The sequence below is a fragment of the Mycobacterium sp. PS03-16 genome (genome assembly GCF_004570325.1).
Taxonomy (GTDB): domain Bacteria; phylum Actinomycetota; class Actinomycetes; order Mycobacteriales; family Mycobacteriaceae; genus Mycobacterium.
Window position 1 is genome coordinate 1 of record NZ_SPQO01000037.1, and the last position, 45299, is coordinate 45299.

At 70.4% G+C, this 45299-nt stretch carries 44 protein-coding genes, 1 tRNA gene and 1 pseudogene; 32 read left to right on the forward strand and 14 right to left on the reverse strand.

Translation table 11 applies throughout. From position 1 onward, the window contains the following. The 7 genes and pseudogenes from E4P42_RS22605 to eccE all read left to right on the forward strand — a co-directional run. Positions 1-507 (forward strand): annotated as a pseudogene (locus E4P42_RS22605) (hypothetical protein); the annotation flags it as partial. After that, the gene (locus E4P42_RS22610; protein ID WP_135128351.1) at positions 504-797 is read left to right on the forward strand and encodes a type VII secretion protein EsxS; all 294 of its coding nucleotides are present in this window, start codon (positions 504-506) and stop codon (positions 795-797) included. The pseudogene E4P42_RS22605 and the gene E4P42_RS22610, both read left to right, overlap by 4 nt. 31 nt (positions 798-828) lie before the next feature. Beyond that, the gene (locus E4P42_RS22615; RefSeq protein ID WP_135128352.1) at positions 829-1116 is read left to right on the forward strand and encodes a WXG100 family type VII secretion target; all 288 of its coding nucleotides are present in this window, start codon (positions 829-831) and stop codon (positions 1114-1116) included. Positions 1117-1153: 37 nt separating this feature from the next. Then, positions 1154-2032 (forward strand): ESX secretion-associated protein EspG, encoded by an 879-nt coding sequence (locus tag E4P42_RS22620; protein WP_135128353.1) that lies wholly within the window; start codon positions 1154-1156, stop codon positions 2030-2032. Continuing rightward, on the forward strand, positions 2014-3420 hold the full coding sequence (gene eccD / locus E4P42_RS22625; protein ID WP_135128354.1) for a type VII secretion integral membrane protein EccD: 1407 nt from the start codon (positions 2014-2016) through the stop codon (positions 3418-3420). The genes E4P42_RS22620 and eccD overlap by 19 nt, the downstream gene beginning before the upstream one ends. Before the next feature lie 38 nt (positions 3421-3458). Next, complete coding sequence (gene mycP, locus E4P42_RS22630; RefSeq protein ID WP_167759585.1) at positions 3459-4787, forward strand: type VII secretion-associated serine protease mycosin; 1329 nt, start codon at positions 3459-3461, stop codon at positions 4785-4787. Further along, positions 4784-5710 carry a type VII secretion protein EccE gene (gene eccE, locus E4P42_RS22635; RefSeq protein ID WP_135128356.1) on the forward strand — a complete coding sequence of 309 codons (927 nt, stop codon included), beginning with the start codon at positions 4784-4786 and terminating at the stop codon, positions 5708-5710. The genes mycP and eccE overlap by 4 nt, the downstream gene beginning before the upstream one ends. On the opposite strand, the gene E4P42_RS22640 is transcribed toward eccE, so the two are convergent. Continuing rightward, entirely contained in the window at positions 5711-6904 is a 1194-nt protein-coding gene (locus E4P42_RS22640; RefSeq protein WP_167759581.1) for a S9 family peptidase, read from the reverse strand. 133 nt (positions 6905-7037) lie between these two features. Between E4P42_RS22640 and E4P42_RS22645 the strand changes: the two genes are divergently transcribed. After that, entirely contained in the window at positions 7038-7421 is a 384-nt protein-coding gene (locus tag E4P42_RS22645; RefSeq protein ID WP_167759582.1) for a nuclear transport factor 2 family protein, read from the forward strand. Positions 7422-7460: 39 nt separating this feature from the next. Next, entirely contained in the window at positions 7461-8225 is a 765-nt protein-coding gene (locus E4P42_RS22650; protein ID WP_135128359.1) for a trans-aconitate 2-methyltransferase, read from the forward strand. Here E4P42_RS22650 and cysC read toward each other — a convergent pair. The 6 genes from cysC to E4P42_RS22680 form a co-directional block, all read right to left on the reverse strand. Beyond that, positions 8222-10081 (reverse strand): adenylyl-sulfate kinase, encoded by a 1860-nt coding sequence (gene cysC, locus E4P42_RS22655; protein ID WP_135128360.1) that lies wholly within the window; start codon positions 10079-10081, stop codon positions 8222-8224. The two genes, E4P42_RS22650 and cysC, sit on opposite strands and share 4 nt — an antisense overlap. A 43-nt stretch (positions 10082-10124) precedes the next feature. Further along, complete coding sequence (gene cysD / locus E4P42_RS22660) at positions 10125-11045, reverse strand: sulfate adenylyltransferase subunit CysD (protein ID WP_135128361.1); 921 nt, start codon at positions 11043-11045, stop codon at positions 10125-10127. Beyond that, positions 11042-11845 carry a Stf0 family sulfotransferase gene (locus tag E4P42_RS22665; protein ID WP_135128362.1) on the reverse strand — a complete coding sequence of 268 codons (804 nt, stop codon included), beginning with the start codon at positions 11843-11845 and terminating at the stop codon, positions 11042-11044. The genes cysD and E4P42_RS22665 overlap by 4 nt, the downstream gene beginning before the upstream one ends. 51 nt (positions 11846-11896) lie before the next feature. After that, the gene (locus tag E4P42_RS22670) at positions 11897-13282 is read right to left on the reverse strand and encodes a sulfatase (protein ID WP_135128363.1); all 1386 of its coding nucleotides are present in this window, start codon (positions 13280-13282) and stop codon (positions 11897-11899) included. Between the two features lie 103 nt (positions 13283-13385). Further along, the gene (locus E4P42_RS22675; protein ID WP_209305851.1) at positions 13386-14618 is read right to left on the reverse strand and encodes an MFS transporter; all 1233 of its coding nucleotides are present in this window, start codon (positions 14616-14618) and stop codon (positions 13386-13388) included. Further along, a complete protein-coding gene (locus E4P42_RS22680) occupies positions 14615-15097 on the reverse strand; it encodes a hypothetical protein (protein ID WP_135128364.1) in 483 nt (160 codons plus the stop codon). The genes E4P42_RS22675 and E4P42_RS22680 overlap by 4 nt, the downstream gene beginning before the upstream one ends. 45 nt (positions 15098-15142) lie before the next feature. On the opposite strand from E4P42_RS22680, the gene E4P42_RS22685 reads away from it, so the two are divergent. Further along, entirely contained in the window at positions 15143-15811 is a 669-nt protein-coding gene (locus tag E4P42_RS22685) for a phosphatase PAP2 family protein (protein ID WP_135128365.1), read from the forward strand. Here the strand turns inward: E4P42_RS22685 and E4P42_RS22690 are convergent. Next, a complete protein-coding gene (locus E4P42_RS22690) occupies positions 15765-17255 on the reverse strand; it encodes a bifunctional phosphatase PAP2/diacylglycerol kinase family protein (RefSeq protein WP_135128366.1) in 1491 nt (496 codons plus the stop codon). The two genes, E4P42_RS22685 and E4P42_RS22690, sit on opposite strands and share 47 nt — an antisense overlap. Positions 17256-17314: 59 nt before the next feature. Here E4P42_RS22690 and E4P42_RS22695 point away from each other — a divergent pair, with 59 nt between their 5' ends. Genes E4P42_RS22695 through E4P42_RS22705 form a run of 3 tightly spaced genes read left to right on the forward strand, consistent with a single transcriptional unit; the run spans position 17315 to position 19447 of the window. Beyond that, entirely contained in the window at positions 17315-17923 is a 609-nt protein-coding gene (locus E4P42_RS22695; protein WP_135128367.1) for a helix-turn-helix transcriptional regulator, read from the forward strand. Further along, positions 17923-18738, forward strand: a complete 816-nt coding sequence (locus E4P42_RS22700; RefSeq protein ID WP_245234175.1) for an SRPBCC domain-containing protein — start codon at positions 17923-17925, stop codon at positions 18736-18738. The genes E4P42_RS22695 and E4P42_RS22700 overlap by 1 nt, the downstream gene beginning before the upstream one ends. A 52-nt stretch (positions 18739-18790) precedes the next feature. Beyond that, entirely contained in the window at positions 18791-19447 is a 657-nt protein-coding gene (locus E4P42_RS22705; RefSeq protein ID WP_167759583.1) for a L,D-transpeptidase, read from the forward strand. Positions 19448-19450: 3 nt separating this feature from the next. Here E4P42_RS22705 and E4P42_RS22710 read toward each other — a convergent pair whose 3' ends face one another. Then, a complete protein-coding gene (locus tag E4P42_RS22710) occupies positions 19451-19909 on the reverse strand; it encodes a nuclear transport factor 2 family protein (RefSeq protein WP_135128368.1) in 459 nt (152 codons plus the stop codon). Between the two features lie 49 nt (positions 19910-19958). Between E4P42_RS22710 and E4P42_RS22715 the strand changes: the two genes are divergently transcribed. Next, entirely contained in the window at positions 19959-20729 is a 771-nt protein-coding gene (locus tag E4P42_RS22715) for a hypothetical protein (protein WP_245234177.1), read from the forward strand. On the opposite strand, the gene E4P42_RS22720 is transcribed toward E4P42_RS22715, so the two are convergent. Then, positions 20713-22227 carry an FAD-dependent oxidoreductase gene (locus E4P42_RS22720; protein WP_135128369.1) on the reverse strand — a complete coding sequence of 505 codons (1515 nt, stop codon included), beginning with the start codon at positions 22225-22227 and terminating at the stop codon, positions 20713-20715. The genes E4P42_RS22715 and E4P42_RS22720 overlap by 17 nt on opposite strands. Positions 22228-22322: 95 nt before the next feature. On the opposite strand from E4P42_RS22720, the gene E4P42_RS22725 reads away from it, so the two are divergent. The 6 genes from E4P42_RS22725 (at position 22323) to E4P42_RS22750 (ending at position 29161) form a co-directional block, all read left to right on the forward strand. Then, positions 22323-24173 (forward strand): Hsp70 family protein, encoded by a 1851-nt coding sequence (locus tag E4P42_RS22725; protein ID WP_135128370.1) that lies wholly within the window; start codon positions 22323-22325, stop codon positions 24171-24173. A 205-nt stretch (positions 24174-24378) separates the two neighbouring features. After that, positions 24379-25209: a glycoside hydrolase family 26 protein gene (locus E4P42_RS22730; protein ID WP_245234178.1), complete on the forward strand. Its 831-nt coding sequence runs from the start codon at positions 24379-24381 to the stop codon at positions 25207-25209. Further along, on the forward strand, positions 25206-26447 hold the full coding sequence (locus E4P42_RS22735) for a GAF domain-containing SpoIIE family protein phosphatase (RefSeq protein WP_135128372.1): 1242 nt from the start codon (positions 25206-25208) through the stop codon (positions 26445-26447). Before E4P42_RS22730 ends, E4P42_RS22735 begins: the two co-directional genes overlap by 4 nt. Further along, the gene (locus E4P42_RS22740) at positions 26444-28420 is read left to right on the forward strand and encodes a glycosyltransferase family 2 protein (RefSeq protein WP_135128373.1); all 1977 of its coding nucleotides are present in this window, start codon (positions 26444-26446) and stop codon (positions 28418-28420) included. The genes E4P42_RS22735 and E4P42_RS22740 overlap by 4 nt, the downstream gene beginning before the upstream one ends. Further along, positions 28420-28761, forward strand: a complete 342-nt coding sequence (locus E4P42_RS22745; RefSeq protein ID WP_135128374.1) for an STAS domain-containing protein — start codon at positions 28420-28422, stop codon at positions 28759-28761. The genes E4P42_RS22740 and E4P42_RS22745 overlap by 1 nt, the downstream gene beginning before the upstream one ends. Continuing rightward, on the forward strand, positions 28748-29161 hold the full coding sequence (locus E4P42_RS22750; RefSeq protein ID WP_135128375.1) for an ATP-binding protein: 414 nt from the start codon (positions 28748-28750) through the stop codon (positions 29159-29161). Before E4P42_RS22745 ends, E4P42_RS22750 begins: the two co-directional genes overlap by 14 nt. Here the strand turns inward: E4P42_RS22750 and E4P42_RS27090 are convergent. Next, a complete protein-coding gene (locus E4P42_RS27090; protein WP_167759584.1) occupies positions 29158-29763 on the reverse strand; it encodes a VOC family protein in 606 nt (201 codons plus the stop codon). The genes E4P42_RS22750 and E4P42_RS27090 overlap by 4 nt on opposite strands. A gap of 191 nt (positions 29764-29954) precedes the next feature. Between E4P42_RS27090 and E4P42_RS22760 the strand changes: the two genes are divergently transcribed. From E4P42_RS22760 to E4P42_RS22770, 3 genes are all read left to right on the forward strand, one after another. Next, entirely contained in the window at positions 29955-32084 is a 2130-nt protein-coding gene (locus tag E4P42_RS22760) for a DUF4185 domain-containing protein (RefSeq protein WP_135128376.1), read from the forward strand. Between the two features lie 31 nt (positions 32085-32115). Beyond that, complete coding sequence (locus E4P42_RS22765) at positions 32116-32586, forward strand: hypothetical protein (RefSeq protein ID WP_135128377.1); 471 nt, start codon at positions 32116-32118, stop codon at positions 32584-32586. Between the two features lie 121 nt (positions 32587-32707). Continuing rightward, positions 32708-33991, forward strand: coding sequence for a hypothetical protein (locus E4P42_RS22770; protein ID WP_371287072.1), 1284 nt, complete (start codon positions 32708-32710; stop codon positions 33989-33991). On the opposite strand, the gene E4P42_RS22775 is transcribed toward E4P42_RS22770, so the two are convergent. Continuing rightward, on the reverse strand, positions 33992-34195 hold the full coding sequence (locus E4P42_RS22775; protein ID WP_135128379.1) for a hypothetical protein: 204 nt from the start codon (positions 34193-34195) through the stop codon (positions 33992-33994). 164 nt (positions 34196-34359) lie between these two features. On the opposite strand from E4P42_RS22775, the gene E4P42_RS22780 reads away from it, so the two are divergent. The 4 genes from E4P42_RS22780 to E4P42_RS22800 all read left to right on the forward strand — a co-directional run bounded on the left by E4P42_RS22780 (position 34360) and on the right by E4P42_RS22800 (position 39072). After that, positions 34360-34629: a hypothetical protein gene (locus tag E4P42_RS22780; RefSeq protein ID WP_135128380.1), complete on the forward strand. Its 270-nt coding sequence runs from the start codon at positions 34360-34362 to the stop codon at positions 34627-34629. 150 nt (positions 34630-34779) lie between these two features. After that, positions 34780-35475: a hypothetical protein gene (locus E4P42_RS22785; protein WP_209305852.1), complete on the forward strand. Its 696-nt coding sequence runs from the start codon at positions 34780-34782 to the stop codon at positions 35473-35475. 180 nt (positions 35476-35655) lie between these two features. Then, on the forward strand, positions 35656-37905 hold the full coding sequence (locus tag E4P42_RS22790) for a DUF4185 domain-containing protein (protein WP_135128381.1): 2250 nt from the start codon (positions 35656-35658) through the stop codon (positions 37903-37905). A 285-nt stretch (positions 37906-38190) separates the two neighbouring features. Beyond that, a complete protein-coding gene (locus tag E4P42_RS22800; RefSeq protein ID WP_135128382.1) occupies positions 38191-39072 on the forward strand; it encodes a family 16 glycosylhydrolase in 882 nt (293 codons plus the stop codon). Positions 39073-39350: 278 nt separating this feature from the next. Here E4P42_RS22800 and E4P42_RS22805 read toward each other — a convergent pair whose 3' ends face one another. After that, positions 39351-39560: a hypothetical protein gene (locus E4P42_RS22805; RefSeq protein WP_135128383.1), complete on the reverse strand. Its 210-nt coding sequence runs from the start codon at positions 39558-39560 to the stop codon at positions 39351-39353. Here E4P42_RS22805 and E4P42_RS22810 point away from each other — a divergent pair. The 3 genes from E4P42_RS22810 (at position 39545) to E4P42_RS22820 (ending at position 43120) form a co-directional block, all read left to right on the forward strand. Next, positions 39545-40054 carry an SRPBCC family protein gene (locus tag E4P42_RS22810; RefSeq protein WP_135128384.1) on the forward strand — a complete coding sequence of 170 codons (510 nt, stop codon included), beginning with the start codon at positions 39545-39547 and terminating at the stop codon, positions 40052-40054. The two genes, E4P42_RS22805 and E4P42_RS22810, sit on opposite strands and share 16 nt — an antisense overlap. A 202-nt stretch (positions 40055-40256) precedes the next feature. Further along, positions 40257-40856, forward strand: coding sequence for a TetR/AcrR family transcriptional regulator (locus E4P42_RS22815; protein ID WP_135128385.1), 600 nt, complete (start codon positions 40257-40259; stop codon positions 40854-40856). Next, complete coding sequence (locus tag E4P42_RS22820) at positions 40853-43120, forward strand: molybdopterin-dependent oxidoreductase (RefSeq protein WP_135128386.1); 2268 nt, start codon at positions 40853-40855, stop codon at positions 43118-43120. The genes E4P42_RS22815 and E4P42_RS22820 overlap by 4 nt, the downstream gene beginning before the upstream one ends. A 99-nt stretch (positions 43121-43219) precedes the next feature. Here the strand turns inward: E4P42_RS22820 and E4P42_RS22825 are convergent. Further along, positions 43220-43290, reverse strand: a tRNA-Gly gene (locus E4P42_RS22825). A 61-nt stretch (positions 43291-43351) separates the two neighbouring features. On the opposite strand from E4P42_RS22825, the gene dcd reads away from it, so the two are divergent. Both dcd and E4P42_RS22835 read left to right on the forward strand, forming a co-directional pair. After that, positions 43352-43924 carry a dCTP deaminase gene (gene dcd / locus E4P42_RS22830; protein ID WP_135128387.1) on the forward strand — a complete coding sequence of 191 codons (573 nt, stop codon included), beginning with the start codon at positions 43352-43354 and terminating at the stop codon, positions 43922-43924. 286 nt (positions 43925-44210) lie between these two features. Next, the coding region (locus tag E4P42_RS22835) for a hypothetical protein (protein ID WP_209305853.1) at positions 44211-45299 on the forward strand (1089 nt) is incomplete at its 3' end.

A 45299-nucleotide genomic window follows, 5' to 3' on the forward strand; every position in this document is an offset into this window, starting at 1 on the left:
GTGCGGTACGCGGTGCCCGGGGGCGACCCGGGCGAGGGCTTCACGCCGACGGTGCGCGACTCGACCGGCGCCAAGGCCCCCGCCTCGGACATCACCGCAGCGGCGTCGGCGGCGGCCGCCGCCGCGGCCGCTGCCCGCCGGAAACGCCGCAGGCGCAAGGTCGCCGAGGTCAAGGGCCGCGCGTACGCCGACGCCTATATGGACTACGAACCCGACCCCGACCTCGACGAACCGCCCGTCGCACCGCGGGTGGCGGCGTCCGCGCGCGGTGCGGGCCCGATGGGGTTCACCGGCGCGGCGACCGCACGGCCGGACACCGCGGTGGGCGGCCTGACCACCCTGTCCGCGGACGCGTTCGGCAACGGCCCGGCCAGCCCGCTGCTGCCCGGCACGTGGGACGCCGAGGATGCAGAGGACCCGGAAGGGGGGACCGCGCACCTGAGCGAACCGCCCGTACCCGACCGTCCGACGCCCCGTCGATCCCTCCGCCGAAAGGAACAACCATGAGCATGCTCGACGCCCACATTCCCCAACTCGTCGCCTCCGAGGCCGCGTTCGGCGCCAAGGCCGCGCTGATGCGCAGCACCATGGCCCAGGCCGAACAGGCCGCCCAGTCCTCCCAGGCCTTCCACATGGGCGAGTCCGCGGCCGCCTTCCAGGCCGCCCACGCCCGCTTCATCGAGGTGTCGGCGAAGATCAACGCGCTGCTCGACATCGCGCAGGTCAACCTCGGCGACGCCGCGGGTACCTACGTCGCCGAGGACGCCGCGGCCGCCAGCACCTACACCGCCATCTGACGCCCGCCTTCACGACACTTCAGGAGATCCGATGTCTCAGATCATGTACAACTACCCGGCCATGCTGGCGCATGCGGGCGAGATGTCCGGCTACGCGGGTGCCATGCACGCCGTCGGCGCCGACATCGCCAGTGAGCAGGCCGCACTGGCCGGCGCCTGGCAGGGCGACACCGGGATGACGTACCAGGCCTGGCAGGCCCAGTGGAACGCCAGCCTCGAGGAACTGGTGCACGCCTACCGCGCGATGGCCAGCACCCACGAGATGAACACCATGTCGATGAGCGCGCGCGACATGGCCGAAGGCGCCAAGTGGGGCTGAGCCGCCCGGCCCGCGATCCGATGTGGCATCAGGTGCCGTGGGACCCAACGCCGTCGAACTGACCGACGCTGCGGCCTGGTACCTCGCCGAGGTGATCGGCGCAGGCACCTTCCCCTGGGTGCTGGCGATCACACCGCCCTACAGCCAGGAGGCCGAGCGGGCGTCGTTCGCCGAGGACACGGCGGCCCGGCTCACCGCGCTGGGCGTGCTCGCCGAGGACGGCGGCGTCGACCCGAGGGTGGCCGACTGGCTCATGGTCGTGTGCCGGGCCGAGCAGTGGCTGGACCTCCGATTCGTCTCGGGTGCAGGCGATCTGCTGCGCGGCGTGGTGGCACGCCGGGCGGGACGCACGGTGGTGGCGCTGCGCAACCGCGAGCTGGTGACGTTCACCGCGATGGACATCGACCACCCGCATGCGCTGGTGCCCGTGCTGTGCGCCGGGCTGTCGCATCGCGCGCCGGGCCGGTTCGACGAGTTCACGCTGCCGATGGCGGTCGGTGCGCGGGCCGACGAACGGATCCGCCGGGGCACGCCGCTGGCCGAGGTGCTCGACTTCCTGGGTATCCCGGCGTCGGCGCGGCCCGTGGTGGAGGCGGCGTTCGACCCGGCCCGGCGCAGCTACGTCGAGATCGTCGCCGGTGAACACCGCGACGGCCACCGGGTCAGCACCGACGTCGGCGTCAGCATCGTCGACACCACGGCGGGCCGGGTGCTGGTGAGCCCGCAGCGGGCATTCGACGGGGAGTGGGTGTCGACGTTCGCGCCGGGCACCTCCTTCGCCATCGCCGCCGCGGTCGAACGCCTGACCGGCGCTCTGCCCAGTGGGCCCTGGTTCCCCGACCAACCCCTGACCCGAGACTTCGACGACCACGACACGAGAGAACCGAGAACACGACAATGTCCGACAACACTGTGATGCCGATCGTGCGGGTGGCCGTGCTCGCCGGCGGCGACGACGGCGGCCGGCTCACCGAGATGGCCCTGCCCTCGAATCTGGCGCTGCGCGAGATCCTTCCGGCCGTGCAGCGGATGGCGCGCCCGCACGACGACGCCGAGGACTCCACACCCGATCCGACGAGGCTGAGCCTGGCGCCGATCGGGGGAGCGCCGTTCAGCCTCGACGCGACCCTGGACACCGTCGGTGTCGTGGACGGTGACCTGCTCGCGCTGCAGCCGGTGCCTGCGGGTCCGGCCGCGCCGCGCATCGTCGAGGACATCGCCGACGCGGCGGTGCTGTTCTCGGCCGCACAGGAGAAGCGTTGGGGCGCAGGGCACATCCAGCGCGCCGCCGCGGCCGCCGTGGTGCTGTCGATCCTGACCGCCACCGGGCTGGGGGTGGCGCACCGCGTCGTCACCGGCGACCTGATCGGCCTGTTCGTCGTGAGCGCCGTCGCGATCGCCGCGGTGCTCGGCGCGCTGCTGGCCCGCTCCACGTCGCCCCGGCTGGCCAGCGCCGTCGCGATCGCCGGCCTGTTCCCGGTGACCGCGGCCTTCGCGCTGGCGGTGCCCGGTGACTTCGGCGCGGCCCAGGTGCTGCTGGCCGCCGCGGGCGTCACCGCGTGGTCGGTGATCAGCCTGACCACCGGTGAGCGCGCCGTCGCGCTGTTCACCGCCACGGCGGCCACGGGCTTCGGTGTGCTGCTGGCCGCGGCCGCCGCCACGGTGTGGACGCTGTCGAGCACGGTGCTCGGGTGCGTGCTGGTGTTGATCGGACTGCTGGTGACCGTGCAGGCCGCACAGCTCTCCGCGATGTGGGCGCGGTTCCCGCTGCCCGTGCTGCCGGCCCCGGGTGATCCGACGCCGTCGGCGCAGCCCCTGCGGGTGCTCGAGGACCTGCCGCGGCGGGTCGCGGTCAGCCAGTCCCACCAGACCGGATTCCTGGCCGCCGGGGTGCTGCTGAGCCTCACCGGATCGCTCGCGCTGGTCGGCCCGTCGGACGCGTCGCCGTGGGCGTGGTACGTCGTGGTGGCCGCGGCCGCCGGTGCGACGCTGCGGGCCCGGGTGTGGGATTCGGCGCCGTGCAAGGCGTGGCTGCTGGCCCACCCCGTGCTGCTGACCGTCTCGCTGGTCGTGCTGTTCGCCGCCACCGACCGCTTCGACGCGGCGTGGTGGGCGCTGCTGGCGCTCGTCGTGATCGTGGCGGCCGTGACGGTGGTGGCACTCAACCCCTCGATCGCCTCGCCGGACACCTACTCGCTGCCGATGCGGCGGCTGGTCGGCTTCGCCGCATCGGGCGTCGACGCCTCGCTGATCCCGGTGATGGCCTACCTGATCGGGCTGTTCGCCTGGGTGCTCAACAGGTGATCCGGCCCTTGGCGCTGCTGACCGTCACGGCAACGGTGATGCTGCTCAGCGCACCGCCCGCAGGCGCGATCAGCCCGCCGCAGGTCGACCCCGGGGTGACGCCGCCGTCGGGCAGCGCGGGACCGGTGCAGCCGATGGCGCAGCGCGGTGACTGTGTCGTCGCCGGTGTCCTGCCCGGCAGCGACCCCGGGGCGGTGAGCCCGAACGTTCTGGCGCTCAACCTGTCCGGCGCGTGGCAGCACAGCCGCGGGGCGGGGCAGACGGTGGCGGTCATCGACACCGGCGTGCAGCCGGGGCCGCGACTGCCCGACGTGGATCCGGGTGGCGACTTCCTCGGCGCCACCGACGGACTCACCGACTGCGACGGCCACGGCACCCTGGTCGCCGGGCTGATCGCCGGTAAGCCGGGCGCCGACGGGTTCTCCGGCGTGGCGCCCGACGCCCGAATCCTGTCCATCCGGCAGAACTCACCGCGCTTCGCGCCGGCCGCACCCGGTGAGGATCCCGCGATCACCCGGGCCGCCGTCGATGTGGCCGGCCTGGCCCGCGCCGTGGTGCGCGCCGCCGACCTCGGCGCCCGCGTCATCAACATCTCCGTGGTGACGTGTCTGCCCGCGAACCGCACCGTGGACCAGACCGAGCTCGGGGCCGCGCTGCGCTACGCCGCCCGGGAGAAAGACGCCGTGATCGTGGCCGCGGCGGGTAACCACCGCGGCGGCGTGACCACCGGGTCGGCGTGCGAGTCGAACCCCCCGACGGATCTGAGCCGGCCGGGCGATCCCCGCAACTGGGGCGGTGTCACCTCGGTGTCCATCCCGTCGTGGTGGCAGCCCTACGTCCTGTCGGTGGGCTCCCTGACCAGCACCGGGCAGCCGTCGGACTTCACGATGGCCGGACCGTGGGTCGGCATCGCCGCACCGGGTGAAGCCATCTCGTCGGTGAGCAACACCCCCGACGGCGGGCTGGCCAACGCGTTGCCCGGCGACCGCAACGAGCTCTACCCGGTCAGCGGCACCAGCTACGCCGCGGCCTACGTGGCGGGGGTGGCGGCGCTGGTGCGCAGCCGGTTCCCCGAGCTGACCGCCGAGCAGGTGGTGCAGCGGCTGACCGCGACCGCCCACGGCGGTCCCCGTTCGCCGTCGAGCGTGGTCGGCGCGGGCAGCGTGGACCCGGTCGCGGCGCTCACCTGGCAGCTGCCCGCCGGCACCGCCGCCCCGGCGGGTCCCAGACCCGTTGCGGCACCGGCTTTGCCGTCCGAACCCGATCGCACCCCTCGAACGGTCGCCCTGATCGGCACCGCGGTGCTCGCGTGCGCGGTGCTGGCCGCCGTGGTGGTGACCCGACGACGAAAGGACACGGCCTCATGACGGCCAGGATCACGTTGGCGCTGCTGTTCGTCATCCCGGCGGCGCTGGCGTACCCGTGGGATACGACCATCGACCGCTGGGTCCTGGGCGCGGCGATCGTCGCCGTCGTCGTCCTGTTCGCCTGGTGGCGAGGGCATTTCGTCACCGAGCTGGTGCGCCGTCGCCTGGCGATCGTGCGGCGCAACCGCGGCCGTGGACACGCGCCGCATTCCGGCCGGTACGAGACGGCGGTGCTGCGCGTGGACGCCGGACCGGACGATGCGCTGCCGGTGCCGCTGCTTGCCGGATACGTCGACCGCTACGGGCTGCGGGCCGACAAGGTCCGGCTGGTCAGCCGCGACGCGGCCGGCGTGCGCACCACCTGGATCGCGCTCACCCTCGGCGCCACCGACAATCTCGCGGCACTGCGGGCCCGTTCGGCCCGGCTGCCGCTGCGGGAGACCACCGACATCGCCGTGCGCCGGCTGGCCGACCACCTCCGCGAGATCGGCTGGGACGTCAGCGCGGTCGACGACGCCGAGTCGCCGGTGCCGCCGTCGGCGCGCGAGACGTGGCGCGGGCTGCGCGACGAGTCCGGATTCACCGCGGCCTACCGGGTGCGGGTGGACGGTCGGCTGGCCGAGACGTTCGCCGCCGTCGCGGCGCAGCCGGCCACCGAGGTGTGGACGGCCCTCGACATCACCGGGACCGCGACCCATCCCGAATTGATCGCCGGCTGCGCGGTGCGCACCGCGGACCGCCCGCCGGCCGGTGCGCCGGTGGCCGGGCTCACCCCGCAGCGCGGCAGGCACCGGCCGGCTCTGCAAGCGCTGCACCCCTTCTCGACCTCGCGCCTGGAGGGTGACACCGCGCGGCCCGGCGCCGATGCGCCGGCACCGCTGTCCTGGCCGGTGACCGGCCGCCGCACGGCCGAGGTCGGCTAGTCAGTCGAACATGAAGTCGCGCAGGAACCGAGTCATCCGCCGCAGGTAGTCGGGCTGGCTGACGTGCAGCAGGTGGTTGCCGGGGAACCAGTGGAACGCACACCGGTCCCAGTGCCGCCACAGCAGCTCGGCCTGCTCGGGCGGCGCGAGCCGGTCGCCGAGGCCGGTGATGATGAGCCGGCGCTCGCGCGGGACCAGCGGTGGGTAGTTCAGCGGTGACGGGTAGCGCGACGCCGCGGCCTCCAGGTCCGGGTCGATGCGGGCGACCCGGCGGTTGAGGGCGACGAGTTTGTTGGCCGGGAACCACTCGTCGACCGTGCGGTCCGGCGTCACCACCGGGACATTGGGAATCACCGCCTGGATCCGGTCGTCGACGCACGCCAGCAGCGCCGAGGTGAAGCCGCCCAGCGAGATGCCGGTGACCGCGACCCTGTCGACGCCCGTGAACTCGAGATGATCGATGAGCGACCGGAAGTCGTGCACGGCCTGGGCCATCGACTCGGCGAAGCCGGCGAAGCCGTTGGCGAAGAAGCCGTAACCGCTGTACGGCGAGTTCTTCTCGGCACGCCGGCCGTGAAACGGCAGCGTGTAGAGCAGCACGTCGTAGCCGGACCGGTAGAACCACGGCAGCGCGAGGAACAGTCCGTTGGCCAGGTAGGCCGACCCCATGAAGCCGTGGATCACGCACAGCGTCGGCCGCGGTCCGTCGGTGTGACGCCAGTGCTGGGCGTGCACGATGTTGTTGCGCGCATAGCCGCGGCACCGGTCGCGCAGCGCCGGGTTGACCGCCTCGAAGCTGCTGCGGAAGCGCAGGTTGTGGACGTGGCCGTGCGCGGTCCACTCGGCCACGGGGTTGGCCGGCCGCGACGCGATGCGCGGTGGCTCGGTGGGCGCGGGAAACGACAGTTGCGGATCCTGCGCGGCGGCGAGTTCCCCGTAGAACCGCAGGTGCTCGGCATCGGTGCGGGCCGCCGCGGGCCGCACCGCCGAACCGATCAGCGACGGCAGCATCGCCGCACCGACCAGCGAGGCGACCCCGGTGCGCAGCGCCACGTCCGCCGCCGCCGACGAGTCGACGATCAGCCGCTGACGCAGGGTGAGGTCGATGCGGCGCGGCAGGCCGCGGGCCCCGGCGTCGCCGCCCGCGACATCGGGGAACCCGACGGGCGGATCGACCGGATCGGTCACAGACACTGGTTGCCCTTTCTGACCGGTGCGCCTTCCGCACAGGTGCGCGGTTTCGGCGATGGTATGTCATTTGTGACGATCGTCTGACGGCCCGTGTCGGCGGGTCCGCGCCGGGTATCGCGTGGTCATGCACGACTTGATGAAGCGATTCGTGACCGCGCTCGGCGAACTGCACGAGAACCGGGACGTCGACCCGCTGGTCGAACTGTTCAGTGACGACGCCACGCTGACCAAGGCGGGCATCCCGCACGGTCAGCACGGAAAGGATGGGGCGCGCACGTTCTGGCAGCAGTACCGCGACGTGTTCGACTCGATCGAGGCGACGTTCCGGCACACCGAGGACGGGGAACGCACGGCGTTCCTGGAGTGGACCTCGACCGGCACGCTGCGCGACGGCACCGACTTCGCCTACGACGGGGTGAGCGTGCTCGAGTCCGACGGCGACACGATCGACGCGTTCCGCACCTACTACGACACCGCGGCGTTCCTGTCGGCCGAGAAACGCCGCGCGCTGGGCGCCTGAGCGCGCCCGGCCGTCGCCCGCCGGTGCGAGACTGACGGCATGTGGAACCCCGAGGTCTACCTGTCGTTCGCCGATCACCGGGGCCGGCCGTTCTTCGACCTGCTCGCGCGTATCGGTGCCGATGCGCCCCGCCGGGTGGTCGACCTCGGCTGCGGGCCGGGCAATCTCACCGCCGACCTGAGCCGGCGCTGGCCGTCGGCGGTGATCGAGGCGTGGGACTCGTCTGAAGAGATGGTGGCCGCGGCCCGGGAGCGCGGCGTGGCCGCCGAGGTCGGGGATGTGCGGGACTGGCAGCCCCGGCCGGACACCGACGTCGTGCTGAGCAACGCCACCCTGCAGTGGGTGCCCGAACACGCCGACCTGCTGACCCGGTGGGCGGGCGCGCTGGGCTCCGGATCCTGGCTGGCGATGCAGGTGCCGGGAAACTTCGATGCCCCCTCCCACGAGTCGGTGCGGCAGCTCGCCGGGCGGGAGCCGTGGGCAGAGCCCCTGCGCGACATCCCGTTTCGGGTCGGCAAGGTGATCGACACCCCGTCCGGGTACGCCGAGTTGCTCACCGATGCCGGCTGCACCGTCGACGCCTGGGAGACCACCTATGTGCACGAGCTGACCGGTGCGCACCCGGTCCTCGACTGGATCACCGGCACCGCGCTGCGGCCGGTGCGCAGCCGGCTCACCGACGAGCAGTGGGAGCAGTTCCGCGCCGAGCTGATCCCACTGCTGGCGGCGGCGTATCCGGCGCGGCCGGACGGGCGGACGTTCTTCCCGTTCCGCCGGGTGTTCGTGGTCGCGCGGGTGAATTAGCGCGTGGCGTCGAGCAGGTCGATCACCCGGGCCACCAGTTGGTCGATGTCGGCGTCGGTGGTGTCGAGCACCAGATCGGCGTTCTCGGGTGGCTCGTAGGGGGCATCGACCCCGGTGAGCCCCTTCAGTCCACCGGCGCGGGCCCGCGCGTAGAGACCTTTCGGGTCGCGCTTCTCGCACTCCTCGACCGGGGTGGCGACGTACACCTCGAGGAACGGCAGTTTGGCCGCGTCGTTGAGGGCGCGGGCTATCTCGCGATCGGACTTCAGCGGCGACACCAGCGACGCCAGCGCGACGACACCGGCGTCGGCGAACAAGCGCGTGAGATGCCCGACGCGCCGGATGTTCTCGGCACGGTCACCGGCCGAGAAGCCGAGATCGTCGGACAGGCCGTGGCGGATGTTGTCACCGTCGAGGAGATAGGCCACCTGACCCGATTCCACCAGCGCGCGTTCCACCGCCACCGCGATCGTCGACTTCCCCGAGGCCGGCAGGCCGGTGAACCAGATGGTCGCACCCCGCTGACCGGTGGACTTCCACCGGTGCCCGCGGTCGAGCGACGAAGGGTGCCAACGGATGTCGTTGCGGGTCTGCACGCCGGGCTTGACCTCGCGGGGCTCGAGGATCGTGCCCGCCCCGACGGTGTCGTTGCTCGATTCGTCGATGAGGATGAACGCGCCGCTGTCCCTGTTGTCGGCGTACGCATCGGCCACCACGACCGAACTGGTGCGCAGCGTCACGCTCCCGATGTCGTTGAGGACCAGTTCGACCGGATTGTCGAACTCGTCGAGCGTCTCGGGGTCGAGCCGGCTGTGCAACGCCTGCACCGTCGCCCGCACCGTGCGGGTGGCCTGCTTGAGGGCGACGCGGTCGCCGGCGCGTAAGGGCGCATCCGAGAACCAGCAGACCGTGGCGTCGAGTTCACGGGCCGGCACCGGCAGCGTCGCATCGTGCGCGCCGCTGACGAACACGTCGCCGCGTCCGACGTCGATGTCGTCGGCCAGCTCGATGGACACCGACAGCGGTGCCACGCCGACGGGCCGCCCGTCGTCGAGGGTGTCCACCACGGTCACCGTCGAGCGGGTGCCCGCCGGCAGGCTGATCACCGGATCGCCGACACTGAGGGTGCCCGCCGACAGGCGGCCGGTGTAGCGGCGGCGCTGCTCGGCCGTGGGTCGGGACACCCACTGCACAGGCAGCCGCAGTTTACTCGGCTCGGGTTGAGGAGCACTGAGTTCCACCGCCTCGAGATACTCCAGCAGCGTCGGCCCGTGGTACCACGGCGTGTTGACGGACCGTGTGACGACGTTGTCGCCGTGTTTGGCGGCGATCGGGATGACGGTGATGTCGATACCGCCGAGGCGCTCGGAGAGTTGGTGCAGTTCTCTGCGCACCTCGGTGAACCGTCCTTCGTCGAAGTCGACGAGGTCGATCTTGTTCACCGTCGCGACGAAGTGCTTGATGCCCAACAGTTTCGCGATGCGCGCGTGCCGGTTGGTCTGGCGCAGCACACCGGCCCGCGCGTCGACCAGCAACACCGCGACGTGCGCATTGGACGCCCCGGTGAACATGTTGCGGGTATAGCGCTCGTGACCGGGGGTGTCGGCGAGGATGTAGCTGCGGTTCTCGGTGGAGAAGAACCGGTAGGCGACATCGATCGTGATGCCCTGTTCGCGTTCGGCGCGCAACCCATCCGACAGGGCGGCCAGGTCGGCGATGCCCTCGGCGTCCGTGACGGCCTCGAGGTGGTCGAGCGGCAGGCTGTCGGTGTCGTGCAGCAGCCGGCCGATCAGCGTGCTCTTGCCGTCGTCGACCGATCCGGCGGTGGTGATGCGCAGGAGCTGGCGTGTGCTCATGCTGTCTCTCCCGTCGCTACGCTGCGCTTCGCTAGCCCTGACATCAGAAGTACCCCTCGCGTTTCCGGTCCTCCATGGCCGCCGCGGACGTGCGGTCGTCGGCGCGGGTCTCGCCGCGTTCGGACACCGTCGCCGCCGAGATCTCCTCGATGACGCGTTCGATGTCGGTCGCGCGTGAGCGCACGGCGCCGGTGATCGTGAGGTCGCCGACGGTGCGGTAGCGCACCCACTCCTCGGCGGCGGTCTCACCGTCGGTGGGCCGGGCGTACTGCGACACCGCGAGCAGGATGCCGTCGCGCGCGAAAACCTCACGCTCGTGGGCGAAGTAGATCGACGGCAACTCGAGGTTCTCCAGCTGGATGTATCGCCACACGTCGAGTTCGGTCCAGTTGCTCAGCGGGAAAACCCTGACCTGTTCGCCCCTCTTGATGCGGCCGTTGTACAGCGACCACGGTTCCGGCCGCTGTGCCCGCGGATCCCACTGCCCGAATTCGTCGCGGAAGCTCAGGATGCGTTCCTTGGCGCGGGCGCGTTCCTCGTCGCGGCGGGCGCCGCCGAACGCGGCGTCGAAGCCGCCCTCCTCCAGCGCGTCGAGCAGGGTGCGGGTCTGCTGCCGGTTGCGGGAGGCGCCCGGGCCCGGATCGGGCACCCGGCCCTTGTCGATCGACTCCTGCACCGAGGCCACGATCAGCCTGTGGCCCTGACCGGTGACGCGGCGGTCACGGAACTCGATGACCTCGTCGAAGTTGTGGCCCGTGTCCACGTGCATGACCGGAAACGGCAGCGGGGCGGGCCGAAACGCCTTCTCGGCCAGCCGGAGCAGGACGATCGAGTCCTTACCCGCGCTGAACAGCAGAACCGGCCGCTCCAGCTCGGCGACCACCTCGCGGATGATGTGCACGGCTTCGGCCTCGAGCAGCCGAAGCTCATCGACCCGCAGCGTCTCGATGTCGGCGACACTCATGTCGGTAATCCCTCCCTCTGCGCGTCGGCCCGGTACCGGTCCACCCACTCGTCGGAGCGCTGATCGGCCTGGCGTTCCAGCACCGGCGCCGGCGCCAGGCGTGGATCCTGGCCCAGCTTCTCGAGGATCTCGGCGACCACCTCGGTGAGGTTGGGCCACAACACCGGATAGGGCACGTCCATGAACTCGACGTCCTCCTCGGCGAACCAGGCGCGCCAGCCCTCCTCCTGGGCGCGCAGCATCGTCACGACGTGCGCGATGGCCCCGGCGTGATACTCGGCCCTGGCGTCGCGCACCGGGTCGGGGCGACCGCGCCACACGCGCGTCTGCACCGCCCGCCAGAAGGACACCGCCTGGGAGACGACGTCGGGCCGGTAGACGTGAATCAGGACGGGATCGCTGCCCACCACGTCGCGGATCGCGGCGAGCAACCCGTCACCGGACCGGTCCGGGAGGTCCTTGGCGCGGTCGAGCAGCAGCGGCGTCTGGTTCCACATCAGCTTGCCGCCCCACACCCCGTTGGGCGTGCGGCCGACGGTGCGGATGTAGTCGCGCCAGATCGTGGCCGGCGCGAGGTCGGGGGTTCCCTCGTCCAACGGGTCGAGCAGGCGCAGGATCGACTCGTCGTCGACGTCGGCGAACCACTCCCGCGGTTGGGGAGCCTGGCTGGTCTTGGGCAGGTACTGGAAGAACTCCTGGGGCTCACCGGCGACGCCGGTCGCACGCAACGACTCGACCAGCAGCGTGCTGCCGCTGCGCTGCGAGGCGAGTACCAGGTAGGCCGACGGCTTCGCGGACATGCGCGAGAGCCTAACCGCCTTGAATAACCCGCGCTGACCAGTGTGTATGGCTCACGATGAGTTTTTCTCTTGACCGGAATGATCGACCTCGATGCCGCGCTCGGCGGCGATGGCCGAGCGGCTGGTCACCTCGTGGCCGTGCAGCCGCAGATAGGTCTGCGTATAGCGTTCCGAGATCCGCGTTCCCGCGAAGTCCGACGGGATGACGTCGTTGGTCTTCACCCTCCAGTCGTCGAGCAACAGCGCGAGGTCGGCGGCGACGATCTCGGCGTCGCGTGCATCGTCGGCGGCCAGCAGGTTGTGCAGTTCTGCGGGATCGGCGCGCAGATCGTAGAGTTCGCGATCCGGTCGGGGGCCGCCCACCTGCGGCGCAACCCTGCGGCCGGGTGCGCTGTCGGCGATGTCCCACGGCATGTCGAGAAGCGGTCTGCGGGCGTAGTTCTCGATGTAGCTGTAGTCCTTGGTGCGGATCGCCCGGATGGGATCGAACGAATCGTGATAAGTCTTGGTCGTGTACACCGCGCTGCGGACCTGACGTTCGGGGACCGCCGTGAGGTTGCCGGCGTGCGAGAGACCGTCGACTTCAGCGGGAATCGGCACTCCGAGAACGTCGAGCAGGGTTGGTAGCAGGTCCACGCCGCTGAACAGGTCGTCGTAGACGCGCGGTCGGATGCCGGCGTCACGCGGTGGCCGGATCATGAGCGCGATGCCGGTGCCGGCGTCGTAGAGGGTGGATTTCGCCCGCGGCATCGCCGGGCCGTGGTCGGTCATGAACACCACCCAGGTGGTGCGGTCGAGTCCGGTGGCTTCCACGGTGTCGAGCAGGTGTCCGACTGCGGCGTCGGCGACGGTGATCGACCCGTAGAAGTCGGCGAGATCCTGGCGCACCTCGGCGTCGTCGGGCAGGTAGTCGGGGACCGTGACAGCGGAGGGATCGGCGGGCCGGTAGCGCTCGGGCGGATAGGGCCGGTGCGTTTCGAAGAACCCGGCCGTCAGCAGGAACGGTTGTGCCGGTGTGCTCTCCAGCCAGGCGGTCGCGTGCTCGACGACGTACTCGCAGTAGGAGTTCGACACGTCGAATTCGGCGAAGCCGAGCTTGGCGGGGTAGGACGTTTCGTGTTGCATGCCGAACAACGCGGTCCGCCAGCCGTTCTCGGACAGAATTTGGGGCAGTGTCCGGACGCCGGCGCGGTACTCCCAGCCGTGGTGCGCCAGGCCGACCAGGCCGTTGGACTGGGGGTAGCGGCCCGTGAACAGCGATCCGCGCGACGGTGAGCACAGCGGGGCGGTGGCGTGGGCGCGGGTGAACACGATGCTCTCCGCGGCGAACCGGTCCAGGCGGGGACTCGTGACGTCGTCATGGCCGTAGGCGCCGAGGTGCCGCCCGAGGTCGTGCCAGTGCACGATGAGCACGTTCGCCGGGTTCTTAGGACTCACATCAGCAACCTAGCCGCACCGACGGGGTCGGGGGTGTCAGGCGCCGCGGGGCAGGTACGTGGTCACCGCGTAACAGCGGCCCGGCAGGTCATCGACGATCACGTCACTCCCGCGCAACTGTCCGTTGGCGGCCGAGCAGGAGGATGGGGCCGAGGGTGGCCGCGGTGACCGCGCCGATGACGGCCAGGGTGGGGAAACCGGTCTGCGCGACGACGAGGCCGGAGAACAGGCCTCCGGCCGCGCCGGCGACCGCGATGAACAGGTCGACGGTGCCCTGGGTCCTGGCGCGGGCGCCGATCGGGGTGGCGTCGGTGACCGTGGTGGTGCCGGCGATCAGCCCGAGGCTCCAGCCGAAGCCGAGCAGCGCCAGCGCGACGGCGAGCGCGAGAACCGAGTGGGGTGGGGCGACGGCGGCCAGGACGCCGGCGGCCACGAGCGTGACGGCGGCCAGGCCGGCGGTGATGGCCGCGCCGACGCGGTCGACGAGGTAGCCGGAGACCGGCGCGGGTAGGTACATCGCGGCGACGTGGATGGAGATGACCAGTCCGGCGGCGGCGAGGTCGTGGTCGTGGTGCTGCATGTACACCGGGGTCATGGTCATGATCGCGACCATCACCAACTGGGTGATCATGATGACCGCCGCCCCGGCGAGCACGGCGCGGTTCCACGGCGACGCGCTGTCGGGGTCGTCGGCACCAGCGGTCTGCGGGGTACGCAGATCCACGGCAAGGCGTAAAGGGTCCGGCCGCAGCAGGATCCAGATGACGAGGCCTGCGGCGCCGTAGGCGACGGCGGCGAGCAGGAACGGTCCGGCCAGCCGGGGGACGCCGAGCGTGTCGGCGAGGTCGCCCAGCACACCGACGAGGTTGGGACCGATCACCGCGCCGACCGTGGTGGCCACGAGCACCGTGCTGACGGCGCGGCCCCGGTGGTCCTCGTGGGCGAGGTCCGCGCCGGCGTAGCGAGCCTGCAGATTGGTGGCGGTGCCGGCGCCGTAGACGAACAGGGTGGCGAAGAGTAGCGGGATGTTGCCCAGCACGGCGGCCAGGACGATGCCGACGCTGCCGAGCGCCCCGGTGACGTATCCGGCCGCCAACCCGGCGCGGCGGCCGAGGCGTTGCGACAACTGCCCGACGGCGGCGGCCGCCGCGGCCGATCCGATGGTGAACAGCGCGGAAGGCAGGCCGGCCAGGCCGGTCGAGTCGAGCATGTCCTGCGCCAGCAGCGCGCCGACGGTGATGCCGGCGGCCAGGCCGGCGCCGCTGAGGATCTGCGCCGCGACCAGGACGCGCAGCGTGCGCCGTTGGACGGCGTCGATGTCCGCCGGGGGCCTCACGGCCGGTAGGGCACTCCGACCGCGCGGAACACCCACTCCGGCGGGACGGTGTAGGCCAGCGAGCGGGTCGGCAGAGCCGCCAGCACGTCGTCGGGGACGTCGCCCCGGTAGTGCAGGCTCACCGTGCCGTGGCAGCGGGCGTCGATGTCGGCGAGGTCGGCCTCGATGTGCAGGCCGTCGGCGGAGACCTCCGCGCGCACCGGTCCGTCTTGGGCCTCGGTCCACGACTGGTCGATGGTCCGGCCGGCGAGCCCGGGCACCGTGGACAGGGTCCCCAGTACCCGCTGCCGGGTGAGCACCAGCGCGCCGGTGTAGCCGGACACGCTGCCCGTCGCGCGTTTCCCTGGGATGGAACCGCTGAACCGGCGGGTCACGGGGACGTACTCGGCGAGGTGCAGGATGCCCTCGGCCTCCGCGGCGGCCCGCATCTCGTCGGGCAATCTGCCGATGCGAAGCAGCTTTCGCACAAAGACGGCCATGGGCAGCCAGCCTATCTCCGTCGCGGCGGCTGGTAGACAGTCGCCATGACGAGGCGCACCTGGCTGATCGCATCGGCGGTCGCCGCAGTCGCGGTGTTCGCGCTGCTGTGGATCGGCATCGCCCGGCACTGGGCGTGGCTGGCCACCGCGGACCTCGCCGTCCTCGAGCCGTTCGACCGTCTCGGCCTGGCGAACCCCGCCTGGGTCACCGGCTGGGACGTCTATTGCACGGTGTTGGGCCCGACGGTGTTCCGCCTCGTCGGGGTCGCCGTCATCGTCGTGATGCTGCTGCGACGGCACTTCCGGACGGCGCTGTTCCTGGCACTCACCGTCGAGTGCAGCGGCCTGCTCACCCAGGTCGTCAAGAACCTGGCCGACCGCCCGCGCCCCGCCACCGCCCTGGTCGGGGCGCACTCGACGTCGTTCCCGTCCGGCCACGCGGTGGGCGTCATGATCTGCGTGCTGGCGTTCTTGACGGTGCTGCTCCCGCTGCTGCGGCCGTCGGCACGCGGATGGGCGATCGCCGTGGGCGCGCTCGTCGTCGTGACGATCGGCATCGGGCGGGTGGTGCTCAACGTGCACCACCCGTCGGACGTGGTCGCCGGCTGGGCCCTGGGTTACGCCTGGTTCGTCGGCTGCCTGCTCGTCGCGGCGCCGGCCCGCGCGGTCAGTCCAGCGGCCGGAACACCGGCAGCGCTCGATAGCGCGCGCTGAACGTGGCGTGCGTGACCTCCGCGCCGATCTCCCCGTCGCAGGCCAGCACGGTCGGCCCGTCCACCGCGGTGAACTCGAATTCGGGCACGCGCATCTCGTGGTAGAGCGGGCTGCGCTCCAGCCGGCCCAGCATGAGCGCGGTGAGGATCCGCAGCCGGCTCAGCCGCTTGCCGGTCTCCAGGATCCGCACGTCGAGCAGCCCGTCGTCCATCCGGTGGCGCCGTGACGGGGCGAATCCCGACGGCAGGTACGTCGAATTGCCCAGGAAGAACAGCGAGGTCTGCAGCGTCACGTTGTCGTAGCTGATCCGGACCGGCTCACCGCGCCGCAGGGTGTGGAACATCGCGTACAGCCCGGCCAGCGGTTTACCGATCCGGTGCTCGAGCTTCTCGCGCTGCGCGACGAACTGCGGGTAGGCGCCGATGCTGGCCGTGTTGATCAGCATCTGCTCCTCGTTGAGGCACACCAGGTCCACGCAGGCGACGCTGCCGCGCCGGATGACGTCGATCGTCGTCGCCACCGAATCGCAGCCGATGTCCTTGGCGAAGTGGTTGAACGTCCCGCCGGGGAACACCGCCAGGGGTTTACCGACCTGCACTGCGATCCCGGCCGCGCACGCGACCGTGCCGTCGCCGCCGCCCACGGCGAGCACCTCGGCCCGCTCGGCGGCGTCCCGCAGCATCGCCTCGAGATCATCGCCGTCCTGCAGTTCGACGATCTCGGCGCGCGGCAGTTCCTCGCGCACCTCTTCCACCACGCGGGCGCCGGTACCGCTGCCCGACGACGGGTTGATCACCAGCACCACCCCGGCGCCGTCGGGACGCGGCGGCGTGGGCACCCGCAGCGGCGCGGCGGTGGGCAGCTTCGTCGGCGTCACCGGCGGCACCACCCGCCCGCCGAGCACCGCCAGACCCGCGCCGATGCCGAAGCCGGCGAACACGTCCCCGGGGTAGTGCGCACCCACCGCCACCCGTGACAGACCGACCAGCCCGGCCAGCAGCGCCAAGCCCAGCCCCACCGGCGGGCTCTCCAGTCCCACGCCGATGGCGAACGCGGCCGCGCTGGCGGAGTGCCCGGACGGCAACGAGTTCGACGTGGGAAAGCGGCGGCTGCGTCGCGGGATCGGCACCACCAGGTAGTCCGGACGCGGCCGCTTCCACACCCGTTTCGCGCCCTGATTGGTGACCAGGCTGGTCACCGCGAGCGTCATGACGCCGCGTACGGCGCCCCGCTTGGTGCGTGGCCCGCCCACCGCCATCAGGCCGGCGGCAAGCGCGAACCAGAGTTTCGAGTGATCGGCGGCCCGGGTCAGCCGCGGCATCGTCGCGTCGAGCAGGGGACTGGGGGATTCGGCGATGGCCTCGAACACCTCCCGGTCCAGGCTGCCGAGGCCCCGGCCGATCTGTCGGAGTCCGGCACCACGGCGGCGCAAACGCAGGTCCATACCGCTCAACGTAGCCGCAACCGTTGACAAATAATCTTGTCAAAGGTGACGATGGGTCCGTGCTGGACGTCGAAGTCATCGCCGATCCCGCGGCCGCAGTCGTCGCGCTGGACCCGGTGCGCAGCCGGCTTCTCGCCGAACTCGTCGAACCCGCCTCTGCCGCAACGCTTGCCGGCCGTGTCGGCATCACCCGGCAGAAGGTCAACTACCACCTGCGTGCCCTCGAACAACACCATCTGGTGACCGCGGCCGGCGAACGCCGCTGGGGCGGGATCAAAGAACGCCTGCTGGTGGCCACGGCCTCGTCCTACGTCGTGTCCCCGGGCGCGCTGGGCCCCGCCGGAACGGACCCCGGACGCAGCCGCGACCGTCTCTCGGCGAGCTACGTCATCGCGGTCGCCGCGCGCACCGTCCGCGAGGTGGGGGAGCTGTGGCGCCAGGCCAACGCGAGGGACAAGCGCCTGGCCACCCTGTCCGTGGACACGGCGATCCGGTTCCGCAGCGCCGCCGAGCGCGCCGCCTTCACCCGCGAACTGTCCGAGGCCGTCACCGCGCTGGTGGCCCGCTATCACGACGACTCCGCCCCCGACGGCCGCACGCACCGGGTGGTGCTCGCCGCCTATCCCCAACCCGCCACCGCAGACCGCGACACCGAGGAGGACATGTAATGCCCATACATAAAGACGGCAACCGACGCTGGGTCGAGATGGAATTCCTGGTCCCCGGCACACCGGAACAGGTGTGGCACGCCATGGCCACCGGACCCGGGATGAGTGCCTGGTTCACCCCGACCACGGTCGACGAACGGGTGGGCGGTGAACTCACCTTCGACTTCGGGGAAGGCGCCACCCAGCGCGGGGTGATCACCGGATGGGACGCGCCGCGCCGGCTCACCTACGAGGAGCGCGACTGGAGCAGCACCGGATCGCCGGGCCCACTGGCCACCGAAGTCCGCATCACCAGCCGCAGCGGTGACCGGTGCGTGGTGCGGATGGTGCACAGCCTGTTCGCCGACAGCGACGACTGGGACGACGAGATCGAGGGTTTCGAGGGCGGCTGGCCCGGCTTCTTCGAGGTGCTCAGGATCTACCTGCGGGATTACCCCGGCCGGGCCGCGACGCCGATCCGCGTCATGGCCGCCTATCCGGGCACCGCGGACGAGGGCTGGACGCGGCTCAGCTCCGCGCTGGGCGTGGATCGCGCCGACGTCGACGACCGGCGCGAAACACCCGACGGTGCACCGCGACTCGCCGGGGTGGTGGAGCGGGTGGAGCAATCGCGGGGATGGCGCACCGTGATGCTGCGGCTCGACGAACCGGCCGAGGGTATCGCGGTGATCGGCATGTACACGGTCGGCGACACGGCGCACGCGATGGTGAGCCTCTACCTCTACGGTGACGACGCCGCGCGCTTCGCCTTGCAGCGCGAGGCGTGGCAGCAGTGGCTGCAGAACACCCTGACGCCGGATGCGGTCGCGACCTGATCGTGTCCGGACGGTGACGTCACCGAGAGTCCGGCCGCCGACGATGGATTGAGTGCGCCGCAGACTCCTGACCGTGCTGTGCGTGGCCGCCGTGTGGCTGGTGGCGAGCGCGCCCGCGGCGCCCGCCGCCGCCCCGTGGTTCGCGTCGTCGGTCGGCTCGGCCACCCAGGTGATCTCGGTTGTCGGCGTGGGCGGTTCGAACGCCAAGATGGACGTCTACCAGCGCACCGGCGCCGGCTGGCAGCCGATGGGCGTGGGGATCCCGGCGTTCATCGGCGCCAACGGGATGGCGCCGCAGACCCACGACGGCGAGATGAAGACACCCATGGGGGTCTTCACGCTGGACTTCGCGTTCGGCACCGCACCCAACCCGGGCGGCGGCCTGCCCTATGTCCAGGTCGGGCCCGACCACTGGTGGGACGGCGACATGGAAAGTCCCACCTACAACACCATGCAGGTCTGCAAGAAGGAGCAGTGCCCGTTCAACACGTCGCTGAGCGCGGGCACCGAGAACCTGAACATCCCGCAGTACAAACACGCCGTGGTGATGGGCGTCAACAAGGCGCGGGTGCCGGGCAACGGCGGCGCGTTCTTCGTGCACACCACCGACGGCGGGCCGACCGCCGGGTGCGTGGCGATCGAGGACGCCACCCTGGTCGAGATCATGCGCTGGCTGCGGCCGGGCGCCGTGATCGCGGTGTCGAAGTAGCGCTCAGTCCTTGAGTGCGCGACCGCGTTTGAGTTTGAAGTTCAGGTTCTCCAGCGACATGCTGGCGTCGTAGGTCCGGTCGTAACCGGTCGCGCAGATCCTCCAGCCGCCAGGTGTGCGCCGGTAGCGGTCCCGGTAGAACGCGGCGCCGATCAGCATGAAGTTGAAGTCCGGCGCGATCACCCGGTCCTGCAGATACCAGGTGCCCGTCGCCTCGTCGCCCTCGATGACGATCTCGGGGTGGTCGACGCGGTGCTCGGTGACCACCTCGGGGCCGAGTGAGGTGCGCATGAACGAGACCAGCTGTTCGCGGTCGGTGAACCGGTGGTCTTCGCCCAGCGACTCGCCGTAGTCCCCGACGACATCCTCGGTGAGCGTGTCGGCGAACTCCTCCCAATCCTTGGTGTCGAGTGCGCGCAGATACCGGTACTTGACCGCTTTGATGTCGTCGATGTCACCCATGGCCGACATTGCAACACAGGGGCCGCCTCCACCACATAGAGTCCGGATCATGAAGTTGGTCGACGGGTACGTCAGGTCTCCGCTGGCCGGGCTCGCCCCGTGGATCCTGATGGCGATCGTCAACGGGCCGGGCCGTTTCGAGGAGGCGGCCTCGGCGGCGCTGGGCCTGTCACTGCTCACGCTCTGGGTCGGTAAGCGCCGCGGTGTGCCCGTCCACCTGCTCGAGGCGTTCACCGTCGCCTACTTCGGCCTGCTCGCCGTCCTGGGCCTGGTGGCATCCGACGCGACGATCGAGTGGTTGGCGCTGTGGGCAGGCGAACTGAGCAACATCGCGCTGGCGGCGTTCGCGCTCATCACGCTCGCCATACGCCGGCCGTTCACCCTGGCCTACGCCAAAGACACCGCGCCGCGTGAGTATTGGGACAGCCCCGTGTTCCTGCGGGTCAACTACGTCATCTCCGCGGTGTGGGCCGGATCGTTCCTGTTCTCCGCGCTGCTGGGCGCCTACGCCGACGCGGTGCTGCACGACAACGACAACTTCTGGACGGCCTGGATCCTGCCGATCGGCGCCATGATCTTCGCGGTGTCGTTCACCGAGTTCTATCCCGACCACGCCACCGGCGAGAGCTCCGCCACATGGGCGCGCGCGTTCGACTGGCTGCCACCGTTCGTGGTGGTCACCGGCATCGTCGGCTGGGTGTCCGACGCCCTGCCGGACGTGCCCGCCGTCGCCCTGATCGTCGTCGGCGTGCTGGGCTCGGCGGCGATGCGCAAGTTCTTCCCGGACGATCAGACCGCCAAACTCACTGAGCAGCAGTGAGATCGCGCGTCGCGGGCCCCTCGAGCAGGGTGCCGTCCGGCGCGAAGCGGGACCCGTGCAGCGGGCACTCCCACGTCTGGTCCGAGTCGTTCCAGTTGACGATTCCACCGAGGTGGGGGCAGACCGGCGACAGCCGCCGTTCCACCCCGTCGACGACGCTGCGCGCCTCCAGCGCCCACGGCGGGCCGCTGACCACACCGCCGGAGGCGGGCGTGCGGTCGGCGATGCGGGTCACCGGGGTGATCCAGCCGCGGGCCAGATTGATGCCCACCTCGACGTTGGCCTGCACCGCCTTGGGGATCCCCGACAGTTCGTGCGGGCTCCAGCTGGCGAACGCCTCGGCCCAGTCCATCCGGCCGCCGAGGATGCGGCTGCTCAACGCCAGCGCGGCGGCCGCGCCGTTGGTCATACCCCACTTGTCGAAACCGGTTGCGACGAAGATCGAGTCGTGGCCCGGCAGGATCGGACCGACGTAGGGGAGCTCGTCGGCGGGCGTGTAGTCCTGCGCCGACCAGTAATGGGTCTGCATCGCGCCCGGATAGTGCGCCCGCGCCCACTCGTCGAGTTCCTGCACCGACGACGACGGGTGCTTCTCCCGCCCCACCGGATGTCCGGCACCGCCGACGATCAGCCGATCCCCGTCGGGGGTGGGGGCGTAGCGCACCGAGCGCGTCGGCGAATCGGTGGAGATGTACATGCCGCGGGTGATGGTGCCCGGCACCCGGTAGGCCATGCAGTACGAGCGATGCGGTTTGAGCCGAGCGAAGAATCCGCCGCGATCGAGGATCGGTATCCCGGTCGCCAGCACGCACTGGTTGGCGCCGACCTCGAACTCGTCACCGTCGGAGGTGCGCACGTGCAGGGTCAGTCCGGTGCCCGCCCCCGAGACCTTCTGCACCCGCACGCCCTGCACAAGGCGTCCGCCGCGCTCCTCGTGCTCCACGATCAGGCTGTCCAGCAACGGCATCGGATCGAACTGCGCCTGCTCGGCCAGCCGCACCCCGCCCGCGAACGGGAACGGCACGTCGGCGCCGTGTTCGGGTCCGACCCACTCGGCGTCGAGCCCCGCGGCCTGACAGGCGGCGAATTCCTCGCGCGCCGACGACAGGCCCTTCTCCGTCTGCGCATAGGTGTAGGCGGCCTCGCGCTGCACCGAGATACCGTGCGCCGCACAGTGGCCGATCAGCCACTGCTGTCCCTCAAGGTTGCCCTCCACGTACCTCTTGGCGATCGCCGGTCCATGTTTGCCGACGATCTTCGACAGCTTGGTGCCCTGCAGCAGGCTGATCTTCGCGGTGGTGTTACCGGTCGCGCCGGCGCCCGGCCGGAACGCCTCGAGCACCATGACGTCGCGCCCGGCGCGGGCCAACAGCACCGCGGTGATCACACCGGTGATCCCGGCGCCGACCACGACGACGTCGGCCGACCTGGTGGCGGCGTCAGCAGGACCCGGCGGGTGGATCTGCTCGACGCGGTCGGACAGCCACAGTGAGGTCATGGGCATGGCTTTACCCCGCCCGGACCGGGCGAAACGACGGGCCGACGGAGGGGTTGCCCGGACCGACGGGCCGGTGCCGTTAGGGTGAACATCCGATGAGCGACCCGATGGGCTTGTCGATCGGGACCACCAACCTGGTCGCGGCTCGAGTCGGCAGCCAACCCGTGATCCGGCGTTCGATCCTGAGCCTGTTCAGTGATCGCACGCCGCAGGTCGGTGTGCCCGACGAGCACACCGCAGGCCGGGTGCTGGCCGGCTTCGTCGAACGCGTCGGCGACCCGGTCCCCCTGGTGGCTGCCGACGGGTCGTCGTATCGCGCCGAGGCTCTGCTGGTCGAAGCGCTCGACGCGATGACCGAGACGGCCGGCGGTGCCGCCGGTGCGGACATCGCGATCGCCGTCCCCGCGCATTGGAACACCGCCACCACCTGGACGCTGCGCAACGCGCTGCGGACCAACCCGCTGTTCGCCCCGCACGGCGCGCCGCCGCGACTGGTCTCCGATGCGGTGGCCTCGCTGACCGCCCTGCACGCCAATCCTGGCCTACCGGCCGACGGGGTGGTCGCCCTGGTCGACCTCGGCGGCAGCGGCACCAGCATCACGCTGGCCGACGCCGCGTCGGCCTTCGAACCGATCGACGAGACCACCCGGTTCGGCGACTTCTCCGGTGACCAGATCGACCAGGCACTGCTCAACCACGTGCTGGCCGGGGTGGCGTCGGCGGGCGGCACCGACCCGGCCGGCACCGCCGCGGTGGGATCGCTGACCCGGCTGCGTGACCAGTGCCGGCTGGCCAAGGAGCGGCTGTCGGCGGTGACGGTCACCGAGGTGGCGGCCGACCTGCCCGGCTACCGGTCGACCATCCGGATCACCCGCACCGAACTCGATGGCATGCTGCAGGCCCCGCTGGGCGGCCTGCTCGGGGCGCTCGACGCCGCCGTCGAACGCGCCCGCGTCGGCTGGGCCGGGATCTCGGCGGTGGTGACGATCGGCGGCGGCGCCAGCATCCCGCTGATCATCCAGCGGCTCTCGGCCCATTCGCGCGCGCCCGTGATCACCACGGCGCAACCGGCACTGGACGCCGCGGTGGGCGCCGCGCTGTTCGCCGCCTACAGCTCGGCGGCAGAGGCGCCGACGGGGATGGCCGCCGCCGCGCCGGTCACCGCGATGATCGGCGACGCGCCCGGCTCGTCGACCTTCCGCGCCCTGGCCTGGTCCCAGGACGACGTCACCGCCGACGACCCGGTGCCCTACACCGGGGAAGGGGCCTACGCCGGCGGATTCGACAGTCGGTACGACAGCGACTTCGGCGGCGACTTCAGTGGTGACTTCGGCGGCGACGGCGACCGGGCGCGGCCGCGGGTGCAGTACCTGCCGCCCAGCGACCCCGACGCCGCGCCCGAGCCGCAGTCCCGGTGGCAGCGGCTCCCGATGGCCGTGTTCGTGGCCGCGGCGGTCGCCGTGGTGATCGCCGTCGGCGGCGTCGCCTACGCGTTGACCGGCACGTCGACCGACAGCACCCCGGTCACCCGGCTCGAGACCACCCGGGTGCCGGGCAGCGCACCGCCGCCACCCCCGACCTCGGCGCCGCCCCCGGTGGTCACGGAGACCACCGCGCCACCCGCGCCGCCGCCACCGGACACCACCGCGCCACCCGCGCCGCCGCCGGTGACGACCACGGCGGTCACCACCACACCGCCGACGACCACGACCACGACGACCACCACAACGACGACCACCACAACGACGACCACCACGACCACCACGACCACCACACCGCCGACGACCACGACGACCGTGCCGACGACGACCGTGCCGACGACGACCGTGCCGACCACGACGGTGCCGACGACGAATCCGCCCACGACCACGAATGCGATGACCACGACCTACGTGACCGTCCCGTTCGTGCCCGTACCCATTCCGATCCAGGTGCCGAACAACTGACCCGGTAGCCGGGCTAACGACATTTGCTGGCAGACGGCGGAACCGCGAAAAGACGCCGCTGCGCCATCGCCTCCGCACGCTCCCCGTATGCGGGACGCCGGATTTTCCCTGATCATGCAACACCCCCCGCGGGGAGTGCTTAAGGTACCTCACGGGGATTTGCCAGAACTTGGGGATGGGAATGGATCGGCGACTGCGTTTCGGCGTGAGCACGCCCGGCGGGGCCTACGGCATCGAGGAGGTCGCCGCGGTCGCCGACGCCGTCGGCGTGCGCCCCGAACTGGTGCTCTGGTACGAGGACTTCGCTGCCGGTCCGCCCGTCGCCGAAATCGCCATGGTGGCCGCCGCACAGCTCACGCCGGTCCTCACCTGGGAGCCTCGCCGGTGGCGGACCGATGTCGCGGACGGCGACGCGATCATGCCGGGCATCGCCGCGGGCCGCCATGACGAGTACCTGGGCGCCTGGGCGGATGCGCTGGCCGAGGTGCACACGCCGCTGTACCTGCGCTTCGCCCACGAATTCAACGGCCACTGGTATCCGTGGTCCCCGGCCGGGGGTGCCACACCGGCCGACTACGTCGCCGCCTGGCGGCACGTGCATGACCTGTTCGGCCGTCGCGGCGCCACCGCAGTGCGCTGGATCTGGTCGCCCGACGCCGGTCGGCACACCGAGCATCCCTTGGCGGACTGGTATCCCGGCGATGATTACGTCGACGTGGTGGGTATAGACGGCTACAACTGGGGAACAACACTGCAGTGGAGTGCATGGGCGTCGCCGGGCGAGATATTCGAGGCCACTGTGACGCAGGTGCGCGCGCTCACCGGGAAGCCGATGATGATCGCTGAGGTCGGCTGCGCCGGTGAGGGCGGTGACAAAGCGCACTGGATCGGCGAGTTCGTGGATTGGGTTTCGGCACAAGACGATATCGACGCGTTCATCTGGTTCGAACACGACAAGGAGACCGACTGGCGGGTCGCCGGCACACCGCGGTATGCGGCGGCCATGGCGAACGCGCTGCGGGAGGCGAGGCGATGACCGCCGAGACCGACACCCGCTACCTCCTGCCTCCCGACGTGGAGGACGAACGGGTGCGTTCCCTGCACCAGCTGCAGGTGCTCGATTCGCCGCCGGAGGACCGTTTCGCGCGGGTCACGTCGATGGCCCGCTCGGTGTTCGGCGTCCCGATGGCCGCGGTCGCGCTGGTCGACCGGGACCGGCAGTGGTTCAAACAGGTCGACGGCCTCGACATCGGCCTGAACATCCCGCGCAGCCGGACCATCTGCCAGGCCACCATCGCCCGCAGCTACCAGCAACCCGAGAATCCGGCCCTGATCATCGAAGACGCCGCCGCGGAACCGGAATTCGCGATGGTGCCCGGAATCGGTCAGGAGGGCGGCATCCGGTTCTACGCCGGCTACCCGCTGTACGGGCCGGGCGGTCACCCCGTCGGGACCTTCTGCATCTACGACACCGAGCCGCGGGGCCTCACCGACGCAGAACTGCGGACATTCACCGAACTGGCCTCCTGGGCGCAACGCGAGCTCGAGCGCTCTGACGACCTCGAGCGCGCCGCCGAGGTGCAGCGGCACCTGTTGCCCCGCACCCTCGGCGACCTGCCCGGCTACACCGTGTGCGCGCTGTGCCTGCCGGCCTACGCCGTCGGCGGCGACTTCTACGACCACTACGCCATCGACGGCGGCGCCGCGTTCACCGTCGCCGACGTGATGGGCAAGGGGCTCGGCGCGGCGATCATCGCGGCCAGCGTGCGGTCCGCGCTGCGCGGCGCGTCACGCGCAGTGGACCGCGTGCAATGCGCGCTCGACCCCGCCGAAGTGGTGAACTCGGTCGCCACCCAGCTCAGCGACGACCTCAACCGCACCGACACCTTCGTCACGCTGTTCCATGCCCAGCTCGACACCGCCAGTGGCACCGTCGATTACGTCGACGCCGGACACGGTTTCGCGGTGGTGGTGCGGGCCGACGGGCGGGTGGACACCCTCGACAGCAGCACCGGCATGCCGCTGGGGATCCTCGCGGGGGACACCTGGGCCGCCGGGAGAGTCGGGCTCGACGTCGGCGACAGCCTGATCATCGCCTCCGACGGTGTCCTCGACCTGATCGGCGACGGGAGTGACGTCCGTCCCGCGCTGGAGTTCGTGGCGCGCCACGCCGAACCGGGCGATCTGTGTGCGCGGGCGCGCGCCCTGGTCGCCGAGAAGGCGCCGCTGGACGACGTCACGCTCGTGGTCGTGCGCCGGGAGCCCGCCGAGTGAGCCATCAGCTGCCGGATGCGCCCAGGGGGAGATACCCGTCGGTGTGGCTGCGCCTGCTCATCCTGTGCACCACGATCCTCGGGATCAACTACATCGTGTGGCGCTGGCTCGAGTCGATCAACTGGGGCGCGTGGTGGATCGCCGTGCCCCTGGTGATCGCGGAGACCTACAGCGTCATCGACTCCCTGCTGTTCGGGATGACGATGTGGAAGATGTTGCGGCGCAACCCGGCTCCGCCGCCACCCGAGGACGCCACCGTCGACGTATTCATCACCACCTACAACGAGCCGATCGAGATGGTGCTCGAGACGGCCGCGGCGGCCCAACGGATCCGCTTCCCGCACTCGACGTGGATCCTCGACGACGGCGACCGGACCGAGCTGGCCGAGGAGGCCCGCAAGCGCGGTATCGGCTACATCACCCGGTCGGCGAGCTGGACGAAGGACAAGCCGCGCCATGCCAAGGCCGGCAACCTCAACAACGCGTTGTTCGAGACCGACGGCGAGTACATCCTGGTGCTCGACGCCGACCAGGTGCCAGAACCCGACATCCTCGACAAGACGCTGGGATACTTCCGCGACCCCTACATGGCGCTGGTGCAGACCCCGCAGTACTTCCACAACGTCCCGTTCAGCGATCCGCTCGGCAGTCAGGCGCCGCTCTTCTACGGACCGATCCAGCAGGGCAAAGACGGCTGGAACGCGGCCTACTTCTGTGGCTCGAACGCGGTGCTGCGCTGGGAGGCGTTGATGCGCCTGGGGATCCGCGGCTACGTCCACGCGGTCGAGGAGGGCATCAAGCGGACGCTGTACGCGTCGCGCAAGATGCTCAGAACGGCCGGCAAGCAGGTCGGTGCCGACCAGCCGGAGGTGCGGGCCGCACTCGACTCCGTGCTGCAGGCGGTCCGCGACGCGCGCCGCCAGCTGCGGGAGAAGCGGGAACTGGCCGACATCACCTACCAGTTCCAGCAGCGGGTCGACGAGGCGGCGCGTTCGGTCGTGGAGGCCGACGTGTCGGCGATGCGCGCCGATCTCGAGGTGATCGCCGCGCTCAGCGATGATCCCGAGACGACCGCCACCACACTGGTGTTCGACGACGAGGCGCTGGAGTCGCTCGCCGGCCGGGAGTGGTCACCGCTGGGGGCGCTCGAATCGATCGGCGCGATGATCCGGGCGGTCGACGTCGGTCGTGACGACGAGGCGCAACCCATGTTGCCGATGGCCACGATCTCGGTGACCGAGGACATGGCGACGTGTATGCGGTTGCACGCGATGGGGTGGAAATCGGCCTACCACCACGAGGTCCTCGCCAAGGGGCTGGCCCCCGACGACGTCCGCACGATGCTCACGCAGCGGCTGCGCTGGGCGCAGGGCACCATCCAGGTGATGCTGCGGGAGAACCCCTTCGTACAGAAGGGGCTGAGCCTGGGCCAGAAGCTCATGTACTGGTCCACGATGTACAGCTACCTCGCGGGCTTCGCCGCGCTGGCGTACTTCGCGGCCCCGGCCATCTACCTGATCTTCGGCATCATGCCGGTCACCGCCTACAGCTGGGACTTCTTCGGGCGCCTGATCCCGTTCCTGCTGCTCAACCAACTGATGTTCATCGTCATCAGCCGCGGCACGCCCACCTGGCGAGGCCAGCAGTACAGCCTGGCCCTGTTCCCCGTCTGGATCCGCGCCTGCTACACCGCATTCCTCAACGTGGTGTTCGACCGGCCGCTGGGCTTCGCCGTGACGCCGAAGACCAAGCAGGAGGTCGGCGCCATCCCGTGGCATCTGGTGAAGTGGCAGCTGGTGGTGATCGCGGTGCTGATCGTCGCCTCGGTCATCGGCATCGTGCAGCTGTACTTCGGCGCGATCTCGGTGCTCGGCGTCGGCGTCAATCTGTTCTGGGTGCTGTTCGACCTGTTGATTCTCAGCGTGGTGTTCCAGGCGGTCCGATACCGCGGGCACCAGCCGGAAGGAGTGTGATGACCCATTATCCCGCACGCACAACGGATTCCGGGGTGACCGTGATCCGGCCGGACGGGCGGCTCAACATGGTGGCCGCGCCGGCGCTGCGCAAACAGCTCCACGACCTGGTGGAAGGTGGCAGCACCCGCGTCGTGGTGGACCTCAGCGCCACCGAGTTCATCGACTCGTCCGGTCTGGGCGCCCTGATCTCGGGCCTCAAGATCGCCCGCCAGGCCGGTGGGGATCTACGGATCGCGGCGCCGTCCCGGCAGGTGGTCACGGTGCTGGAACTGACCAACCTCAATCGGGTGCTGCGGGCCCATGATTCGGCCGAGGCGGCGTTCGATGACACCCCCTGACTCACGGGTGGTGCTCGAGACCACCACGGGGCCCGAAACCCTCGACGAGATTCAGCGCACCCTCGACGAGCTGTGGGGCGCCCACGAGATCGACGACGTGGTCCGCATGCACATGGATCTGGCCGCCGGGGAGATCGGCGCGAACATCATCGAGCACTCCGGCAGCGGCGAACCGGTGCGGCTGCGCCTTGAGGTGGAGTTGCTGTCCGACGCGGTGCGCGCGACGTTTCTCGACAACGGCCATCCCTCGCCGATCGACCTGTCGCGGGTGAGCATGCCCGACGAGCTGTCCGACCGCGGCCGCGGTCTGGCCATCGCGCACCGGGTGCTCGACGAGTTGTCCTACCGGCGCGACCGCGAAGGCAATCACTGGACGCTGGTCCGCAGCCGCGAACCCTAGCCGCGGCTGATCTCGTTGCCCTCGGGATCCCGCGTGACGGTCGCGCCCGCGACCCGAAGCCGCACCCGGTTCGGTGCCGCCTTCGCCGTCGGCACCCTGATGAACTCGACGAAGAACGCGCCCTCCTGGCGCAGGCTCGCATAGATCTCGTGTTCGCGGGTCACCGGCAGCCCGGTCGTCTCCGACCAGAAGCCGGCCTGGGCGGCGGGGTCGAGCGCGTCGATCACCACCGCGGCCACCGGGCCGATGCCGAGGTATTCGGCCCGCGGTTCCAGCACGCAGAACTCGTTGCCCTCCGGATCGGTGAGCACGATCCACGGCACCTCACGCTGACCGACGTCGGCCGGGGTGGCCCCGAGCCCGCGGGCCCGCTCCGCCAGTGCGCTCTGGTGGTCAGCCGACGTGGAGGCAAGGTCGAGATGCAACCGGTTCTTCACCGTCTTCGGTGCGGTGGTGAGGACGAAACGCAGTTCCGTTCCACCCGCCAGCGGGATGCTCACCCCATCGGCGCCGGCGGGCGAGTCGAGCAGCGCCGACCAGAACCGTGTCTGCGCTTCTGGATCGAGGGCGTCGACGTCGACACCGCGTAGTGCGTTGGCCACGGCGCTGACCGTATCTGAGGTGTATCGCACGCTGCGAGCAAAGTATTACGGCGTGTTCGATTAACGAAGAATCCTGAGAATTGTTTAGTTTTTTCCTGGTCAAAGGCGTTACCGTGAGGCCACCAGAGGCCGTCTGTGTCCGATGGTGAAACCAGATGGCGTCGGGGGATGCATCTCTTCGAGGGGTAGTGATGAATTCTTCGGCGTATGTCGGCCGCGTGGGCGGCCTGGCGGTGGCGTTGGGGGTGGGCGCCGCGGTGGTGCTCGGCACTGCCGGCCCGGCGTGGGCGGAATCGCCCGACGGCGAGCCGTCTTCGCAGACCGCGCCCGCCGGCACGGAACCGGCTGAGCGGGAACCGGATTCGCCGACCGCCGACGAGGAGGCGGCCGATGAGCAGACCGCCGGCGAGCAGGCGGAGGCGGATTCAGCCGCCGCAGCGGACGTGGATGAGACCGACGTGAGCCTCGACGAGGCGGCGGACGACCTCGAGACCACGGTGCCTGCAGGGGATCCCGCCGCCGATCTCGAGGAGACCGACGAAGCGCCGGTGGAGGAGACGGTGGTCGACCCCGAGGGTGGGTCGCCCGCCCTCACCGGTACCGACCCCGAGCCGGCGGCCGCAGCGGCCGGACGTGACGGCCGGCGCGCCGTCACCGAACAGCCCGCCGAAACCGAAGTCCCCGCCGAGCGCGAGGTCTCCGACGGCCTGCGGACCACGGCCGTCGACCCGGACCCTGAAGTCGTCGCCGAGCCGCCCGCGGTGTTCACCCGCACCGTCGAGAACATCTCGGCTCCAATCGAATCGCTCATCGCGCAGACCGCACCGGTGGTGACGGCGATGACCGCGCCGACGGCGGCCAGGTCGGCCACCCCGGTCCTCAACCGGCTCCTCGCCGCATTCGGACTCGGCGGCCTGCGCAATCTGCCGTCGCTGCCCACCCCGGCCTGGGGACTCGGCGCGCTGCTGGCGCTGGCGTCCCGGCGCGAGGTCGAACGGGCGGTGACCACCCGCTCGGACGTCACCGGCAGCCCCGTCGCGATGGCGTTGGCGGCCGCCACGCCGGCCGACCCGGCCAAGGACTATCAGGTCACCCCGGTGGCCGTCAGCACCAACACCGTGCGCATCACCAACGTCACCGGGCCGGGCGGGCTGAACGACACGACCTCCCGGTTCGGTATCGGCGGCACCGACCTCGGCATCATGTGGGACAACGGGATTCCCGACAATCCGGCCACCGCCGTCAACGAACACCAGGTGTTGATCGCCTTCGGCGACACGTTCAGTAACCGCACCCCGGTCCGCACCGGGATATGGCGGATGAACACGCTGTTCCGCAGCACCGACACCACACTGAACAACGGCATGTACGTCGCCGACGGCATCGTGCACGACCCCGGCATGTACAGCGGCTCACCGATGAGCGACCCCGACTTCTCCCGCGAGATCATCGGCAACTACCACTACGGCGTCGGCCCCGAGGTGACGATGATCCCCACCGCGGCGATCTCGGTGCCCGGCGCCGGCAAGGACGGCGCCACCCGGCAGTACATCAATTACATGGCCGTGCGCTCCTGGGACACTCCCGGCCGGTGGACGACGAACTACTCGGCGATCGCCTACTCCGATGACAACGGCCAGAACTGGACCGTGGTGCCGGCGTCGTCGGTCCGGCCGGCCGCGGCGGGCCGCTCGACGCTGCCGTTTGTCAACGGAGATCAGAACTTTCAGCAAGGCGCCTACGTCCGCAAGTACACCGTCGACCCCGTGACCGGTAAGCCGCTCAAGGACGCCGCGGGACGCGAGATCACCGACGGCTACATCTACTCCTACGGCACCCCGGCCGGCCGCGGCGGCACCGCGTACCTGTCGCGGGTCGCCGAAGCCGACATCCTGGACAAGACGAAATATCAGTACTGGAACGGATCGTCGTGGGTGGCGGGCAACCCGGCGGCTGCCAAGCCGATCCTGCCGTCGTCGACGAAGACCAGCTTCTTCGGCCTGGTCCGCACCACCACGTACCCGACCGTCAGCGAGATGTCGGTGCAGTACAACGCGTACGAGAAGAAGTACGTGATGCTCTACGGCGACGCGAACAACAACATCGTGATGCGCAAGGCGGACCGGCCGGAGGGGCCGTGGTCGGCTCCGGTCACCCTGGTGACCGCCTCGAAGATGCCGGGGCTGTACGCGCCGATGATCCACCCGTGGTCGTCGACGGACAACGTGTCGGCCGAGGATCAGAAGTACCTCTACTGGAATCTGTCCACCTGGGACGACTACCAGGTCAAGTTGATGCGGACCGATCTGAGCAAGGTGTAGCGCCGCAGTGCCCTGAGACGACAATCGGATTATGACGGCACAGACGGTCACCGCGCTCCTGGTCGGGGCGTCGGCGCTCACCCTGGTCACCGCGGCCACAGGGCAGGCCGCGCCACCCACTCCCGGCGCGGTCTGCCCGGCCGCCGCCGAGCGGGCACTGTCCCAGTCGCCCGACGGTGGCGTCGTCGAATGCCGGGCCGGGCAGTGGCAGGCCTACGGCGGTCCGTACCCGTCGAGTGACCGCTGGGTGTCCGGCGGTGACGGCCTGCACCTGCACGGCCAGGGCATGCGCAACGCCGAGATGCTGTCGGGCCCGTGGACCGCGATCCCGCTCGATCCGGGCGCCCGCTGCCGGGCCGAACAGACGGCGGTGGTCAGCGCCGGTGAGGTGGGCCCGCCGCAGGTCGCCGAGGGGGCGCCGGGCCAACCGCTGCGTTTCGCGGTGCTACCGGTGATGTTCTCGATCCACCTCACCGGGGACTGCCTCTGGCAGGCCGGCTGAACCGCAGGTCAGCGGGGGAGCGATTGCGGCGGGGTTGAGCCAGGCGCGGACCGCTGTATCGTCTCTGCGGACTGTGCAACCAACGCGGGATCGATCTGTGGACCTAGTACTCGGCCTCTCGATGACATCGGAGGCGATTCGCTTCGCGCTCGTCGAGGGCGCCACCGGCGACGGCGCGACCCTCGACAGCGGCACGCTCGACATCGCGGTCTCCGGCGCGGACGCCGAGGCGCTGCTCGACGCCGCACTCGGTGACGGCCCCTACGCCGCCGCCCCCGGTCAGCGCCCGCGGTCCGTCGGCGTCGTCTGGACCGACGCCGTCGCCGCCGAGGCGGCCGCCGTGGTGGCGAGCCTGACCGCCCGCGGCGTCGACAACGTCATCGCGCTCACCCCGTCCGAGGCGGCCGCGGCGCTGGTCACCGGGCTGTCGGATCTGACGGGCCGCACCGAGCTCGCGATGTGCGTCAGGGAACCCGAGGTGACGCTGGCCGCGGTCGTGACCGCCGACACCGTGCTGGTGGACCAGGTCGGGCGGCAGGACCCCGCGGGTGTCGCCCAGGCGGTGCTCGACACCGTCGCCTCGACCGGCGCGGCGCCCGAGGCGCTGTACGTGCTCGGCTCGGGCAGCGACGTCGACGCGATCGTCGCCGAACTCGGCGGGCAGGCACAGCCGGTGCTCTCGGCGACGGAGGCCGACCTCGCGCTGGCCCGCGGCGCCGCACTGGCCTCGGCGCAAGATTTCGTCGGTGTCGCAGCACCGCTGGCGCTCGCCCCCGCCGCGGACGACCAGCCGCGCAAACCCTGGTCTACGCGGCGCGTTCCGGCGCTGACCTCACTGCTGGTCGCCGCCGTGGTGACGTTCGTCGTCTCACTGTCGGTGGCGCTGGGGCTGCAGCTCACGCCGGGCACCCGGTCGGGCGACGCGGCCACCCAGCAGGCGGCCAGCGCCTCCGACCAGCCGGTCCGCGCCATGGAACCCGCCCCCGAGGTGCTGCCCGACGTTCCGGCGCCCGCCGCACCGCCGCCGGCCCCCGAGGCGTCCCCGCCTCCGCCGCCGGAGGCCGCCCCCGTCGTCGAGGACGTCCCGGCCGCCCCCGCGCCGGAACCCGAGGTGGCACCGGTCAGCGAGCCCGTGTTCGAACCGCCGGCGGCGCCGCCGCCCGCCCCGGAGCCCGTGTACGTGCCGCCTGTCCCGGCGTACGTGCCGCCCGCGCCCGCCTACGTTCCGCCCGGCCCCGCGCCGGCGTACGTGGCGCCCGACCCGATGGCCCCCGGATACGTCGCACCGCAGAGCCCGGGTTACGTGCCGCCGGTCAACGCCCCACAGCCGCGGCTGCGCGACCGCATCATCGAGCGCATCCCGATCATCAACCGGTTCCACGAACCGCAGTACACCGCGCCCTGATCAGCCGCGGCGACGCAGCACCAGCCCCGCCGCCCCGCACGCCAGGCCGATCACCAGCACCACCGTCGCGATCGTCAGACCCGCGCTGCTCGCCGGGACCGTGGCGCCGGTCAGGTGCGCGCGGCCCCAGGTGACCCAGCCGATCGCGATGGCCTTAACGACGAAGATGACCGACGCGATGCTCAATGCCGTGCTGGGGCGCATGTCACGAGGGTAGGCAGCCGGCCGTTGTTAACGCCGCCGCGCGGCGACCCGATGAACCATGTGGGGGGTCGTGACCGGGCTCGTTGCTGGACTCTGGCGAGCCGCACTCCCGACACGCACGTGACGGGCTCTTTCGAGCCGATACGCGCAAGAGAGGATGCACGATGCAGCTCAAGAAAATCGGAATCACGGCCACACTGGCCGGTGCCCTGGGCGCCGCGGCACTCGGATTGGGCGCGGGCACGGCGCAGGCGGACGACCTGTGGGTGCCGGTGCCGGTGATCCCGGACGTCGATGTGCACCTGGGCGTACCGCCCGGCCACGTCGGGCATGTCGTCGGCCTGCCGCCGGGGCAGGCCAAGAAGTTCGTGGGCAATGTGCCCCCGGGCCACTGGAAGTCCATTGACGTGGTGCCGGACATCTGGGGTCGCTGATCCGTCTCGCGCCGACACTGAGGTCGTGCAGGTGTCTGAGCACGTTTCGCCTGCACAACCTCAGTTTCGGCCGCCGGCCGTGGCGTCTCCGTCACCGGACCGTGATCGTTTCGTGACAATTGACCATAAGTACCCGTATGCTGCTGTGTCGTGGGTAGGCATTCGATAGCCACCGAGCGACGCCGCCGGTCGTCGTCGCTCGTGCTGGCCGCGCTTGCCGCACCGGCCGCGGTGGTCCTGGCCGCCGGCGCCGACGTGCACCGCGACGCCGATACCGACGAGCTCGTTCCCGTCGCGGCACCCGTTGCGCCGCCGGTCGTCGAAGAGGCGCCGCCGTGCTGCCTCGAGATCATGCCGGCTTCGCGCGCCAGTGCCCGCGCCGACCTCAACGTCGCGTCCGGCCAGTTAGTGTCCGTGGCGAACTGGCGCGCTGCCGCGCCGAGCCCGGTTCACCAGGCGCTGCCCGCCGGTATCGCCCCGGAGCGGGGACTCCAGGTCAAGACCATCCTCACCGCCCGCAACATCAGCGTCGTGTTCCCCGAGATCCAGCAGATCGGCGGCGTCCGTGCCGATCCGCTGCGGTGGCACCCCAACGGTCTCGCGCTCGACGTGATGATCCCGAATCCGAACAGCGCCGCCGGCATCGCGCTGGGCAACCAGATCGTCGCCTACGTGCTCAAGAACGCGGAGCGGTTCGGCATGCAGGACGCGATCTGGCGCGGGGTGTACTACACACCCAACGGGGCCCGTGCCACCGGCGGCGGCGTCTCCGACCACGGTGACCACGTCCACATCACCACCACCGGCGGCGGTTATCCGTCCGGTGACGAGGTCTACTTCCGCTGACCCCGCGGCCCGGCGTGGCAAATTGACGTAGCCGCCGATCGTTCGCCACCATAAGTCTGCTAACACCTCGCCCTTCGACGGCGACGTACTGGCTGGTGCGTGTTTGCGCTCTCAAGGGACGCCGCCGCACCGATCACGCCCCGCGGACGTCGGGAGCGGTTGTCTACGAGGGGGAATCGGATGGGTGCAGCGGCCTACGTGGGTCGAGTCGGCAGTCTGGCCGTGGCGCTGGGCGTCGGTGCCGCGGTGGTCACCGGACACGGTGTGGCCTGGGCCGAGACGGGCGCGGGATCGCCGTCGGGTGGGTCGTCATCGGAGTCGTCCGCGAACACCGGTCCGGCTGCCGACCGCGAGGCGGGCGCACCGTCGGCGGGGACCGCGGACTCGGCCGGCGATGTGGGCACCGATGACACCGACGAGGCCCAGCCCGCGGACGAGGTCGAGGACGCCGACGAGGTCGAGCCCGCGGACGATGAGGACGACGTCGAGGAAGAACCTGTCGCCGAAGAGCCCGTCGACGAGGAGCCGACCGCCGGAGAGCCCGTCGCCGAGGAGCCCGGGCAGCCCGTCGACCAGGCGCCCTCCGACGAGCAGCCCGGCGACGTGGCCGAGCCGGCCACGCTGCCGGTGACCACGACGCCGGATCGCACGGACGACCACGAGCCCGAGCCCACCGAAGCCGCTGAGCCCACCGTCCCTGCGGTCACTGACGAGGATGAGGTGGGCACGATCGTCGACGGTGACGTCGGCCCCGTCGCCGACACCCCGAGGCCCGTCGAGGATGACGCCGAGCCGCCGACGGTGCGGCGTGCGCTCGCCGGCTCCGACTCCGGCAGCGACGACACCGACGCGATCGCCGTGGCGGCCGCCTCCATTCCCGAGGCGCCGGCGCGGCCGACCGTGCAGACGCTGGTGTCGGGCCTCCTCGCGGCGGTCGGCCTGGGGCCGCTGGCCTCCGGTATGCCCGGGACGCCGGCCGCGCCGCCGGCCCTGTGGACGCTGCTGGCCGCGGCACGCCGCGAATTCGACCGCATGGTGACCGGGCTGACCCGGCTGGTGCAGACCGGCAACCCCGCCCCCGTCGCCGCGCCGGTGCTGGAACCGCAGGCGGCGTCGGTGGTGCCGGCCGCGGCCGTCACCGTCGACGACCTCACCGATGTCACGCAGTCCAACGGATGGGTCACCGGCCCCGGGCCGATCAACTACACCGACGCCCGCTTCTACATCAACGGCACCGACCTCGGCATCATGTGGGACAACGGCCTGGGTGGTACGCAGCGGCAGGTGCTGATCGCATTCGGCGATACGTTCAGCGCGCCGGGCATGACCGGGCTGTGGCGCAACAACGTGCTGTTCCGCAGCATCGACGCCGCGCTCGGCGATGGCCTCGAAGTGCTGGCGCCGCAGGCGGGCAACCCCTTCGCCGGCTCGCCCGGATACATCGAGAACGGGCGGTTCATCTCGAAGCAGATCGTGCGCGGAATCCCCGGCACCATCGGTCTTTTCGGCATCCCGTCGTTCTTCGGCAGTGAGGTGACGATCATCCCGACCGCCGGGGTGTCGGTGCCCTACGACAATGAACTCGGTGCGCGGCAGTACATGAACGTCATGTCGGTGCGGAACTGGGGCCCGGCGGGGATGTGGACCACGAACTACTCGGCGATCGCGTACTCCGACGACAACGGTGAGACGTGGAAGATCGAGGAGGACACGATCCGCTCGGCCGGTTTCCTGCGGACGTTCGGGCACTCGTTCATCTCGGGTAACGAGAATTTCCAGATGGGCGCGTTCGTGCGCGGGGTGACCCTCGACGAGAACGGCGAGGAGGCCTACGACGGCTACGTGTACTCCTACGGCACCCCGGCGGGCCGCTTCGGCCCGGCCTACGTCTCGCGGGTGGCCGAGGGCGACGTGCTGAACCTGAGCCGCTACGAATACTGGAACGGGTCGGACTGGGTGCAGGGCCGGCCGTCGGCGGCGCGGCCGATCTTCGGTCAGGCCGGTGGCAGTGGGTTCCTCGGCGAGATCATCCGCTTCGCCGACAACCTCGGCCTGATCAGCCTCGCCAACAATGTGCTGGGCCTGTTCGGGATTCCGGTGATCATCCCGCGCGGCGATGTCAGCGAGATGTCGGTGCAGTACAACGAGTACCTCGGCAAATACGTGGTGATGTACACCGAGCCGTCGGGACGCGTGGTGATGCGCACGTCGGACACCCCGCAGGGCGGATGGTCGAGCCCGATCACGGTCGCGACGTCGGCCGACTACCCGCAGCTCTACGCGCCGATGATCCACCCGTGGTCCGGTACCGATCAGGCGGAGGGGGAGCCGTACTACCTGTACTGGAACCTCTCGCAGTGGGGCCCGTACAACGTGCGGCTGATGCAGACCGACCTGCGTCCACTGCTCGGACAGTCGGTGCAGGTGTAGGCGCTCACCCGCCGTTGAGCTTTTCCACTGGTACTGAGTCCACGCGGCCGCCGGCAGGTGAGGTCGAGTGACCCACCGGGCGGCGGTCGACGTATCCGCTGCCGCTGCTGACTCAGCAATGGACGTCGAACGAGGCGAAGGCGATCGAGGACGCCGAGCTGCGGCCGATTGTTGAATCGGCATACAACCGGCCACATGGGGGTGCCAACTTCTCCAACGAAAGGCATCGGCGCGTTTGGCACCCGAAACGGCGTCCATCCCGTCTACGGTCTGAGGGTGCCATCTATGGACCGTCGCAGCGCAATGATGATGTTCGGGGTCGGTGTGGCGGCTGCCGCACTGCCCCTTCCGAAGGCCGGAGCTCAGCCGGTGATCGGCGATGCCCCGCCCGGGCCGCCGCCCGGACCGGGTGAGCTGGGACTTCCCCCGGCCGCCGCGCAGCCCGCACCCGGCCTGCTGTTCGCCGACGAGTTCAACGGGCCGGCGGGTGCGCCGCCGGATCCCGGGTCCTGGTACATCGTCCCGGCGCGGGAGACCATCCGGAACCCCGTCGAATGGGACAAGCCCTTCAACATGGGGCGCTATGTCACCGACCAGGAGCACGTCTTCCAGGATGGGATGGGCAACCTGGTCATCCGGGCCACCCGCGGTCCGGGCGCGAACATCCAGGAGAAGTACGCCAGCGCGAAGATCATCGGCAACTGGCGCGGCGGCGTGGGGACGACATGGGAAGCCCGCATGAAGCTCAACTGTCTGACCGACGGTGCGTGGCCGGCGTTCTGGTTGATCAACGACAGTCCCGTGCGCGGCGGCGAAGTGGACATCGTGGAGTGGTACGGCAACCGGGACTGGCCGTCGGGCAGCACCGTGCACGCACGGTTGGACGGCACTCAGTTCGTGACCCACAAACACCCGGTCGACGGCGACTGGCACACCTGGCGGATGACCTGGCAGCCGAGCGGCATGTACTTCTGGAAGGACTACTACCCCGGTATGGAGCCGTTCTTCACGGCGCCGGCGAGCGCACTGCCGGAGTGGCCGTTCAACGATCCCGGATACACGATGGCGCCGGTCTTCAACATCGCCGTCGGCGGCTCCGGCGGCCGCGAGCCGGCCGGAGGCAACTACCCGGCGGAAATGCTCGTCGACTGGATCCGGGTCTTCTAGGCCATGTCCAACATCGGCCCCCCGGACGACCGCGGCTACTACTCTGACTCTCCGGGGGGCTATGGCGGCCGGCGCCCACCGCCCGGTCCGCCACCGGAGGAGCGCGTGCCGTGGTACCGGACGCCGGCGGCGATGTTCGCCGCGGGGGCGCTGGCGATGCTGCTCCTGGCATTGCTGGTGTGGGCCGTTTTCGGTTCGTCGTCGGGCGGGACGGAGGACGCTCCGACGACCACACTGACCCCGATCACCCCAACGGCGACGACGGCACCGGCGACGACTCAGGCGCCGACCGAGACCGAGACCTCGACGGTGACGATCACCGAGACCAGTACACCGCCGACCACGACGGTCGAACCGAGCACCTCGACCAGTGTCGTCACGAGCACGACCACCAGCACCACGATCAGCACGTCGACGGTGACAGTGACCGCGCCGCCGCCGGCGCCGTAGGAGCCCGGAAGGGACGACAGGCGTGGAAGCACAGTCACCGACCGCCCGGCTGGTCGCGACGCCGGCGGGCTACGACCTCACGTTCACGCGCACCTTTCACGCCTGTCCCGACGACGTCTGGGCGAGCGTGACCGACCCCGAACGGACCGCGCAGTGGTTCGGGACCTGGCGGGGCGAGGGCGCGATCGGGGCGACCATCGAGGTGCAGATGGCGTTCGAGGAGGGGACGCCGTGGTGTGAGATGCGGATCGACGCCTGCGACCCGCCGCGGCATCTGGCGCTGACGATGACTGACGACATGGGTGAATGGCGTCTGGCGCTGGTGGTCGAGCCGTCCGGCGACGCCACCGAACTGCGGCTGACCCAACGGCTGACCGACCTGGACGGGGTGGGCGAGGTCGGCCCCGGCTGGGAGTACTACCTCGACAACCTGGTGGCGGCGCGGGATCAGGCGCCGCTGCCGGACTTCGGTGACTACTTCCCGTCGATGAAGCCCTACTTCGAGGCGCTCACGCCGAGTGGCCGGTTATGACACGCACAACGCGCTGAAGCGCGCGATAAGTGGCCGCTCGACGGCCGATGGGTCCCGCGCACACTCAATCGCCGGTGCGCACGATCGTCTCGTCTAGATCACCGCTGACGGCACTGGATACAGCGCCGGAATCCCACGACGGGGTTCCCTGGGCACCCAGGATTATGTAGGGTGATATACATAGGGCGGAGGGAGTCACGTGGTGACGAGTCCACGTGAGCGGATGGTCGTGTCAGCCGCGCTGCTGATCCGCGAACGCGGCGCGCACCCGACGGCGATCGCCGACGTCCTCGAGCACAGCGGGGCGCCTCGGGGATCGGCCTATCACTACTTCCCCGGGGGTCGCACGCAGCTGCTCTGCGAAGCCGTCGACTACGCCGCGGAGTTCATGGCCAAGCGGCTCGCGGACGCGCCGTCCAGCCTCGAGGTCCTCGACGGACTGTTCGACGGATACAAGAAGCAGTTGCAGCGCAGCGACTTCCGTGCCGGATGCCCGGTGGTCGCCGTCGCCGTCGAATCAGGCGACCCAGCCAAACCTGAGCAGTCGAGCGCCGTGATCGACCGTGCTGCGGCGGCGTTCGCCCGCTGGCGCGACGTGATCGAGCAGCGCTTGATCGCCGACGGGGTCGGTGAAGACCAGGCCGCGGCGCTGGCGATGCTGGTCCTGACCTCTTTCGAGGGTGCCATCGTCGTCGCCCGCGCTGCGCGTGATCTCGAGCCGCTCCATCTTGTTCAGGCACAACTGCGTTTGCTGATTGGCGCCCAGATCCGCCCAGCCACAGGAAAGCGAGCATCGCGATGACCGAACAGGCCGCCGATTGGCAACCCACCGCATGCATCCTGTGCGAGTGCAACTGCGGCATCGTCGTGCAGGTGCAGGACCGCAAGCTTGCGCGCATCCGTGGCGACAAGAACCATCCGGCCTCGGGTGGATACACCTGCAATAAGGCACTACAACTCGACCACTACCAGAACAACCGCAACCGGCTCACCTCTCCGATGCGACGCCGCCCCGACGGTTCCTACGAGGAGATCGACTGGGACACCGCGATCTCCGAGGTCGCTGCCGGATTCGATGCGATCGCCACCGCCTACGGCGGCGACAAGATCCTGTACTACGGCGGCGGTGGGCAGGGCAACCACCTCGGCGGGGCGTACAGCGGCGCGTTCCTCAAGGCGCTGGGCTCCTATCACCGCTCGAATGCCTTGGCACAGGAGAAGACCGGTGAGCACTGGATCGACGCGCAGCTCTACGGCAACCACACCCGCGGTGAGTTCGAGCACGCCGAGGTGTCGGTGTTCGTCGGCAAGAACCCGTGGATGTCCCAGAGTTTCCCACGGGCGCGCGTCGTGCTCAACGAGATCGCGAAAGATCCGCAGCGGTCGATGATCGTCATCGATCCCGTCATCACCGACACCGCCAAGATGGCGGACTTCCACCTGCGCGTGCGTCCGGGATCGGACGCCTGGTGTCTGGCGGCGCTTGCCGGCGTGCTGGTGCAGGAGAACCTCTGCGACGAGACCTTCCTCGCCGAGCATGTCAACGGCGCCGACGCCGTCCGTGCGGTGCTGGCCGACGTGGCCGTCGGCGAGTACTCGCGTCGCTGCGGCGTCGACGAGGGCTTGATCCGCGCCGCGGCCCGCCGGACCGCCGCCGCGGACAGCGTCGCGGTCTTCGAGGATCTCGGCGTCCAGCAGTCCCTCAACAGCACACTGTGCTCGTACCTGAACAAGTTGTTGTGGATTCTGACCGGGAACTTCGCCAAACGGGGTGGCCAGCACTTGCATTCGTCATTCGCGCCGCTCTTCCGGCCCGGCGGTGTCGGCCGCACCCCGGTGACCGGCGCGCCGATCATCGGCGGGCTGATGCCGAGCAACGTGGTGCCCGAGGAGATCCTCACCGACCATCCCGACCGATTCCGGGCGATGATCGTCGAAAGCAGCAACCCGGCGCATTCGGTCGCCGACTCCGGCGCCGTGCGACGGGCACTCGGCGAACTCGAACTCCTCGTCGTGATCGACGTCGCGATGACGGAGACGGCCCGGCGGGCGCACTACGTGCTTCCCGCCGCGACCCAGTTCGAGAAGGTTGAGGCGACGTTCTTCAATCTCGAGTTCCCGCACAACACATTCCATCTGCGGCACCCACTGTTCGATCCGCTGCCCGGCACGCTGCCCGAGCCCGAGATCTGGGCCCGGCTGATGCGCGCGCTCGGCATCGTCGACGACGCCGAACTCGAGCCGCTACGGCGGGCCGCCGCGCAGGGCCTGCCCGCATTCACCGAGGCGTTCCTGGCCGCGGTCGGAGCCAACCCGGGCCTGGGCAGGGTGCTGCCGTTCGTGTTGTACGAGACCCTGGGACCAACGTTGCCCGAAGGGCTTTCGGGTGCTGCGGCGCTGTGGGGTCTGGCACAGAAGGTCGCGATGACATACCCCGACGCGATGCACCGGGCCGGGCACGCAGACGGTAACGCGCTGTTCTCCGCGATTCTCGACGGCCGCTCGGGGGTGACGTTCACCGTCCATGAGTACGAGGACGACTTCGCGCTGATCACGCACCAGGACCACAGGATCGCGATCGAGATTCCGGAGATGCTCGCCGACACCCGCGCACTGGCCGACGCGCCGGCCATGCTCACGAGTGCCGAGTTCCCGATCGTGTTGTCCGCCGGTGAGCGGCGCGCCTACACCGCCAACGACATCATCCGGGATCCGTCATGGCGTAAGCGGGATCTCGACGGGGCGCTGCGGGTCAGTCCGTCGGACGCCGAGGTGCTCGGCTTGGCCGACGGTGATCGTGCGCGGATCACGACCGCGGCGGGCACCGCCGAGGCGACGGTCGAGATCAACGACGCGATGCTGCCCGGGCACGCGTCGCTGCCCAACGGCTACGGCCTGGACTTCGCCGACGGCGCCGGCGGGACACAGATTCCCGGTGTGGCGCCCAATGCGCTGACGTCGAGTGCCTGGCGGGACGCCTACGCCGGGACGCCGTGGCACAAACATGTGCCTGCCCGCATAGAGAAGGCGCCGGCGACCGCAAGTCTCGTCGGCGCGGTGGACTAGGTGTGACACTCAGACGCGTTGCCGGACCGGCGTAGCTGACGAGGGACCGAGCGCCTCGCCGAGGGGGCTATGGTGCGGAAGGCGCCGGTAGAGCATGAGAGCCGATGACGGGAATCGAACCCGCGTATTCAGCTTGGGAAGCTGATGTTCTGCCATTGAACTACATCGGCGCGGCCAGCCTGCGCTGGTGACTACGCAGGTTAGCATCCGGCAGCCGATACGCTCATCCGCGTGCTGCTCTCCGATCGAGACATCCGCGCCGAGATCGCCGCGGGACGGCTGGGGCTCGACCCGTTCGACGACTCGCTGGTGCAGCCGTCGAGCATCGACGTCCGCCTGGACTCGCTGTTCCGGGTCTTCAACAACACCCGCTACACCCACATCGACCCCGCGCAGCGTCAGGACGACTTGACCAGCCTGGTCGAGCCGAAGCCGGGGGAGCCGTTCGTGCTGCATCCCGGTGAGTTCGTGCTCGGTTCGACCTTGGAGCTGTGCACGCTGCCGGAGGATCTGGCCGGCCGCCTGGAGGGCAAGTCGTCGCTGGGCCGCCTCGGCCTCTTGACCCACTCGACCGCCGGGTTCATCGACCCCGGCTTCTCCGGTCACATCACGCTCGAGCTGTCCAATGTCGCCAACCTGCCGATCACGCTGTGGCCGGGGATGAAGATCGGCCAGCTGTGCCTGCTGCGCCTGACCAGCCCGGCCGAACACCCCTACGGCAGCGCCCAGGCGGGTTCGAAGTACCAGGGTCAGCGCGGACCCACCCCGTCGCGCTCGTACCAGAATTTCATCAAACTGAGCTGATGCGACACGCGTGACGCCAGCGACTGGCGTGGCTCCAGCGACGCCCGTGACTGTGGACGCGGCGCGCGGAGCCTGTCGACCTTGTTCGCCGCCGAGTAGAGTTTCTCGGTGGTGTGACGGGCTCGGGGACCCGTTGCGAGCCGGCCACGACTTCCGGGTGATCAGCTAACGCTCCAACGGTGTAACAACCGCGCAGGTCGAGGCGATGAACTACTAGTTGTCGGCTCGCACGGAACGGGCGCGCCGCCACCCGATAACTTTCATAGCAAACGTTTTGGAGGGCTTGGTGGACATCGTACTCGGTGTATCGATGACACCTGCGACGGTCCGCATGGTGCTGGTCGAAGGCGAGAATGCCGACGGTGTCACCGTCGATCACGACGTCTTCGACATCACCGCCGTCGAGGGCTCGGCAAACTCCAGCGCGGCCGAACAGGTCATCGCTGCGGTGCTGGGCACACAGGAGAGCGCCGCCGCAGGCGGCCATCACCTCAAGTCGGTCGGCGTCGCGTGGAGTGACCACGCCGAGGCCGCCGCCCTGCGCGACGCACTGACCGCGCGCGGCATCGAGGACGTCATGCTCGTCTCCGAAGGCCACGCCGCCTCGTCGCTGGCCCAGGCCATCGGCCGCGCCGTCGGCTACGCCACCACCGCGCTGTTCTTCATCGACCGCGACACCGCCACCCTGTCGGTGGTGCAGACCGACGACGGTTCGGTGGTCAAGGTCCTCAGCCGTAGCCTGCACAGCACCGACGCGATGGCCGTGCTGGCCGAGATGGCCGCCGCCGTCGAGGCCCACGACGCCCCGCCGCAGGGCATGTTCGTCGTCGGCTCCGGCGTCGACGTCACCGAGGTCAAGGCCCACCTCGGCCGGCTGCTGTCCATCCCGGTGCATGCGCCCGACGAACCCGAACTCGCCCTGGCGCGCGGCGCCGCGCTGGCCTCCGCGCAGGCCCCGGCCATGGAGGCCTCGACCGTCGGCCTGGCCTACTCGCAGGATCCCGACGGCGGAACCACCGCGGGCAGCTCGTATGCCGCATTCGCCGCGGCCGCCACCCAGATGGCGCCCGTGGGCGGCGACGGTGCGGTCGCGCCGGTCGCGCTCACCGGCTCACCCGCCGCCCCCGCTCCCGCGGACGACGAGAACCGCAAGCCCTTCCTGCTGGTCGGCAGCGCGCTGGCGTCGATCTTCGTGGTCGGCGTGGTCGCGCTCGTGCTGTCGCTGGCCGTGAGCATCCGGCCCACCGCCGATCAGCGGCCCGCCCCGGCGGAGGCCGCGATCGTGCCCAGCGTGAAGGCTCCCGCGCCCGCGCCGGCCGTCGAGCAGGCGCAGCCGGTGGCCCCGCCGCCGCCCGCCCCGCCGGCCGAGACCATC

Bases quoted from the DNA above. Each gene is read 5' to 3' on its own strand.
- mycP (WP_167759585.1), top strand. From the start codon at position 3,459: ATGCTGCTCAGCGCACCGCCCGCAGGCGCGATCAGCCCGCCGCAGGTC.
- E4P42_RS22775 (WP_135128379.1), bottom strand. From the start codon at position 34,195: ATGCGCCCCAGCACGGCATTGAGCATCGCGTCGGTCATCTTCGTCGTT.
- E4P42_RS22770 (WP_371287072.1), top strand. From the start codon at position 32,708: ATGACATCGGAGGCGATTCGCTTCGCGCTCGTCGAGGGCGCCACCGGC.
- E4P42_RS22610 (WP_135128351.1), top strand. From the start codon at position 504: ATGAGCATGCTCGACGCCCACATTCCCCAACTCGTCGCCTCCGAGGCC.
- E4P42_RS22710 (WP_135128368.1), bottom strand. From the start codon at position 19,909: ATGGGTGACATCGACGACATCAAAGCGGTCAAGTACCGGTATCTGCGC.
- E4P42_RS22685 (WP_135128365.1), top strand. From the start codon at position 15,143: ATGACGAGGCGCACCTGGCTGATCGCATCGGCGGTCGCCGCAGTCGCG.
- eccD (WP_135128354.1), top strand. From the start codon at position 2,014: ATGTCCGACAACACTGTGATGCCGATCGTGCGGGTGGCCGTGCTCGCC.
- E4P42_RS22690 (WP_135128366.1), bottom strand. From the start codon at position 17,255: ATGGACCTGCGTTTGCGCCGCCGTGGTGCCGGACTCCGACAGATCGGC.
- E4P42_RS22820 (WP_135128386.1), top strand. From the start codon at position 40,853: ATGACCGAACAGGCCGCCGATTGGCAACCCACCGCATGCATCCTGTGC.
- E4P42_RS22745 (WP_135128374.1), top strand. From the start codon at position 28,420: ATGACCCATTATCCCGCACGCACAACGGATTCCGGGGTGACCGTGATC.
- E4P42_RS22700 (WP_245234175.1), top strand. From the start codon at position 17,923: ATGCCCATACATAAAGACGGCAACCGACGCTGGGTCGAGATGGAATTC.
- E4P42_RS22615 (WP_135128352.1), top strand. From the start codon at position 829: ATGTCTCAGATCATGTACAACTACCCGGCCATGCTGGCGCATGCGGGC.
- cysD (WP_135128361.1), bottom strand. From the start codon at position 11,045: ATGAGTGTCGCCGACATCGAGACGCTGCGGGTCGATGAGCTTCGGCTG.
- E4P42_RS22780 (WP_135128380.1), top strand. From the start codon at position 34,360: ATGCAGCTCAAGAAAATCGGAATCACGGCCACACTGGCCGGTGCCCTG.
- eccE (WP_135128356.1), top strand. From the start codon at position 4,784: ATGACGGCCAGGATCACGTTGGCGCTGCTGTTCGTCATCCCGGCGGCG.
- E4P42_RS22645 (WP_167759582.1), top strand. From the start codon at position 7,038: ATGAAGCGATTCGTGACCGCGCTCGGCGAACTGCACGAGAACCGGGAC.
- cysC (WP_135128360.1), bottom strand. From the start codon at position 10,081: ATGAGCACACGCCAGCTCCTGCGCATCACCACCGCCGGATCGGTCGAC.
- E4P42_RS22765 (WP_135128377.1), top strand. From the start codon at position 32,116: ATGACGGCACAGACGGTCACCGCGCTCCTGGTCGGGGCGTCGGCGCTC.
- E4P42_RS22800 (WP_135128382.1), top strand. From the start codon at position 38,191: ATGGACCGTCGCAGCGCAATGATGATGTTCGGGGTCGGTGTGGCGGCT.
- E4P42_RS22725 (WP_135128370.1), top strand. From the start codon at position 22,323: ATGAGCGACCCGATGGGCTTGTCGATCGGGACCACCAACCTGGTCGCG.
- E4P42_RS22720 (WP_135128369.1), bottom strand. From the start codon at position 22,227: ATGACCTCACTGTGGCTGTCCGACCGCGTCGAGCAGATCCACCCGCCG.
- E4P42_RS22665 (WP_135128362.1), bottom strand. From the start codon at position 11,845: ATGTCCGCGAAGCCGTCGGCCTACCTGGTACTCGCCTCGCAGCGCAGC.
- E4P42_RS22790 (WP_135128381.1), top strand. From the start codon at position 35,656: ATGGGTGCAGCGGCCTACGTGGGTCGAGTCGGCAGTCTGGCCGTGGCG.
- E4P42_RS22750 (WP_135128375.1), top strand. From the start codon at position 28,748: ATGACACCCCCTGACTCACGGGTGGTGCTCGAGACCACCACGGGGCCC.
- E4P42_RS22650 (WP_135128359.1), top strand. From the start codon at position 7,461: ATGTGGAACCCCGAGGTCTACCTGTCGTTCGCCGATCACCGGGGCCGG.
- E4P42_RS22735 (WP_135128372.1), top strand. From the start codon at position 25,206: ATGACCGCCGAGACCGACACCCGCTACCTCCTGCCTCCCGACGTGGAG.
- E4P42_RS22715 (WP_245234177.1), top strand. From the start codon at position 19,959: ATGAAGTTGGTCGACGGGTACGTCAGGTCTCCGCTGGCCGGGCTCGCC.
- E4P42_RS22760 (WP_135128376.1), top strand. From the start codon at position 29,955: ATGAATTCTTCGGCGTATGTCGGCCGCGTGGGCGGCCTGGCGGTGGCG.
- E4P42_RS22680 (WP_135128364.1), bottom strand. From the start codon at position 15,097: ATGGCCGTCTTTGTGCGAAAGCTGCTTCGCATCGGCAGATTGCCCGAC.